Origin of the sequence: Archangium sp. (assembly GCF_036277355.1) — a bacterium.
In the GTDB taxonomy this organism is placed as follows: Bacteria; Myxococcota; Myxococcia; order Myxococcales; family Myxococcaceae; genus Archangium.
On record NZ_DASUNC010000173.1, the window covers coordinates 172,115 to 225,072 of the forward strand.

General features: G+C 69.7%; 41 protein-coding genes (1 of these 41 cut by a window edge). 26 read left to right on the forward strand and 15 right to left on the reverse strand.

Annotated elements, in window-relative coordinates; genetic code table 11:
- Together VFZ09_RS43490 and VFZ09_RS43495 are read left to right on the forward strand one after the other, a co-directional pair.
- On the forward strand, window positions 1-975 hold the final stretch of the coding sequence (locus tag VFZ09_RS43490) for a hypothetical protein (RefSeq protein ID WP_329733720.1). It extends 2,595 nt beyond the left edge of the window; the window shows 975 of its 3,570 coding nt (coding positions 2,596-3,570); the start codon falls outside the window, past its left edge; the stop codon is at window positions 973-975.
- Window positions 976-1,127: 152 nt separating this feature from the next.
- The gene (locus tag VFZ09_RS43495; RefSeq protein WP_329733721.1) at window positions 1,128-1,883 is read left to right on the forward strand and encodes a DUF4184 family protein; all 756 of its coding nucleotides are present in this window, start codon (window positions 1,128-1,130) and stop codon (window positions 1,881-1,883) included.
- On the opposite strand, the gene VFZ09_RS43500 is transcribed toward VFZ09_RS43495, so the two are convergent.
- Window positions 1,878-5,165, reverse strand: coding sequence for a PAS domain S-box protein (locus tag VFZ09_RS43500; RefSeq protein WP_329733722.1), 3,288 nt, complete (start codon window positions 5,163-5,165; stop codon window positions 1,878-1,880). The genes VFZ09_RS43495 and VFZ09_RS43500 overlap by 6 nt on opposite strands.
- Before the next feature lie 163 nt (window positions 5,166-5,328).
- Complete coding sequence (locus VFZ09_RS43505) at window positions 5,329-6,189, reverse strand: glycerophosphodiester phosphodiesterase family protein (RefSeq protein WP_329733723.1); 861 nt, start codon at window positions 6,187-6,189, stop codon at window positions 5,329-5,331.
- Window positions 6,190-6,233: 44 nt separating this feature from the next.
- On the opposite strand from VFZ09_RS43505, the gene VFZ09_RS43510 reads away from it, so the two are divergent.
- The 8 genes from VFZ09_RS43510 to VFZ09_RS43545 all read left to right on the forward strand — a co-directional run bounded on the left by VFZ09_RS43510 (window position 6,234) and on the right by VFZ09_RS43545 (window position 15,730).
- On the forward strand, window positions 6,234-8,258 hold the full coding sequence (locus VFZ09_RS43510) for a S9 family peptidase (protein WP_329733724.1): 2,025 nt from the start codon (window positions 6,234-6,236) through the stop codon (window positions 8,256-8,258).
- 53 nt (window positions 8,259-8,311) lie between these two features.
- Complete coding sequence (locus VFZ09_RS43515; RefSeq protein WP_329733725.1) at window positions 8,312-8,935, forward strand: methylthioribulose 1-phosphate dehydratase; 624 nt, start codon at window positions 8,312-8,314, stop codon at window positions 8,933-8,935.
- Entirely contained in the window at window positions 8,932-9,474 is a 543-nt protein-coding gene (locus VFZ09_RS43520) for a cupin (RefSeq protein ID WP_329733726.1), read from the forward strand. The genes VFZ09_RS43515 and VFZ09_RS43520 overlap by 4 nt, the downstream gene beginning before the upstream one ends.
- A gap of 4 nt (window positions 9,475-9,478) precedes the next feature.
- Window positions 9,479-10,156 carry an acireductone synthase gene (gene mtnC / locus VFZ09_RS43525; protein ID WP_329733727.1) on the forward strand — a complete coding sequence of 226 codons (678 nt, stop codon included), beginning with the start codon at window positions 9,479-9,481 and terminating at the stop codon, window positions 10,154-10,156.
- A 379-nt stretch (window positions 10,157-10,535) separates the two neighbouring features.
- Window positions 10,536-11,396: a hypothetical protein gene (locus VFZ09_RS43530; protein WP_329733728.1), complete on the forward strand. Its 861-nt coding sequence runs from the start codon at window positions 10,536-10,538 to the stop codon at window positions 11,394-11,396.
- A 3-nt stretch (window positions 11,397-11,399) separates the two neighbouring features.
- Window positions 11,400-11,855 carry an immunity 26/phosphotriesterase HocA family protein gene (locus VFZ09_RS43535; RefSeq protein WP_329733729.1) on the forward strand — a complete coding sequence of 152 codons (456 nt, stop codon included), beginning with the start codon at window positions 11,400-11,402 and terminating at the stop codon, window positions 11,853-11,855.
- 62 nt (window positions 11,856-11,917) lie between these two features.
- Window positions 11,918-13,600, forward strand: a complete 1,683-nt coding sequence (locus tag VFZ09_RS43540) for a hypothetical protein (RefSeq protein ID WP_329733730.1) — start codon at window positions 11,918-11,920, stop codon at window positions 13,598-13,600.
- 159 nt (window positions 13,601-13,759) lie between these two features.
- Window positions 13,760-15,730 (forward strand): lipoxygenase family protein, encoded by a 1,971-nt coding sequence (locus VFZ09_RS43545; protein WP_329733731.1) that lies wholly within the window; start codon window positions 13,760-13,762, stop codon window positions 15,728-15,730.
- A 6-nt stretch (window positions 15,731-15,736) separates the two neighbouring features.
- Here the strand turns inward: VFZ09_RS43545 and VFZ09_RS43550 are convergent, their stop codons facing one another.
- The 5 genes from VFZ09_RS43550 to VFZ09_RS43570 form a co-directional block, all read right to left on the reverse strand.
- A complete protein-coding gene (locus VFZ09_RS43550; RefSeq protein WP_329733732.1) occupies window positions 15,737-17,383 on the reverse strand; it encodes a hypothetical protein in 1,647 nt (548 codons plus the stop codon).
- 89 nt (window positions 17,384-17,472) lie between these two features.
- Window positions 17,473-18,837 carry a hypothetical protein gene (locus VFZ09_RS43555; RefSeq protein ID WP_329733733.1) on the reverse strand — a complete coding sequence of 455 codons (1,365 nt, stop codon included), beginning with the start codon at window positions 18,835-18,837 and terminating at the stop codon, window positions 17,473-17,475.
- A complete protein-coding gene (locus VFZ09_RS43560; protein ID WP_329733734.1) occupies window positions 18,834-21,080 on the reverse strand; it encodes a hypothetical protein in 2,247 nt (748 codons plus the stop codon). The genes VFZ09_RS43555 and VFZ09_RS43560 overlap by 4 nt, the downstream gene beginning before the upstream one ends.
- 145 nt (window positions 21,081-21,225) lie before the next feature.
- Entirely contained in the window at window positions 21,226-21,471 is a 246-nt protein-coding gene (locus VFZ09_RS43565; RefSeq protein ID WP_329733735.1) for a DUF378 domain-containing protein, read from the reverse strand.
- A gap of 108 nt (window positions 21,472-21,579) precedes the next feature.
- Window positions 21,580-24,762 (reverse strand): GAF domain-containing protein, encoded by a 3,183-nt coding sequence (locus VFZ09_RS43570; protein WP_329733736.1) that lies wholly within the window; start codon window positions 24,760-24,762, stop codon window positions 21,580-21,582.
- 265 nt (window positions 24,763-25,027) lie between these two features.
- Here VFZ09_RS43570 and VFZ09_RS43575 point away from each other — a divergent pair, with 265 nt between their 5' ends.
- Window positions 25,028-26,941: a potassium transporter Kup gene (locus VFZ09_RS43575; RefSeq protein ID WP_329733737.1), complete on the forward strand. Its 1,914-nt coding sequence runs from the start codon at window positions 25,028-25,030 to the stop codon at window positions 26,939-26,941.
- Between the two features lie 134 nt (window positions 26,942-27,075).
- On the opposite strand, the gene VFZ09_RS43580 is transcribed toward VFZ09_RS43575, so the two are convergent.
- Window positions 27,076-27,927: a class I SAM-dependent methyltransferase gene (locus tag VFZ09_RS43580; RefSeq protein ID WP_329733738.1), complete on the reverse strand. Its 852-nt coding sequence runs from the start codon at window positions 27,925-27,927 to the stop codon at window positions 27,076-27,078.
- A gap of 219 nt (window positions 27,928-28,146) precedes the next feature.
- Window positions 28,147-28,881, reverse strand: coding sequence for a metallophosphoesterase (locus tag VFZ09_RS43585; RefSeq protein ID WP_329733739.1), 735 nt, complete (start codon window positions 28,879-28,881; stop codon window positions 28,147-28,149).
- Between the two features lie 215 nt (window positions 28,882-29,096).
- On the opposite strand from VFZ09_RS43585, the gene VFZ09_RS43590 reads away from it, so the two are divergent.
- The 4 genes from VFZ09_RS43590 (at window position 29,097) to VFZ09_RS43605 (ending at window position 33,204) form a co-directional block, all read left to right on the forward strand.
- The gene (locus tag VFZ09_RS43590; RefSeq protein ID WP_329733740.1) at window positions 29,097-30,704 is read left to right on the forward strand and encodes an N-acetylmuramoyl-L-alanine amidase; all 1,608 of its coding nucleotides are present in this window, start codon (window positions 29,097-29,099) and stop codon (window positions 30,702-30,704) included.
- A gap of 13 nt (window positions 30,705-30,717) precedes the next feature.
- Window positions 30,718-31,866 carry a tolB protein precursor protein gene (locus tag VFZ09_RS43595; protein WP_329733741.1) on the forward strand — a complete coding sequence of 383 codons (1,149 nt, stop codon included), beginning with the start codon at window positions 30,718-30,720 and terminating at the stop codon, window positions 31,864-31,866.
- Window positions 31,867-32,110: 244 nt separating this feature from the next.
- Entirely contained in the window at window positions 32,111-32,575 is a 465-nt protein-coding gene (locus tag VFZ09_RS43600) for a hypothetical protein (RefSeq protein WP_329733742.1), read from the forward strand.
- Window positions 32,572-33,204: a hypothetical protein gene (locus tag VFZ09_RS43605; protein WP_329733743.1), complete on the forward strand. Its 633-nt coding sequence runs from the start codon at window positions 32,572-32,574 to the stop codon at window positions 33,202-33,204. Before VFZ09_RS43600 ends, VFZ09_RS43605 begins: the two co-directional genes overlap by 4 nt.
- Here the strand turns inward: VFZ09_RS43605 and VFZ09_RS43610 are convergent.
- The 5 genes from VFZ09_RS43610 to VFZ09_RS43630 form a co-directional block, all read right to left on the reverse strand.
- The gene (locus VFZ09_RS43610; RefSeq protein ID WP_329733744.1) at window positions 33,197-34,294 is read right to left on the reverse strand and encodes an FAD-dependent oxidoreductase; all 1,098 of its coding nucleotides are present in this window, start codon (window positions 34,292-34,294) and stop codon (window positions 33,197-33,199) included. The genes VFZ09_RS43605 and VFZ09_RS43610 overlap by 8 nt on opposite strands.
- An 84-nt stretch (window positions 34,295-34,378) precedes the next feature.
- Entirely contained in the window at window positions 34,379-35,236 is an 858-nt protein-coding gene (locus tag VFZ09_RS43615) for a carboxypeptidase-like regulatory domain-containing protein (protein ID WP_329733745.1), read from the reverse strand.
- A gap of 183 nt (window positions 35,237-35,419) precedes the next feature.
- Complete coding sequence (locus VFZ09_RS43620; protein WP_329733746.1) at window positions 35,420-36,778, reverse strand: hypothetical protein; 1,359 nt, start codon at window positions 36,776-36,778, stop codon at window positions 35,420-35,422.
- A gap of 138 nt (window positions 36,779-36,916) precedes the next feature.
- On the reverse strand, window positions 36,917-37,588 hold the full coding sequence (locus tag VFZ09_RS43625) for a DsbA family oxidoreductase (protein ID WP_329733747.1): 672 nt from the start codon (window positions 37,586-37,588) through the stop codon (window positions 36,917-36,919).
- 138 nt (window positions 37,589-37,726) lie between these two features.
- Complete coding sequence (locus tag VFZ09_RS43630) at window positions 37,727-38,761, reverse strand: RimK family alpha-L-glutamate ligase (RefSeq protein WP_329733748.1); 1,035 nt, start codon at window positions 38,759-38,761, stop codon at window positions 37,727-37,729.
- 69 nt (window positions 38,762-38,830) lie between these two features.
- On the opposite strand from VFZ09_RS43630, the gene VFZ09_RS43635 reads away from it, so the two are divergent.
- The 8 genes from VFZ09_RS43635 (at window position 38,831) to VFZ09_RS43670 (ending at window position 49,489) form a co-directional block, all read left to right on the forward strand.
- Complete coding sequence (locus VFZ09_RS43635) at window positions 38,831-40,279, forward strand: sigma 54-interacting transcriptional regulator (RefSeq protein WP_329733749.1); 1,449 nt, start codon at window positions 38,831-38,833, stop codon at window positions 40,277-40,279.
- A 117-nt stretch (window positions 40,280-40,396) separates the two neighbouring features.
- The gene (locus tag VFZ09_RS43640; protein WP_329733750.1) at window positions 40,397-41,221 is read left to right on the forward strand and encodes a TadE family protein; all 825 of its coding nucleotides are present in this window, start codon (window positions 40,397-40,399) and stop codon (window positions 41,219-41,221) included.
- Window positions 41,221-42,813 (forward strand): pilus assembly protein TadG-related protein, encoded by a 1,593-nt coding sequence (locus VFZ09_RS43645; RefSeq protein WP_329733751.1) that lies wholly within the window; start codon window positions 41,221-41,223, stop codon window positions 42,811-42,813. The genes VFZ09_RS43640 and VFZ09_RS43645 overlap by 1 nt, the downstream gene beginning before the upstream one ends.
- Window positions 42,807-43,760 (forward strand): pilus assembly protein, encoded by a 954-nt coding sequence (locus tag VFZ09_RS43650; RefSeq protein ID WP_329733752.1) that lies wholly within the window; start codon window positions 42,807-42,809, stop codon window positions 43,758-43,760. The genes VFZ09_RS43645 and VFZ09_RS43650 overlap by 7 nt, the downstream gene beginning before the upstream one ends.
- Window positions 43,757-44,557 carry a hypothetical protein gene (locus tag VFZ09_RS43655; protein ID WP_329733753.1) on the forward strand — a complete coding sequence of 267 codons (801 nt, stop codon included), beginning with the start codon at window positions 43,757-43,759 and terminating at the stop codon, window positions 44,555-44,557. Before VFZ09_RS43650 ends, VFZ09_RS43655 begins: the two co-directional genes overlap by 4 nt.
- A 101-nt stretch (window positions 44,558-44,658) precedes the next feature.
- Window positions 44,659-47,553 carry an isoleucine--tRNA ligase gene (gene ileS, locus VFZ09_RS43660; RefSeq protein WP_329733754.1) on the forward strand — a complete coding sequence of 965 codons (2,895 nt, stop codon included), beginning with the start codon at window positions 44,659-44,661 and terminating at the stop codon, window positions 47,551-47,553.
- Between the two features lie 149 nt (window positions 47,554-47,702).
- The gene (locus VFZ09_RS43665) at window positions 47,703-48,410 is read left to right on the forward strand and encodes a hypothetical protein (protein WP_329733755.1); all 708 of its coding nucleotides are present in this window, start codon (window positions 47,703-47,705) and stop codon (window positions 48,408-48,410) included.
- Between the two features lie 413 nt (window positions 48,411-48,823).
- Entirely contained in the window at window positions 48,824-49,489 is a 666-nt protein-coding gene (locus VFZ09_RS43670; RefSeq protein WP_329733761.1) for an AarF/UbiB family protein, read from the forward strand.
- On the opposite strand, the gene VFZ09_RS43675 is transcribed toward VFZ09_RS43670, so the two are convergent.
- Entirely contained in the window at window positions 49,374-50,267 is an 894-nt protein-coding gene (locus tag VFZ09_RS43675) for a hypothetical protein (protein ID WP_329733756.1), read from the reverse strand. The genes VFZ09_RS43670 and VFZ09_RS43675 overlap by 116 nt on opposite strands.
- Before the next feature lie 211 nt (window positions 50,268-50,478).
- Between VFZ09_RS43675 and VFZ09_RS43680 the strand changes: the two genes are divergently transcribed.
- The 3 genes from VFZ09_RS43680 to VFZ09_RS43690 all read left to right on the forward strand — a co-directional run.
- Window positions 50,479-51,237, forward strand: a complete 759-nt coding sequence (locus VFZ09_RS43680) for an SDR family oxidoreductase (protein WP_329733757.1) — start codon at window positions 50,479-50,481, stop codon at window positions 51,235-51,237.
- Window positions 51,238-51,283: 46 nt separating this feature from the next.
- Window positions 51,284-52,231: a signal peptidase I gene (gene lepB, locus VFZ09_RS43685; protein WP_329733758.1), complete on the forward strand. Its 948-nt coding sequence runs from the start codon at window positions 51,284-51,286 to the stop codon at window positions 52,229-52,231.
- 122 nt (window positions 52,232-52,353) lie between these two features.
- Window positions 52,354-52,958: hypothetical protein (locus VFZ09_RS43690; protein ID WP_329733759.1), on the forward strand; the 605-nt coding region annotated here is incomplete at its 3' end.

Below are 52,958 nucleotides of genomic sequence, written 5' to 3' on the forward strand. Positions count from 1 at the left end.
GCGAGGCCCAACGAGGCGTACCGGACGGCGATGGCGCACGCGCTGCGGTGGATGGCGGTGGAGCCGAAGCGGCTGGACGCGGCGGGGCTGGAGCGCTTCCAGGCGGCGTACCCGGGTCCGGATGGCAAGCCGGTGCCGCTCTCCGAGTCCCTCCTGCGCATCTGCCGGGGACGCGCGGCGGACGGCTCGTACGTGCCCATTCTCGTGCGCCTGGCGCTGCGCTTTGGCGCGGGAGGGGTGGACAGCGTCATCAACCTCTACCGGGCGGTGTTCGCGGGGCTGTTGAAGAAGGCGCCGGACGACGCGGAGACCTCGGAGTTGCTGGGCTTCGCGGAGGCGCTGTGCCTGGGCAGCTACTGGCAGCATCGCAGCCGGCTCATCGTCTTCCGCGACAGTCCGGACGAGGCGAAGTTGCGGATGCTGCTGGACGCGGGGCTGCTGGTGGCGGCGGACGCGAGGCCGGGGCCGGTGCCCACGCACGTGCGCTTCTTCCACGACTCGATGCAGAGCTACCTCACGGCGCGGGCGCTGTACGCGCAATACGCCGCACAGGAGCGGTGGGACTGCCTGTGGCGCGCGGCGGGCGAGCCGGGCTTCGCGCGGGAGCAGTCGGACCTGATGACGGAGGCGGGCTCGGAGCTGTTCCAGATGTGCTCGTACGTCTTCGGCCATGACGCGCGGCTGAAGGCCGAGCTGCTGCGGCACCTGGAGCAGTGCGCGGGCGCGAACGACGAGCGGCTGAACAAGGAGGGCATCCTGGCGGCGGTGCCGGAGGAGCTGCGGCCCGCGTTGCGCAAGTCCGGCCGGGTGATGTCACCGGGGATGCTGCTGAGCGAGGCGAGCCGCGTCTGCGGAGAGCACACGGATGGGGAGTCGCTCTTCGTGCTCTACGCGCGGATTGCTCCGCTGGCCTGGCCCTGGAAGCCCGAGGACGCGAGTCCGGCACGGTCGCAAGAGGACGCGAACGCGGCGTAACTCGAGCATCCCCTCCCTCGCCCGCCGGGAGAGGGTCGGGGTGAGGGTATCTCGTGTCCAGAGTTCCCCACTCGAGCCCCCACTCGAGCGGGCCGTGACACACGGGGGTTCACCGGGAGCCCGCGAGTGACTACGCATGGCGGCGTACTCCCGTGCCCGTCACCCTGCCAGCCCATGCCGCCGCGGTGCTCCCGTTCTTCCGGCTGTCCCGGAGGGGCGTGCTTCCCACCGCGCTCGTCGTCGGCGCCTGTGCGCCCGATCTCTCCTACGTGTACGCGGTGCGCGAGCTCGGCGACTCCGCGCACGAGTTCCCCGGCTTCGTCCTCTTCTGCGTGCCCGTGGGGCTCGCGGTGCTGCTGTGGCTGGAGGCGCTCATCCTCCCCGCGCTCAGACACGCCCTGCCCGAGCTCCTGGGCGTGCAGTGGGGCCGTTTCGCTCGCACCGGGGGACTGCCTCGAACGCTCGCGGGCTGGATGGCCACGGTGGCGGCCCTGGTGCTCGGCGCGAGCACCCACCTGCTCTGGGATGGCTTCACCCACGCCGGCATGTGGCCCGCGGACGTGCTCTACCCGGACATCCTCGTCCCCGTGGGGAGCCGGGACCTGCCGCTGGCCCGCGTCCTCCAGCACTCCTCCTCGCTGGTGGGCTCGCTCGTGGTGCTCGGGTACATGGCGAGCCGCTACCGGTACCTGGAGCCCGTGCCCGGCGGCTCCTGGGCGGACGGCCTCCGCGTGCTGGTGCCCACGGCGGCCGGGGCCGTGCTGGGACTGGTGCTGCGGCTCTCCCGCTTCCAGGACATGGGGGCGCTGGAGGCGCAGCTGTGGTGGGCCTTCTGGCCCACCGTGACGGGGGCGCTCGCGGGGCTCACCGTGGGGTGCGCGCTCGTCCGCTGGCGCCGGCCCTCATGAGCGGTGGTGCTCCACCTGCTCCAGGGCCCGCCGCAACTGGGGCAGCGCATACGGCTTGGGCAACATCACCGCGCCCTCCAGCCGCTCGGCGCCACCGGTGAGCACCGCGTTCCCCAGCCCCGAGGCGATGATGATGCCCATGCCGGGCCTGTGCCGCACCGCCTCCCGGGCCAGCTCCACCCCCGACGAGCCCGGCAGCGTCACATCCGTGAAGAGCACGCCGAAGCCCCCGCCCTCCAGGGCCGTCCGGGCCTCCTCCGCGCTCGACACCGCCAGCACGTCGAAGCCCAGCAGCTCCAGCAGCTCGCACGCCGAGGAGCGGATCTCCTCATCGTCCTCCACCAGCAGCACGCGCTGCCGCCGGGCGGACTCCTTCGCCGCGCGGGCCGCCGGTTTCCGCATGCGGTTGTCGAGCAACTGCCGCACCTTGCGCGCCATGTCCTCGCGGCGGTGGGGCTTGCTCAGCAGGTGGACGCCCGGGTCGAGCCGTCCTCCCGTCGCGAGGGTGTCCTCCGTGTAGCCCGAGGTGAAGAGCACCTCGAGCGCCGGTTGCAGCTCGCGGGCGCGCCGGGCCAGCTCGGCGCCGCGGATGGGCCCCGGCATCACCACGTCGGTGAACAACAGGTCCACGGAGATGCCGCTCTGGAGGATGGCCAGCGCGCTCTGCCCGTCGGCGGCCTTGAGCACGCGGTAGCCCAGCTCCGTCAGCATCTCCACCACCGTGGCACGCACCTCGGCGTTGTCTTCCACCACCAGGAGGGTCTCGCTCCCTCCCTCCACCGGGCCCGTGGAGGACTCGGTGGGTACCGTCTCCTCTGCCTGCAGCGCGCGGGGCAGGAACAGCTCGATCGTCGTGCCGCGCCCCACCTGGCTGGAGAGCTGGATGTGGCCACCGCTCTGCTTCACGAAGCCATACACCATGCTCAAACCGAGCCCCGTGCCACGGCCCTCGGGCTTGGTGGTGAAGAAGGGCTCGAAGACGCGCTCCAGCACCTCCGGGGGCATGCCGCAGCCGGTGTCGGAGACGGCCAGCAGCACGTACTCCCCGGGCTGCACCTCCGGGGGCAACCGGGCATCCCGTTGCTCCAGCCGGGCGTTGCGCGCTTCGATTCTCAGCTTGCCACCCTCCGGCATCGCATCCCGGGCGTTGATGGCCAGGTTGAGGAGCACGTTCTCGAGCTGGTTGGGGTCCGCGAACGTGTTCCACAGGTCGCCCGGCAGGAGCGTCTCGACCTCGATGCGCTCGCCCAGGGGGCGGCGCAGCATGTCATCCATGCCGCGCACGAGCCGGCCCACGTTGAAGACGAGCGGCTGCAGGGGCTGGCGGCGCGCGAACGCGAGCAGATGGGAGGCGAGCTTCGCACCCCGCTCCACGGCCCCGACGGCGGTCCTCAAGCGGCTCAGGGCGCGTGCGTTGCCGGCCACGTCGCGCTGCAGGAGCTGGAGGTTGCCGCCGATGACCTGCAGCAGGTTGTTGAAGTCGTGCGCCACGCCGCCGGTGAGCTGGCCCACGGCCTCCATCTTCTGCGATTGACGCAGCTGCTCCTCGGTCTGGCGCTGCTCGGTGATGTCGCGCGCGACGCAGTAGATCACCCCGTCCTCGGGCACGGGCACCGCCGTCCAGGAGAGCCGGCGGTAGGTGCCGTTGCGGTGCCTCAAGGAGTTCTCGAAGCGCAACGTCCGGTTGCCCGCGGCCAGGTTCTCCACCTCGGCCCGCGTCTTCTCGTGGTCGTCGGGGTGCTCCATCCAGGCGGACGTCTTGCCCAGCAGCTCCTCCTCCGTCCACCCGAGCAGCGTGGTCCACGCCGGGTTGACGCTCAGGTACCTGCCCTCCAGGTCCGCCACCAGCAGCAGATCCTGCGAGACGTTCCAGATGCGGTCTCGCTCGCGCGTGCGCTGCTCCACCCGCTGCGCGAGCAGCGCGTTGGCCCGCCGCAGCTCCTCCATCACCTTGACGCGCGCGCACGCCGTCCAGATGCGATCGGCCACGTCGTGGATGAACTCGCACTCCTCCGGGGACCAGTGGCGCACCACCGGGTCATGCAGGAACAGGACGGCGGACAGACGCCCGTGCTCCATCAGCGGCACGTTGAGCAGGGCCCGGATGCCGAAGGACAGCAGTCTGTCCGCGCCCAGGACCGACCGCGGATCCTTCTCGACATCCGGGATGATGACCGTCTCACCGCGCTCGAGGTTCTCGTGGTGGCCGTAGTCGGCGAACCGATGCTCGCCGGCCACGCTGGCGACGGCGGGACCGGAGACCCAGTCCTGCTCTATCTCGAAGAGCTGCCGGGCCGCGTCGAACGTGCCGTAGCCCGCTCGCGAGACGCCGAAGAGGCGCCCGACGATCTCCATGGCCATGGCGGCGATGCGGGCCGTGTCGCTCGCGTCCCGCAGCCGGTCGCCGAGCTCGACGAGGGCGGACTGGCGCAGCTCCGCCTTCTTCCGCTCGTGGATGTCGAGCAGCACGCCCGGGAAGCGCAGCGGCCTGCCATCGGGGGTGTGCTCGCAGTGGCCGTTGGCTTCGATCCACCGGAAGGAGCCGTCGAGTTGCCGGACGCGGTACTCGGCGCGGTAGGTGCCGCCGGTCTCCACCGTCCGGGACACCAAGGCCCGGATTCGAGCGCTGTCCTCGGGGTGGATGGACTCCGCGACCACGCTGAGGGGCAGGCCCTGGGCGGCCCGCTGAGGATCGATGGAGAAGGAGCGGGCGAAGCGCTCGTCGGCGGTGAAGCGGTCGGTGGTGATGTCCCAGACCCAGGTGCCGATCACCGCGCCCGCGTTGAGCGCGAGCTGGAGCCGCTCATTGGCCTGGCGCAGCGCGTCCTCGGCCTGCTTGCGCTGGGTCACGTCCTGGACGACTCCCCGGAGCCGGACGGGCCTGCCGTCGGCATCGCGGAGGAACTCGGCGTGGCGGGAGATCCACCGCAGCTCACCGGTGTCATGCCGGCGGATGCGGTAATCGACGGTGGTCCTCGCGAGGCCCTGGGCGCGCGACTCGGCGGTCGAGGCGACCTGCCGGTCCTCGGGGAGGATGAGGGCCTCGATGGCGGACGCCGGCAGGACGTCCACGGGCTCGAGGCCGTACAGGCGGCAGAACTCCGGGGTCACGGTCATCAAATCGGTGGAGATCTCCACCGTGAACACGCCGATGCCCCCGGCCTCCTGGGCGATGCGCAGCTGCTCTTTTCTCTCCTGGAGGCACTCCTCGGCCCGCTGAGGCTCGGCGAGGGGCGCCGAGGTTTCCGGGGCGGTGGGGGTGTTGGACAGGGGAAGGCGCATGGAGGTGCGGCAGCAGGGCGAGCGTCGAGACGACTGTTGCCGTGCAATGCCTCGTGGCGCAAGAGGACAGGCCTCCGGACGTGTCTTCGGGGATGGAACGGGAGGCCGTCTCACCCCGGATACGTCCGGAGCAGAACGCTGCGGACGCCCCGGCGGGCGAGGCTCAGCGCTTGAAGGTATCCACCGCCTGACGGCCCACGGCGGGGTCGTCGGTGAAGAACCCGTCGATGCCCGTCTCGAGGTACTTCTGGATCTCCGCGACGGAGCCAGCGGCGTTGTGGGTCGTGTCGTCCCCCTGCGCCTTGAGCGGAGCGGGCAGGAAGAAGTTCTCCGGCCGGAAGGTGTACGGGAACACGACCAGCCCGGCGGCGTGGGCATTGCGCACGAGGTCCGTCGGCTTCTCGAAGTTGCCCGAGCCGTCCACGTTCATGATGGTCAGCTTGTAGGGCCCCACGCCCTGGGCGTACTTCGCGACCTCCTTCATGCCCGCCTCGGTCATCAGCTCGTTGTAGGTGCGCGAGTCACCCGCCACGACGAAGTCGTAGGGCTGCTTGTCGCGGGCATCCATCAGCTGCACCAGCTTCCAGTTCGGCTGCGAGCTGCCGATCTTCTGGCGCAGGGCCTTGAGGTTGGCCACCTCGAAGGACTGGATGTAGACGGTGGCCTTGCTCTTGGAGAACTCGTTGGCGCGGAGGGTCTCGACGAGCGTGTCCTCGAGGGGCAGCCCCACGGACTGGAAGTACGTGGGGTGCTTGGTCTCGGGGTAGAGGTGGATGGTGCGGCCGGTGCTGGCCGACAGCTCCTGGGCCAGGGAGATGACCTCGGCGAGCGTGGGGATCTCGAACTGGTCGTTGTACGTCTTGTTGGCCGGGCGGGCCTGGGGGATGCGCTCACGGGCGCGCAGCCGCTTGAGCTCCTCCAGCGTGAAGTCCTCGGTGAACCAGCCGGTGAGCGCCGCGCCGTCGATCGTCTTCGTCTTCTCGGAGATGGCGGATGGGTGAACAGCGCGGAAACACAGCGTCAAACTGTTCCGTCCGCGAGAATCGCCGCTGGTAGGGTTCGCGCACCATGAACCTTCGAACCCTCACTCCCCTGCTCGTGTCGCTGCTGATGGGCGCTCCCGTGGCGCTCGCCCAGCCGGCCCCGTCCGCCCAGAAGCCCGCCGCGCCCTCCACGGTGCAGGGCGTCGCCCCGCTGCCCGGCCAGCCCAACCTGCTCGCCAGCGGCGTGCCCGAGATTCCTCCCGAGCTGCGCAAGCGCGTGCTGCAGTACCTCGAGACGCGCTCGGCCAACCTGATGGACGTGAGCCGCGACGGCAAGCAGGTGCTCATCTCCACCCGCTTCTCGGACACCAACCAGCTCCACGTGGTGGAGCAGCCCCTGGGCGCGCGCTTCCAGCTCACCTTCTCGCCGGAGCCCATCAACACCGCCGCCTTCCACCCCAAGGATCCCAACGTCCTCTTCTTCATGCAGGACGTGGGCGGCGGCGAGTTCTACCAGCTGTTCCAGTTCGACCGGCGCAACGGCCGCTCCGAGCTGCTCACCGATGGCAAGAGCCGCCACGAGGTGCTCCTGCTCTCGAATGATGGCAAGTGGCTCGCCTACGGGGGCACCGGCCGCAACGGCAAGGACACCGACGTCTACGTGGCGCCCACGGACAACCCCAAGCAGGCCCGCCGCCTCACCGAGTCCGAGGGCTCCTGGTCCCCCGGTGACTTCTCGCGCGATGGCTCCCGGCTGCTCGTCGTCCAGTACCGCGCCGCCGATGACTCCGACCTGCACGTGGTGGACATGAAGACGGGCGAGCGCCGCCAGCTCACCCCCAAGGAGGGCAAGGGCAGCATCAACGGCGGCGTCTTCACCCCGGACGGCAAGAGCGTCTACGTCGTCACCGACCGCTACAGCGACTTCTCCGAGCTCTACAAGCTGGAGCTCGACAAGGCGCCCTATACCTCCGCGCCCCCGTCCCTCACGAAGTCCATCCGCTGGAACGTGGAGGGCATCGCGCTCTCCGACGATGGCAAGACGCTCGCCGTGAGCACGAACGAGGGTGGCTATAGCCGGCTGTACCTCATGGACACGAAGCGCGGCGTGCTCTCGCCGGTGGAGCTGCCCCGGGGCGTGATGACGCAGTTCACCTTCCCCCGCGGGCGCTCGGACGTGCTCGTCTATGGCATCACCACCTCCAAGGCGCCCTCGGATATCTACATGCTGGATTTGCGCACGAAGAAGAGCACCCGCTGGACGCGCTCGGAGGTGGGCGGCCTGGACACGGACACCTTCGTGGAGCCCGAGCTGGTGCGCTACAAGGCCAAGGATGGCGTGGAGGTGCCCGCGTTCCTCTACCTGCCGCGCGAGCGCAAGGGCAAGGTGCCCGTCGTCGTCATCTTCCACGGTGGCCCCGAGGCGCAGAGCCGGCCCTGGCTGAGCACCTTCGCCCAGTTCCTCGCGGTGGAGATGGGCATGGCGGTGATGGTGCCCAACGTGCGGGGCTCGGATGGGTACGGCAAGACGTTCCGCGCCATGGATGACGGAGTGAAGCGCGAGCAGAGCCTCGCGGACATCGGCGCCACGCTGGACTACATCGCCGCGCGTCCGGAGCTGGATGGCTCGCGCGTGGGCGTGTACGGCGGCTCCTACGGAGGCTACATGGTGCTGGCCAGCGCCGCCTTCTACCCCGAGCGTTTCAAGGCCGCGGTGGACGTGGTGGGCATCTCCTCGCTGCCCACCTTCCTGCAGAACACCCAGGCCTACCGCCAGGACCTGCGCCGCGCCGAGTACGGCGACGAGAGGAAGCCCGAGGTGCGCGAGGTGCAGGAGCGCATCTCCCCGCTCAACGCGGTGGACCGCATCAAGGCCGCGCTCTTCGTGCAGCAGGGCGCCAATGACCCGCGCGTGCCCCAGTCCGAGGCGGAGCAGATCGTCAAGGCGGTGCGCGGCCGGGGCGCGGACGTCTGGTACATGCTCGCGCTCGACGAGGGCCACGGCTTCGGCAAGAAGGCCAACCGCGACACCATCACCATGGCCACCTTCCTCTTCCTGGAGAAGCACCTGGGCGCGCCCGCGAGCACGTCCACCGGCTCGGGCAGGTAGGCGAGCGGGGGAGCGCACACGCCCATGACGGAGTCCGTATAGACTGCTCCGTCATGGTGCGTACTGAGGACCTCGCGGCCCGGACCGGGGAGCTGATCCACGCCGGCCGCCTCTTCTTCGAGCGCGGCTGGGTACCGGCCACCGCGGGCAACTTCTCGGCGCGGCTGGACGAGCGCCACCTCGTCATCACCGCCTCGGGCCGTCACAAGGGCGAGCTGGACGCCGAGGGCTTCCTGGTGGTGGGGCTGGAGGGCGGCGAGGTGCTCACCCCGGGCCGCAAGCCCTCGGCGGAGACGGCGCTGCACCTGCAGTTGTACCGGCGCGAGCCCTCGCCAGGCTCGGTGCTGCACACGCACTCGCGCAACGCCACGCTGCTGTCGCGGCTGAGCCCCGGTGGGGTGGTGCTCGAGGGGTATGAGGTGCTCAAGGCGCTGTCCGGTGTGGAGACGCACGAGACGCGCCTGGAGGTGCCCGTGTTCCCCAATGACCAGGACATCCCCCGGCTGGCGGCCCGCGTGGAGGAATACATGCGGGAGCACCCGGGACTGCATGGCTATCTCATCGAGGGCCATGGCCTGTACACGTGGGGGCGCACGGTGGCGGACGCGCGGCGGCACGTGGAGGCGTTCGAGTTCCTGTTCGAGTGTGAGTTGGAGATGAGGAGACTGCAGCGATGAGCGAGCTGAAGGTGTTCGACGAGGGCGATGCGTCGAGTGCGCGGGTGCACACCCGGGACTTCGAGGCGATCCGGCGCGAGCTGGGCGCGGTGGGCATCCGCTTCGAGCGCTGGGAGGCGCGCCAGCCGCTGAAGCCGGGGGCGAGCCAGGCGGAGATTCTGGAGGCCTACGGGGAGCCGGTGGAGCGGCTGAAGCAGGAGCGGGGCTTCAAGACGGCGGACGTGCTGAGCATGGTGCCGGACCACCCGGACAAGGTGGCGCTGCGCAACAAGTTCCTCCACGAGCACACGCACAGCGAGGACGAGGTGCGCTTCTTCGTGGAGGGCCAGGGCCTCTTCACCCTCCACAAGGCGGGCCGCGTCTACAATGTGTTGTGCGAGAAGGGGGACCTGATCGGCGTGCCGGAGGGGACGCCGCACTGGTTCGACATGGGGCCGCGGCCGCGCTTCACCGCCATCCGCCTCTTCACGAATACCGAGGGCTGGGTGGCCCACGCCACGGGCAGCGACATCGCCTCGCGCTTCCCCCGGTTCGAGTAGCGGCATGGTCCAGGCCATCGTCACCGACATCGAGGGCACCACCTCCAGCCTGTCCTTCGTGAAGGAGGTGCTCTTCCCCTACGCGGCGCGCGAGCTGCCCGGCTTCGTGCGCGCGCATGGGCAGCGGCCCGAGGTGCGCCAGTTGTTGGACGAGGCCCGTCAGCTCGCGGGAGTGCCGCTGGATGACACGCAGCTGGTGGCCACGCTGCTGCGGTGGATTGAAGAGGACCGCAAGTTCGGACCGCTCAAGGGCCTGCAGGGATTGATGTGGGAAGCGGGCTACCGCCAGGGCGACTTCCAGGGCCACGTCTACGAGGACGTGCCGCGCCAGCTGCGCGCGTGGCGGGAGCGCGGGCTTCGTCTGTATGTCTATTCGTCGGGCTCGGTGCATGCGCAGACGCTGCTCTTCGGCCACACGCGCTTCGGGGATTTGACGCCGCTCTTCAGCGGCTACTTCGACACGGGCGTGGGCGGGAAGAAGGAGACGGCCTCCTACGCGGCCATCGTCCAAGAACTGGGGTTGCCCGCGGCGCAGGTGCTCTTCCTGTCGGACGTGAGGGCGGAGCTGGATGCGGCCGCCGCGGCGGGCCTGCGCACCGTGTGTCTGGTCCGGGGCGAGGGCCCCGAGGTGGAGCCCGGACCGCATCCCGTGGCCCGGAGCTTCGACGACGTGCACCCGTAGGGAATGGCAGATGCTCGACCCCTCGCGTTCGCTGTCCCTTGGTTGACTCGGCCGCACAGCCTCCCTGTAATCCCGCGTGGGGCGCCTCGCGAGCGGAGCCCATGCCAGGAGGCGCTGGGTGCCAAGAGGGGTGGCTCTGCTGACATGCATGTTGCTTGTGGGGTGTAGCAGCGTTCCCCGGAGCGTTCTCCCTGCCAATGGACAGACAAGGTACTGCGTCTACGTGCCGAGCAGCGACTTTGCGCAGGCAGAACAAGGTAGAGCATCTGCCGCCGTGCCTGCGCCAGGCGGGGGGCCGCCGACGGCTCCACTTCCCCCTTCCCCACCACCGCTGCGAGGGCTTCCTGGCGGAGGCGCAGGAGATGGGGTACCTCGCGGCATGCTCCGCCCGGCGCCGCAAGGCGGCATGACTGCGGCAGGAGCAGGCACTGGCGCCGCGGCAGGAGAAGCCCTGGTCACGGGTGGCGCGGTGGTTGCGGCCGCGGGCAGTGTTCTGCTGCTTTGCTTCACCGTCAAAGCAGTTGTGGACGGAGAGCAGACCCCGATCGACATCGCGGACACGTTCTACGGCACACACTTCGGAGATGTTTCTGGATGGGTTCAAGGCCGGTATCCCCCAAAGGGCTCGGCGACTCCGAGCACCATCGAGATGGAGATCCTCATTCACCAGGCGCCTGACGGCACAGTGGAAGTGACGACAAGCGCGCCCCTGGCCCAAACTGAATCGGTGTCCCCGCCCCGCGCTCCTCCCAGTGGATGGCCAGATGCGGAATCCGACAGGGAAGGCAAAAAGAAACGCGGTCGTCTCTATGTGACCTACAGAAAGCCCAACAAGAAAACCAACCTTTACTACGCTGGCCGGACCAGCATGGTCGTTGAGCTCGGCCTGCCTCTCAGGCTCCAGGCAGAGTTGGCCATTCGGTTCCGAGACAGGAATCATCATGTTGATGAGAACGAAGACCCGAAGGATGCTTCATTTGCTCAAGCACAACTCGATGTATTCGACCATGGGGCCGCCGTCGACTACAATCTGCGGTATGATGACCCAGCATACTGGCGGATTCGTGGAAGAGAGCAGCAACTGATAGACTTCAGTGGAGGCGCCCAGTCCGACACGGGCAAGCCCCATCGAACCGAGAACGTCGTGCGCGCCGTGGCAAAAGACAACCCGCGGGGCAGACGGTTTCACGATGCTGCCACGATTCGCTGGGGCGAACTTCAGCGTTACACAGGATACTAGGACATGCCGCCAACGCATAAACCCGGTTCATTTTGGAGAATTCCCCTCCCAGATGGCTCCTTCGGCTATGGAAGGGCTCTCGAATTGCATTTCGATGCCTTCTACAATTACAGGACCACCGAGCCGGACGCGGACCTGGACAGGATCGCATCCAAGCCCATCCTTTTCAGGATTATGGTCAAGTATCCATATCCTAAGTCATGGGAACTCATTGGGTGGAGAGCGATTGAGGAGCGCCTGACGCAACCCATTGTCCAATTCAACATGGAGGTGGGTCCACTCCGGCGTTGTTGGATTTTCGACAACCTTGGCAATGAGAGAGAGGCGTCCCCCCAGGAGTGTATTGGGCTCGAGCCAGCGGCTGTTTGGGAATCCCACGGCGTCGAGGAACGCCTGCTCGATGCCTTCATGGGGCGGCCCAACGATAGTTTGGTGCACATGTGGAAGGAGTTGGAATAGCGCCTCTTGTCGATCCTCACAAGCGGAGCGATGCCTCTCCTACAAACTGAAGGAGTGTCCCCATGGAACTCGAGCTGCTGCTGGCCCACGCCGACGACCACCGCCCCGTGCTGGAGTCCGGCCTGCCCGATGCCTCGCTGGGACAGGCGCCCGCGTCGGCGCAGCGTTCGCAGACGTCCACGCACTTGTGGGACCCGGGTGGAGATCCCAATGACATGGCCGCCCAGCGCTGGGCCGTGATTGCTCCCGAGGGCCCCGTGGGCGACAGGCTTCTCGCGCTCGTCGCGCCGCTGCGCCAGTGGCGGGAGCAGCAGCAGGGGGCTCCCGCGCGGTGCTTCCGTGTCGCTCCGGGCCTCGGAGGCCCCGATGCCGTGCGCTGGAAGAACACCGTGCTGCGCGACGAGTCCCTCTCCGAGCGCGAGTGGCCCCGCTACCTGCTCATCCTCGGAGACCTGGAGCAGGTGTCGCTGGAGTTCCAGCAGGGGCTGGGCGGCGATGTGTTCGTGGGCCGGCTCGCCTTCCGTGACGAGCGGGGCCTGTCCGCCTATGTCGACAAGGTGCTGCGCTGGGAGCGCGCGCCGTCCAGGGAGTCCCGGGCGCGCTCGCTCTTCTTCACCGCGCATGACGGCAGTGCCGCCACCCGGGTGGGTTATCAGCAGCTCGTCCTCCCGAGCCTACAGGCGTGCCGTGCCCGCCAGCAGCGGGGCGAGCTCAACGCGGACCTCCAGGAGATTGGCGGTCCCGAGGATTGGTCCGCCCAGCACCTGCTGGACCAGGCGGCCATGTCTCGTCCGGGTGTGCTGCTGTCGGTGAGCCATGGGCTGGGCGCGCCGCGCAAGGGCTGGTCCTCGGTGAGCGAGCAGCGGGCCCTCCAGGGCGCCATGAGCCTGGGGCGCGAGCTCCTGCGCGCCGAGGACGTGGCCTCGCGGCCCTTCCTGCCCGGAGGCTTCTGGGTGTACCTGGCCTGCTTCGGTGGCGGCACGCCCCAGTCGAGTCCGTATTTCCACTGGCTGCGACGGCTCCAGGACGCGGGGGCGCGGATGGGCAGTCCCGAGGCCGTGCTCGCTTCCCTGCCCAAGGCCGGAGAGCCGCCGTTCATCGCCGCGCTGCCGCAGGCCGCGCTGGCCAATCCGGAGGGGCCGCTGGCGCTCATCGCCCACGTGGACCTGGCGTGGAGCTATGGCTTCTCGGACGTGGACGCGCAGACGCGTGGCCGTGCCTCGCGCTTCCTCGGTCTACTGCGCGAGCTGGTGGAGGGACGCCGCGCGGGCGTGGGCCTGTCCGCGCTGCTGCGCTTCGCCTCCGAGGCCAATCTGGAGCTCACGCTGCTCGAGGACGGAGCGGAGTCGGACAGGGCCGCCGGGCGAACCACTGAGCAGGACGGCGTTCGGCGCGGTCACCTGTGGATGATGCGCCAGGATGTGTCGGGCTACGTGCTGCTGGGGGACCCGGCCGTGCGTCTGCCATTGGCTCCTGCCGCGTCCCGTGCGGTCTCGCCCTCCGTGTCCAACGCCGCGGCGCTGCTGGGCCTGCCCGTGGGGCGTCCCTCGGCGGCCTCCTCTGGGCCCGGTGTGCAGAGCATGGAAGAGGCGGTGGTGGCGCTCATGACGGGAGCGGAGTCACCGAAGGCCATCGCCGCCCGCGTGGGTGTGTCGCTCGCGGAGTTGCGTCACTGGGAGCGCACCTTCCGTGAGGCGGGCCGTGCCGCGTTGGCCGCGCTCTCTGGCTCCAGGGGCCAGGGTTGAGCACAAAAGAAGCGGGCCTCACGCGAGCCCGGTCATCGCGGCGGGTTCTCCCGTGTTCTCTCGAGCCATGGGGCGGCCGTGCTGGCGGGCGTGTGGAGGCAGACCCGTCCCTCGCTCCGGTTCCCCTCTTTCGCGAGGAGGAACTGGTAAAGTCATCCCGTGCCCAATCCCGCCCAGAACGTTCCGCCCGCTTCCGCCGAGGACACTCCGGCGGACCCGAAGCAGCTCTACCGGTACGACTACAAGAAGCTCGCGCCGCTCGCGATGATCGCCACGCTGCCCAAGGCGGAGAAGCCGGGCCTCCCGTGGATCATGCAGTGCGTGCAGCTCTCGCTCCAGGCCGTGCGCAACCGCCTGCACTGGGATGACTCGCTCTCGTACTCCGACGAAGACACGGCGAAGGTGGACCTCTCCCACGTGGGCCTCGGCACCGTGAATCTCGACGCGATGCCGTTGCACCGGGTGGCGCCGCACGAGACCTCCGAGCTGGCGCCGGCCCGGCTCGAGCAGATGACGCCGGAGCAGCTCGAGGCGGCGCTTCCCCAGGAGCAAGAGGGGCCGCTGACCTTCAGCGGGGATGCGCAGGAGCCGGGGATGCTCTCCCTGCTCAAGACGGTCGCGCTCGTCTCCCGGGACTTCCTCCAGAAGGGCATCACCCATCCGCTTCAGATTCTCGAGCTCCTGCTCAAGAAGGCGGACGCGAAGCGCACCGGGCGGCCCACGTCCCTGGATGACTACGCGCGCCTGTTCACCACGCTCGAGCGGCCCTGGTTCGCCGACAGGTTCGAGTCCGACGAGGTCTTCGCCTACCTGCGCGTGGCGGGCTTCAACCCGTTGGTGCTCGAGCGCGTGGCGGCTCCCGGGGAGAAGTTCCCCGTCACCGACGAGCAGCTGCGGGTCGCCGTGCGCGACTCGCGGGACTCGCTGGCGCTGGCGGGCGCGGAGGGCCGGCTCTTCCTGTGTGACTACGTGGCCCTGGCGGGCGTGAAGAATGGCAACTTCCCCATGGGCCCCAAATACTGCTTCGCCCCGCTCGCCCTGTTCGCGCTCCCGCGGGAAGGTTCGGGACCGCGGCGGCTCCACCCGGTGGCCATCCAGTGCGGGCAGGATCCGCGCAACCATCAGATCTTCACGCCCGGGGATGGCGAGGCCTGGAAGAAGGCGAAGCTCGTGGTCACCGTGGCCGACTTCAACCACCACGAGCTCGTCTCCCACCTGGGCCTCACGCACCTGCTGATCGGCCCGCTGGCCATCGCCACGCACCGGTGCATTCCGGACGAGCACCCGGTGAGCCTGCTGCTGCGGCCGCACTTCGAGGGCACGCTCAACATCAACGACATGGCGCAGGCCACGCTGGTGGCGCCCGGGTACGAGGTGGACAAGTCGCTGGGCGGAACCATCTGGGCGAGCCGCAAGGTCGCCGCGGAGGGCCTGCTCTCCCGCCCGTTCAACACGCTCTTCCTGCCCGAAAACCTCGCGGCGCGGGGGGTGGATGGCTCCGCGCTCGAGTACCCCTACCGGGACGACGCGCTGGGACTCTGGAACGCCATCGAGCAGTGGGTGAGCAGCTACGTCCAGCTGTACTACCGCTCGGACGACGAGGTGCGGGCGGACAAGGCGCTCCAGGAGTGGGCGGCGGAGATCGTCTCGCAGGATGGCGCGCGCATCCCCGGCTTCGGTGACGCGGGGGACGGGCGCATCCAGAGCCTCGCGTACCTGTGCCGGGCGCTCACGTTGATCGTCTTCACGGCGAGCGCGCAGCACGCGGCCGTCAACGCGCCGCAGGCGGCGCTGATGAACTACGCGCCCGCCACGCCGCCCGCGGCGTACCGCGCGGCGCCGCTGTCCGTGAGCGACTCCGACAACAATGACTATCTCGACTACTTCCCGCCGCTCGAGATGGCCACGCTGCAGATGGAGTTCCTGCACCTGCTGGGCGGTGTGGTCCACACCCGGCTCGGCCGGTACGAGCGGGACTGGTTCAAGGACGCGAAGGTGCGCGAGCCGCTCGCGCGCTTCCAGTCGAAGCTCGAGGAGCTCGAGGCGCTCATCACCGAGCGCAACCGGACGCGCTTCGGGCCCTATCCCTTCCTCCTGCCGAGCCGGGTTCCCCAGAGCATCAACATCTGAGCCGGCTCACTCGGGGAGGCCGAGGGCGGCGCGGCCCGCCTTGCGGTAGAGGGCGGCGAGGCGCTCGAGCTCGCGCCGGTCGATGCCGTACCCGGTGGCGAGGTCCTTGAGGCTCCGCTCGCCGGTCATGACATGGCCGATGGCCTCCTCGAGCTTGTCCGCCGGGATGGGGAGCGGCGCGGGGGCCGGGGGTGGGGGCGGGGCGGGAGGCGGAGCCGGCTTCGGGCGCTTCCACTCGACGGGGAGGCGGACGGCGGGGTCTCCGAGCAGCACGTACCCGGCGATGTCCTGCCGCATCATCCACAGGTAGCCCTGGCGGATGAGCTCCTCGCGGGTGGGCGTGGCGCGCGTGCGGACTTCCTCGTCGTGGATGCTGGCGAGCTCGGTGTCGGTGAGCGCGAGGTAGCGGTACAGCTCGCGGAAGCCGATGCCGACGCGGTCCGGCTTCAGCATCGTCTTGAGTGTGTTGATGAAGCGGCCCGGGCGCTTCTTCGCGGGGGAGTCGTCCTCGCGGAAGCTGAAGGTCCACGCGAGGTCCACATGGCCGATGAAGGCCAGGGGGCCGTTGGGGTTGGCGAGCGCCTTCTGGGGCGTGGCGGCGATGAAGGGTTTGCCCGCGAGGGTCTTCATCACGTCGGGCAGGCGGGAGTAGCGCCCGGTCTCGGCGAGCTTCTCGAGCCAGTGGCTGTACGCGCTCGTGTCCGGCGTGCCCGCGCCGAAGCAGGCGAACATGAACCAGAGGCCGTTGGGCATGAAGGTGCGCGAGGCCAGCTCGGCGGCGGGGAGCTGTCCCTGGCGGCCGAAGCTCATCGCGCCCTGGCCCGCGAGCCGCTCCTGCTCCGACGTCCAGCCGCCCTTGGGCGCGCCGATGCCGTGGCTCATGCTGAAGAGGACGCCGGGGGCGGTGTTCGCGGTGCTCGCCAGGAATGCCTCCAGGCCCGGGTCCAGCTCCCGGCCATGGACGTCGCAGCCGCTGGCGGGGAAGAGCCCCTTGTCCAGCTCCCCGCGCACCAGCTCGAGGCCGGGGGTGATGAGGGCCTTGAAGCCCGCGTCGAGCGCGCCCGAGCCATCGTGCGCCGTGTGCATGAGCAGCCGGCCGGGAGCCCTGCGGGGCAGCTTCTCCGCGCGCAGGACCTTCTCCACGTAGGCCTCGTACCCCCGCTCGTCGGAGAAGTGGAGGCGGCCCACGTAGCCGTCCGAGGCCTGCATCTGCTGGAGGGCGAGCGGCACCTGGTCGAGATCGCCGAGGATGAGCTGGTAGCGCGGCAGGTCCGTGTTGGTGCTCCCGCCCGCGTCGAAGTGCGCCTTGCGCCACTGCGCGGCCTCGGCCATGGACATGGGCCGGGAGGGGACGCGGTACTCCTGGATGGGTTGCCCGCCCTGCTGCTCGCGCCGGAGGGAGATGAGTGGCTGGATGAGGTCGCGCAGGCGATCCCCGGCGGGGCCCTCCGGGAGGATGAGGCCCCAGCGCTGGACCTCGAGGTCGTTCGGGTCTCCGCCCTCGTCCCAGAAGGGGACGGGCTCATACCCGCCGGTGTCCGGGCGCTCATGCTCTCCGGCGGCCGAGTCCTCCGGCAGCCCTTCGCCCAGGACGGGGGTGTTCGTGTCCGCGTGAACCAACAGCAATTCGAGGTCGCCGCTGTGAGTGGGCATCGCCGTCTCTTTCATTCACCCAGCATGCTGAAGCTCCCGCGTGGGCGCTGTGACGCGCCTCACCCGAGGGGGGTGATGCGACTCATATCTCAGCCATGGCCCTGCCCGTGCTGGCTCGTTCGGTGCCGCTCGGCCACGCGGTAGAGGAGCGTCAGGGAGTAGTCCAGGAGCGTCTCGCATGAGCGCATGTAGTGGCGGGCGCGGACGAAGGGGAGCCAGGCACGGTGGCCCACGAGCACCTGGGTCTCCTCGAGCTTCTGGCGCGGTATCCACTGGCCTCCCAGGTGGCGCACCAGCACCTCGCCCAGGTAGGCGCCGATGGCGGGAAGCGCGTACGCCTCGATGTTCTCCCGCAGGCGGCTCTTGGGGAAGTCCTCGCGCCAGAAATAGAAGTCGATGTCGGTGAGAGACTCGGGCGAGCCCGCGAGGACGGAGGGGACCTGGGTGTGCAGCAGGGCGACGAGGTGCTCGGCCAGGGTGCCGTAGTGCTCCAGGGCGTGCTCGGGCCTGTCCACGTCCGGAGGGAGGGCGGCGGCGGCGGGGAGCCACTCCAGGGGCTCGGGCGGCTGCCAGGCGTTGAGCTCGGCGATTCTCCGTTGGCGCTGGTGGCTGGCGGTGCGGTCCACCACGCGCGAGAGAAGCGGCGCCACGTCCGGGTGGAAACGGGGCTCCACGGGGGCGAGCATGGCGCTGCGCTCGCGCAGGGTGCGCAGGAGCGTGTCGAAGTCCAGGTCCGGCCGCAGGTGCGCGTGGGCGCGGGCCTGGGCCAGGCGAGCCTCGTCGCTGGCGAAGTCCGCGGCGGTGGGCCATGTCACCAGCAGGACGCAGCCGTTGGGCAGTTCCTCCACGCGCCAGGCCGGCGTGGACAGCATGCGCTCGCGGCCCACGGTCTCCACCAACCCGGGGCCGAAGACGTTGAGCCAGAACACCTCGTACACCTTGTCGAAACCGTTTCTGTGAAAGGTCTCCCTGTCGCGGCCAAAGCGGGGAAAGCCCGTCAGTTCCGTGTCATCACTGCCATGGGCCGCGGCATGAGAAACCGGGTAATGACAGGCCCAGGCGCGTACCATTTCCACGAAGCGGCGGCAGCGCTCCGCCTCGGCGAAGAAGTTGAGGGGTTTGACGTAGAGGGTGATGTCCATTTCGGCAGGCAGGGGAAGCAGCCTGAGCCAGAGCGACATGTCCAAGGCGGGCAAGCTCGTCCGGTAGAGTCCGAGGGCCGTGCTGTTCTCATCGCGCCGCTCTTCGAGCGCCTTCCTGATGGTGGCCCGGGCGTATTTGCGCTGCCGCTTGCCGTTGACGACATCCGGCATCCACCCGTCAGCGTTCTCCTCGAGCGCGTGGAAGAGGGGCTCCAACCCACCCTCGAGTGCCGCCCGTGGGTCGATGGCGCCTTTGAAGGAGAGCCAGAGCGTGTCCTCGCTCCGCTCGCCGAAAATCCGCAACACCTTCATTGGAACGACACCTCCACTCCCGGAACCTTGTTCCGGGTTGCTTCCACGGCGGACTCCAGGTTCCTGGCGTTCTCGGGCAAGAAGACGCCTCCCTCATAGATGAGGCGAACCCTCTGGACGGACACCTCGCGCGCCTCGCGGAGAAGACGCTGGAGAGAACTCCGGCGGATGTCCAGCGTCCCGCCGTATTTCTGGAGGGCTTCCGCCGCGTCCTCCACCAACTGTGCCTTCAAGCCCTCCGGATTGAGATCCGAGAGGTCGCGGCTCTTGAAGCTATACGTTTCGATGCGAGGGGGCGCTCCGGCAGGCCCTCCCTCCTCGATGACGAGCACATCCGCATAGCGCAGGCCGCTCTCCGGCTTCCAGACTCCCACGGAGCGCAGGATACGCGGCTGGAGGAAGGCTCCGAGGAACTGGCGCTCGGCCCGGGGCCGCTTCGCGTCGGCTTCCAGCAACTCCACCATGAAGCGCTCGAAGGCCAGCCCCCGGGCAAACCTCGCCCACAACTGCTCATAGTCCACCCAGCGCAGCGGCCCCTTGGCGGACTTGCCCTGTCGGAGCTCTGCCAGGCGCTTCTCGTAATAGGCGACGTACTCGCCCCAACGCGGGTTGCCTCCAGCTCCGGGGGGAGGAGCGTTGGCCGAGGGCCGCTGCTTCTCGAGCACCGCCACGTCCCGGGGCAGCCGCGCGCCCGAGGACTCCCCCTCCACCAGCGCCAGCCGCGCCTCCACCACCTCCCGGGTAAGGCCCGCCCCCTCGTCCACCAGCGAGGCCAGTCCCCCGGCACGCTCCAGGGCTCCGGTTTCCAGGGGGGCGCGTGCGGCGTCATCCGCCCCGCGGGCCACCTGCCCGGAGCCCTGCCGCGCTTCGCGTCCCGCCGCCGGAGCGCCCGTGGCTCCGGGCCGCGCCCGGGACATGAGCGCCTGCGCCCGGGCCACATCCCCCCCGGCCTCGCGCAGCGCCAGCGCGGCGTCCACACCTCCCACCGCCACGAATTCGCCTGCCTCCCGGCTCGCGCGAATGTCCCGGACCAGCTCCTTCAGGCCATTCACCCCCAGCCTGTCCTCCACCTGCCGGGCGAGTTCCCGCAGGCGAACCTTCACCGCCTGGGGCCCCAGCATTGCCCGCGCCTGGGACAGGGCACGCAGGCCCTTGCCGCCGGCATACAGGGTGCCCAGCAGCAGGGCGGGGGCCAGCTCGCGCGTGGCCTGCTCGTAGTGCCCCTGGGAGAGCGAGTACGCGCCCTGCGTTGTGCCCGCCACCAGGTAGTAGAAGCCCAGCGGCACTCCGAATGTCATGGAGTCGAAGCTGCCCAGCGCCACACTGCCTGGCGAGAAGTGGCGCAGCGCCAGGGCGCGCTCCACCTCGCGGGCGGCCTGTTGGTAGGGTGGAGGCAGGTGCGCCCACCTCTGCGTCAACTCCAGGTAGCGCCCGCCGTCCACCAGGGAGCTGGTGGTGAGTGCGTCCCGGGCGGCACGGCCCAGGCCCCGCAGCACGTCCCCGGACTGCTCGCCGCGCTCCGGGTAGCGGGAGAGGGGCAGGCCGCGCGCCTCCAACTCCTGGCACACGGCGGGCATGAGGGCCAGCGTCTGCCCCAACTGTTTGTCCCGGGCCAGCAGCCGCAGCACCGCGTCCACTTCGTCGTCGTGGGCCGAGTGCAGCACGTAGAGGGTGAACACCTCGGCGTGGACGGGGCCGTAGCGCTCGGTGGCGCTCACCAGGAAGGCGGCGCGCTTGCGTTGCAACAGGGGTGCGGCGTCCTCGCGCACCGGCCCCAGGGCGCCCAGCCGTACCACGCTCCACTCGTCCAGGGCCTCCACCAGCCGGGGCATGTCCACACGTCGTTGCAGGGCGACGTATTCCGCGGGCGAGGTGCACGAGAGGAAGGGCGCCAGCAGCGCTTCGCCGCCGGAGGAGAAGTCGGGCCAACCCGGGGGCACGGCCAGGCCGCCGCAGGAGGCGGGGCCCTGGGAGACGTTTCCCCCACTGGCGCTCGTGTCCGCGTCCAGCCCCCGGGCGCCGCGGCGCCGGTGCAACCGCTCCGGCCCGACTGCCTCTTGGGGGGCCAGGGGCGGCGGCACCAGGGGCGAGCGCAAGAGGGCGCGCACGTGGTGGGGGCTACCCCCGGTGCCGTACGGCGCCCGTGTGGCGCAGCCGGTGGTGAGCAGCACAGTCCCCATCAGCAGCGCCACCCAGCGGGGAGTGCCCGCCACCGGACGTGGAGCCTCTCGACACTTGCACACGCGGCACCTCCCCACCGGACCCTGCGCGGCAGGTGGGGTGCGCGGTCCGAAGCAGGGGCCAGTCTATCCGCGCCTCCGAGCCGTCCCTGTATCGCGCGCGGTTGAATCGCCTCGTGGTGCGCCTGCTCCAGCTTGACGCGCAACATCACCCCGCTGTCCTTTTCCTCCACGGGAAGGTGAAGGCGAACGCCACGCCGGCCAGTCCCACCAGGATGTAGACGAGCTGGCAGAGGTGGCTCCCCTCCGCGGGTTGCGCGTCGCCGCCGAACATGGCCGCCACCAGGTTCCACTTGAAGAGGCCGATGAGCCCCCAGGTGATGGCGCCGAGGATGACCAGCACCGCGAGCACCTTGTTGAAGGTGCTCACGCCCGATTGCGTTCTCTCGTCCATGGCCCGTCCTTTCCAGAATCGCTCCGCCATGGATGGAGGGGCCAGGACGGCGATGTCTCGCCGGTGGCGGAACATTCCGGAGGCCCGGCTGCCCGGCCGCCCCTGGCTTCAGGCCGGCGCGGGGGGCAGCTCCACGCGGAAGGTGGAGCCCACGCCCAGCTGGCTGCTCACGCTGATGTGTCCGCCCATGGTCTCGATGATCTGCCGGGAGATCCACAGCCCCAGGCCGAAGCCGCCGTAGTGGCGCTCGGAGACGGCGCGCTCGAAGCGGCCGAAGACGCGCTCCAGGTGCTCGGGGGCGATGCCGATGCCCGCGTCGCTCACGGCCAGCCGGGCGCGGCCCTCCCGGGCCTCCACGCTCAGGCCGATGGGCTTGCCCTGCCCGTACTTCACCGCGTTGGAGAGGAGGTTGGTCACCACCTGCTCCAGCCGGAGCCGGTCCCAGCTGCCGGGCACCGGGGCCGGGGCCTCCAGGGTGAGGCGCGAGCCGGTGCGCGCCAGCTCCGGCTCGAAGCGCTCGGCCACCTCGCGCACCAGGGTGGCCAGGTCCAACGGCTCCGGCCGCAGCACGAGCCGGCCCGCCCCCATCCGGGACACGTCCAGCAGATCATTCACCAGGTGCATCTGCCGCTTCACCTGCCGGTCCGCCACCTCGAGGGCGCGGCGCAGGCGCTCCGGGGGAATGCCCTCGGGGTTGCGGGCGAGCAGCCTGAGCATCTCCTGCACGTGCAGCTGGATGGCGGTGATGGGCGTGCGCAGCTCGTGGCTGGCGATGGAGAGGAACTCCTCGCGCAGGCGGATGGCGTCGCGGGCCTCGCGGTAGAGGCGGGCGTTGTCGATGGCCAGGGCGGCGCGGCGGGCCAGCTCCTGCGCGAGCGCCAGGTGCTGGGCGTCATAGCCGTGCCGCGCGGAGACGAAGGACAGCGCGCCGATGGGCTGGCCGCGCACCAGCAGGGGCACGCACAGGTAGGAGCGCGCCGCCCGCTCGCAGGGCAGCAGGAAGTCTCCCCCGGGAGGCAGCGGGGAGGGACCGCGGTCCGGGCGCAGCTCCGGCTGCCCCGAGGTGATGACGCGCGAGACGGCGGACTCGCCCGGCACGAGGGGCCCCAGCTCCCGGGGCAGCGCCTGCTGCTCCCCGGCGCGGGCCGTGGCCACGCAGCTCACCGAGCCATCCTCGCCGAGCAGGTACACGTAGCAGCCGTCCGCGTAGGTGGGGACGGCCAGGTGCGCCACGCGCTCCAGCGTCACCTCGTGCTCCAGCGAGCTGGCCAGGACGGTGCCGGCCTCGGCGAGGAAGCGCAGGGCCTCCTCGGCGCGCTTGCGCTCCGTCATGTCCGCGATGACGGTGAGGCACAGCGGCTGGCCGCCGGCCCCGTGCAGCGCGGTGGCCCACATGGTCACCTCGATGGGGAGGCCATCTCGGCGCAGGCGGCGCGTCTCCTGGCCGAGGATGGACTCGCCGCGGGCGATGCGCGCGAGGTTGTCGTGCAGCTCCTCGCGTCTGTCCTCGGGCACCACGGGTGTGAAGCGGCCGAGCACCTCCTCGGCCCTCCAGCCGAAGATGCGCTCGGAGGCGGGGTTCCACAGGCGCACGGTGCCATCCAGCTCCAGCAGGGTGATGGCGGCGGGCGAGGACTGGATGATGGCCTGGAGCGTGTGGTGGGCCTCGTGCAGGGCCTCGCGGGCACTGCGCTCCTGGGCATGGAGCCGGGCGCGCTCGAGGGCCTGGGCGGCGTAGTGGGCCAGCAGCGTGAGGAAGACGCGCTCGTCGTCGTCGAAGCGGTGCACCCCGGGGAAGCCCAGGACGAGCACGCCCAGGCCCTGCCCGTCCACCCGCAGCGGCAGGCAGGCCACGGCGAGCGGAAGCATGGAGGGCACCGTCGCGCGCGCGCGCTGCTCCAGGAGGGGGTAGCGGCGCAGCAGCTCCTCGTGGGACTCGAGCAACACCGGCTGGCCGCGCTGGAGGGCATCATCCAGGGGCGTGTCGTGTCCGAGGGGCAGGGCCGCCAGCGCCCCGGTGACGTCCGGGGGAAGCCCCACGCTGCGCAGCAGCCGGGCATGGCCGCTGGAATCGTCCACCAGCCAGAGGGCGGCCACCTGGGCGCCCACGGCCGCCACGCCCTGGTCGATGACCACCTCCGCCATGCGGGGCGTGGTGAGCACCTGGGAGAGGGCGGCGTTGAGCGTCTGCAGGCGGGCGGTGCGCGAGGCGACACGCTCGGCGCGGGTGCGGGCCCGCTGCTCGGCCTCGTAGAGACAGGCGCGCTCCAGGGCCTGGGCGCTCTGCCGGGCCAGGTCCAGCATGAGGCCGCGCTCGTCGGCGTCGAACGTCCGGGGCGAGTCGAAGGAGAAGGCGACGGCGCCCAGGGGGCGGCCGCGGGCCCGCAGGGGCAGGGCGGCCACGGCCCGGCTCGTCTCCGTCCCCAGCACGAGCGACTCCGGGAACGAGGCGTCGAGCGCCTCGCGTGTCTCCACCCATACCGGCTCTCCGGTGCGGTACGCGGCGGCCACGGGCAGGGCGGCGCTGGTGGGGAAGCGGCTCAGGCGCGCGAGCGTCTCCGGGGGGAGTCCCCGCTGGCTCACCACCTCGAGCTGTCCAGGCGCATCCGCCAGGGGGAGGACGGCGGCGGCCCGCTCCGCGCCGATGGCGGACACCATCTCCTCGACGAGGACGCGCAACACCTCGGCGGGGGTGACGGCCTCGCTGAGGGCGGCGGTGACGCGCTGCAGCCGCTCCAGCCGCGCCACGGCCACCTCCGCCGTGTGCCGGGCCCGGCGCTCGGCCTCGTGGGCATGGGCCAGGTCCAGGGCCAGCCCCGCGCGGTCCGCCAGCTCCTGCAGCAGCAGCCGCTCGGCGCCGTCGAAGGGGGGCGCCTCCGGCTCGCGGTGGATGGCGAGCGTGCCCAGCAGCCGCTGGCGCGCGCGCAGGGGCAGCAGCAGCAGGTGGGCGGACAGGGTCCGGGGCAGGGCGTGCGGGTGCTCGGGCGGTATCCGCCGCTGGAGCTCCGCCAGCTCGGGGGGCCACGCGTTGGTGTAGGCCGAGGCCGCCGATTCCAGCCAGCGGCCGTCCGCGGACAGCAGGCGCACGTGGCAGGCGCAGCACAGCCGGGGCACCACCAGCTGGCACAGGCGCTCGAGGACGGCGGGCGGCTCCAGGCCGGCGTCGGCGAGGTGTTGGGACGCCTCGACGAGCAGGGCCAGACGCTCGGTGTCCGGCGCTCCCACGTGCGTGCGCGCCTCTCTGGCTCCAGCTCCCACCGGGGTCTCCGACTCTCGCTTGAGCTGGCGCATGTGAGCACGAAATGGCGGACCCCGGAGAATCCATGAGGTTGGCCTACCCACATGAGACCGGGCAAACGATGGATTCCCGACGAATGCGACCTCCCCGTGACATTCCGGCCCCTCCTTCGGGAGGCGGAGGGGGCGCGGAGTGTGCGCCAAGGGTGACTGGGAGTGGTGATTTTTACCGGGAAGTCGTGGAATTCTTGAGTTGATGGCGCCCGGGGGGTGTCAAAGGGCTGTTCCCGGGCCGGGGTTGGGCTAGAGGAGGCGCCCTATGAGTGCACCATCCCGCTCCACCCCCGCCGTTCCGGAAGCCGCGGACTCCGGCAAGCGCGTCGCCACGTTGGCGCTGGGCGCGCTGGGAATCGTCTACGGAGACATCGGTACCAGCCCGCTGTACGCGCTGCGCGAGTGCTTCACCGGTCCGCACGGGGTGCAGGCGACGCACGAGAACGTGCTGGGGGTGCTGTCGCTCATCTTCTGGGCGCTCATCGTCGTGGTGTCGGTGAAGTACCTGGTGTTCGTGATGAGGGCGGACAACCGGGGCGAGGGCGGGATTCTCGCGCTGATGGCGCTGGCGATGCAGCGCAAGCGGGGCGAGGAGGTGAAGATACGGCCGGTGGTCATCACCCTGGGCATCTTCGGCGCGGCGCTGCTGTATGGGGACGGGCTCATCACCCCGGCCATCTCGGTGCTGAGCGCGGTGGAGGGCCTGAGCGTCGCCACGCCGTTCTTCGAGCCCTACATCCAGCCGCTGACGATCGCCATCCTGGTGGGCCTGTTCCTGATTCAGCGGCACGGGACGGCGGGGATTGGCGCCATCTTCGGGCCCTTCATGCTGGTGTGGTTCCTCACCCTGGCGGTGCTGGGCGTGAAGGAGATGGTGACGTACCCGGCGGTGGTGTGGGCGTTTTCGCCGGTGCAGGCGGTGCGCTTCTTCCTGCACAACCACGGGCATGGCTTCCTGGTGCTGGGCGGGGTGTTCCTGGTGGTGACGGGGGGCGAGGCGCTCTACGCGGACATGGGCCACTTCGGCTGGCGGCCCATCAAGTGGGCGTGGTTCGTGGTGGTGCTGCCGGCGCTGATGCTCAACTACATGGGGCAGGGGGCGCTGCTGCTGAGGGATCCGAGCGCGGCGCGCAATCCCTTCTACCTGCTGGCGCCGGACTGGGCCCTCTACCCGCTCGTGGTGCTGGCCACGGGGGCAACGGTCATCGCTTCGCAGGCGCTCATCTCCGGGGCGTTCTCGATTACCCAGCAGGCCATCCAACTGGGCTACAGCCCGCGTCTGGAGGTGGTGCACACCTCGGCGGAGGAGCGGGGGCAGATCTACCTGCCGGGCATCAACCTGGCGATGCTGGTGGGCGTCATCCTCCTGGTGCTGGGCTTCAAGTCGTCCACGAACCTGGCGGCGGCGTACGGCATCGCGGTGACGTCGACGATGGCGATCACGACGGGGCTGGCGTACGTGGTGGCGCGCGAGCGGTGGAACGTGTCGAGGGTGGTGGCGCTGCCGGTGGCGGGGTTCTTCGGGCTGGTGGATCTGTCCTTCTTCGGGGCCAACGCGGTGAAGATCGCCGCGGGCGGTTGGTTCCCGTTGCTGATGGCGCTGTGCGTGTTCACGCTGATGACGACGTGGAAGAAGGGGCGGGACATCCTGGCCAACCGGCTGCGGGGCAGCAGCATCCCGCTGAAGCAGCTGCTGGACAGCTTCGGGGACCATCCGCCGGTGCGGGTGCCGGGGACGGCCATCTTCATGACGGGCAACCCGGAGGGCACGCCGCCGGCGCTGTTGCACAACCTCAAGCACAACAAGGTGCTGCACGAGCAGGTGATGCTGCTGACCATCGCGTCGGAGGAGGTGCCGCACGTGCCGCCGGAGGACCGGGTGGAGGTCATCAAGCTGGAGGAGGGCTTCGTGCGGGTGATTGCGCGCTACGGCTTCATGGAGAACCCGAGCATTCCGGACATCCTGAAGCGGGCGAGGGAGAAGGGGTTGCAGTTCAACCTGATGGGGACGTCGTTCTTCCTGGGGCGCGAGACGCTGATACCGAGCAAGAAGCCGGGGATGGCGATGTGGAGGGAGGCGTTGTTCTCATGGATGTCGCGCAACGCGAGGAGCGCGACGGCGTACTTCCGGATTCCGCCCAACCGGGTGGTGGAGCTGGGCGCCCAGGTCGAGCTGTAGCCCGAGCAGGTGGAGCTGTCGCCGCCGTCTCCTGCTCGCGGCCATGTCCCCTCTCCCTCCGGGAGAGGGACGGGGTGAGGGTATCTGGACCCCGGGTTGAGCCCGTGCAAGAGGACCCGTGCCCCTGACCGTGCTCACCCCGGTTTACGGACGGACAGTCCGAACATGAGAGGAATCTCGGGGACGCCGTCGGGGAGCAGGAAGCGGTGGCCAGGGGCGGCGCGCATGCCCTCGAGCACCTGGCAGCCGTTGGCGTAGCAGTACTCCTCGAGCCGCTCGAGCTGGAGCCCGTGGCGCAGGAGGGGATTGATGACGTCCCCGAGCCCCCACTGGAAGCCGTGGCAGGGGTGGGGATTCTTGAAATCCCGCACGCCCTCCTCGTAGCCCCAGTGCACGAGTCCCTCACCAGACCGGGCGACGTAGTCCCCGACGCCGACGGCCTCGGGGATGGAGTGGCCGCCGCCGTAGGGGTAGGTGAGGCGGAGCTTCTCGTCGAACATCCAGAGGACGGGGTGGAACTCGACGAGGACGAAGCGGCCACCGGGCACGAGGACGCGGGAGATGCCCTCGGCCCAGGAGTTCAGGTCGGACAGCCAGAAGGTGACGCCGTAGGAGCAGAAGACGAGGTCGAAGCGGGCCGGGGGCGCGGAGGCGAGCCAGTCGTAGACATCGGAGCGCTCGAAGGTGCCGGGGAGGCCGGAGCCCGCGGAGAGGGAGCGGGCGAAGCCGATGGCCTCATCGCTGATGTCCACGCCGGTGACGAGGGCGCCGCGGGCGGCGAGGCTGAGGGTGTCCTGTCCGGAGTTGCACTGGAGGTGGAGGAGCGAGCGTCCACGCAGGTCGCCGAGCAGCTCGAGCTCCTCGGGGAAGAGGGTGGAGCCGCCCTCGCGGAGGAAGCGGGCCTGGTCGCCCTTGTGGCTGTTGTGGGCGCGGGTGGCGGCGTTCCAGGAGAGGCGGTTGGCCTCGTGCAGGTCCTTCTTCAACATGGGGTGTTCTCCTGTGTCTCGGATTGTCCGCACGTGAGAAACGTTCGTCCCTGACAAGGCCACGGCCCCACGGGGTGGGGTGACTGTCCGTGGTGGACGGGAGCGTGGGGGTGTCCGTCACGGAGCGGACGGTGGAGGCGTGCTCGCTGGACATTGCACCGCGCGCACGCTCCTCGCGCGGGGCACGCCGTCACTACTTCCGTGGCCGAGTAGCCGGGGCTACTCGTCGAGCAGCAGGGGCGAGAAGCCCGCCGCGTCACACGAGGCCAGCACGTAGCGGATGCCGGCCCGCTCCCCGGTGAAGCCCGCCGGGATGCCTCCCGCGTGCAGGTGTCCGTAGACGCACACCTTCGGCTTGAAGGCCTCGATGGGGCCCAGGAACGCCGTCGTCTTCTCGTTGGCGTACAGCGGCGGGAAGTGCACCGCCACCACCCGCGTCAGCGGCTCGGCGCTCTCCTTCTCCTTCTTCTCCGCGTCCGCGATGGAGGCCGCCAGCCGCCGCGTCTCCCGCTCCACGTACCCCGCGTCCCCCGACTCGTCCCCCATCTCCCCGCCCGGCATCGGCGGGGCCTCGGGCGCCGTCCACAGCCGCGTGCCGGCAATCACCCACCGCCCGATGACCACCGAGCTGTTGTGCAGGAAGTTCTCCAGCGTCTTGTACGGCTCCAGCAGCCTGCGCAGCTTCGACGCCGAATCGCCCCACCAGTAGTCGTGGTTGCCGCGCACCAGCACCTTGCGCCCCGGCCGCTCGTCCAGCCACTTCAGGTCGTCCAGCACCTCCGTGGGCCGCGTCGCCCACGAGATGTCGCCCACCACCAGCACCACGTCCTCGGGCCGCACCTTCTCGTCCCAGGCGCGCTGCAAGGGCAGTGGATGCTCCGCCCACCCGAAGCGGTGCATGTCCTTGTTGCGCGTGGAGGGCAGATGGGTGTCGCCAATGGCGAAGAGACGCATGTCCTTCTCCTAACCCAGCCCGCCTCCCACGTCGCCCCTCCTGTCGCCCCGCGCCCGCATGCCCCTCGGGCGGCCACCGGCCAACCGCTCAATATACCTGGGATACTTGGGACTTCAAGTGAATTCCTGGTAAAACGTGCTTCCCTTGTGCTCTGAGAAAGTGCATGTTACCGCGCCAGTCCCCCCAGCCTCGTCTTTCCATAGGAGTGCTGTCCATGCACCCGTTCCGTAAGCCGTTGGCCACCCTGGCCGCTGCTCTTGCCCTGGCTGCCTGTGGTCCCCAGGAGCCCGCTCCCACCCAGACCCCGGCCGCGACCGAGGACTCCCGCACCCCCGCCCAGCGCGAGGCCGAGCGCACCCCGTACCAGCTGGACCAGGCCTTCGCGAAGGCCGGCGCGGACTTCGGCGTTCCGGCGGAGCTGCTCAAGGCCATCTCCTACACCGAGACCCGGTGGGAGATGATCCAGGGCCAGGTGGAGTTCGAGGGCGTGCCCGCGGCGTTCGGTCTGATGGCGCTGCGGGGTGAGAAGCTCTCCGAGGGCGCGCGCCTTGCCGGCGTGGCCGAGGAGGCGGTGCGCACCCAGCCCGAGGCCAACATCCGGGCCGCCGCCGCGCTGCTGTCCTCGTACGCCAACGAGCTGAAGCTGGACCGTGCGGACGTGGGCGCGTGGGCCCCGGCCGCGGCGAAGTACAGCGGCATCGACAACGCCGAGGCGCAGGCCCAGTACATCCACCAGAACGTCTATGACGTGATGCGCAAGGGCGCGGTGGCCCAGACGCCCGCGGGCGATCTGGCCGTGTCGCTGATGCCCACCCAGGCGCAGGCGAAGTTCCCCGCGCCCGGCGTGGTGCGCTCGATGAGCGCGGACTACGCCCCGGCCATCTGGCGTCCCTCGCCCAACTACAACTCGCGTCCGGCGGGCACGGACGTGTCGATGATCGTCATCCACACCTGTGAGGGCAGCTACTCGAGCTGCTGGAGCTGGCTGACGAACAGCGCCTCCGGCGTGAGCGCGCACTACGTGGTGAACGAGAGCGGCTCGGAGATCTCCCAGCTGGTGCTCGAGTCCAACCGCGGCTGGCACGTGGGCGCCAGCTACGACTGCAGCCTCAACGGCAGCGTGATGTGCGGCCTCAACGGCACCTCGGTGAACAACTTCTCGGTGGGTATCGAGCACGGTGGCTCGGCCAGCCAGACGTCCTTCCCCGCGGGGCAGATCGACGCCTCGGCGAAGCTCTCGTGCGACATCACCCAGGGCCAGGGAATCGTCCGGGACAGCTACCACATCGTGGCGCACGGCCGGCTGCAGCCCGCCTCCCGTACGGACCCGGGCCCCAACTGGCCGTGGAGCACGTACATCAGCAAGATCCAGGGCTACTGCGGCGGTGGCAGCACGGGCAGCATCATCATCGACAGCAACCAGGCCAACAACGACACCTCCAAGGGCTACGTCGAGGTGACGGGCACCAGCTGGGTGTCCTCCACGAACGTGGCGGGCTACTACGGCTCGGGCTACTACGCCTCGCCCACGGCGGCGGTGTCGGAGCCGGTGACGTTCTACTTCTACCTGCCCGCGGCGGCCACCAAGACGATCGACGCCTGGTGGACGTCCGCCACGGACCGCTCCACGACGGCGCCCTTCATCATCACCAACTCCAGCGGCACCAGGCTGGCCACGGTGAACGTGAACCAGCAGATCAACGGTGGCCGGTGGAACACGCTCGGCACGTGGAGCTTCCCGGCCGGCTGGAACAAGGTGCAGCTGAGCCGCTGGACCACGGCGGGCTACCAGGTCATCGCGGACGCCGTGCAGGTGCGGTAAGAGTCGGGTTGTGATGACTCGGGACTTCGCGAAAAAGGCGTGGTGGGGTGGAGCACGGCGGTGGGCGGTGCTCGCCCTGCTCGGGGCTGGATGCAAGGCGGGCACGTGTGGCTCGGGCGCATCCGGCTCCGGGCCCCTCTCCGAGCAGGAGCGGAGGGGGTTGCCGGGAGTGATTGCCTTCGTGTCGGAGCGAGCGCCCCAGAAGGATGTCTGGTGGGTGCGGCCCGCCACGGGAGAGCAGACGCAGCTGACGCGAGGTCCCGAGGATGAGTACCCCGGCGCGCCATCTCCGGATGGCGCGTCGTTGGTGGTGGTGGCGGCGGCGGAGATTCAAGGGCTGCACGTGGAGCAGCTGAGACTGGCGCCGCTGGACGGCGGACCGGTGGTGATGTTGGCGCCGCCGCGGGGCCGTGCGCGCAACCCGAGCTGGTCGCCGGACGGCAGCTGGTTCGTGGCCGAGTCGGACGCGCAGAGCTTCAGCGACGTGGTGCGGCAGGCGCCGCGGGCGGACGCGGAGGTGACGCGGCTGACGCAGGCGCCCGAGGGCAACTTCGAGCCGAGCGTGTCACCGGACGGGACGCAGGTGGCGTTCGCGTCGAGCCGGACGGGAGATCCGGAAATCTACGTGATGAAGGCGGATGGGACGGACGTGAGGCGGCTGACGTTCTTCCACAAGGAGGACATGGCGCCGAAGTGGAGTCCGGACGGGAAGTGGATTTCGTTCGTGAGCGACCGGGAGGGGCGGGTCCGGGTGTTCGTGGTGAAGCCGGACGGGACGGATGTGAAGGCGGTGTCGGGGAGCCAGCAGACGGGGGAGGAGCGGGAGCCGGTGTGGAGTCCGGACGGGAAGAAGCTGGCGTTCGTGGGGAGGGCGAAGGACCAGAAGGCGCGCATCTGGGTGGCGGACATGGCGGGAGGGGAGCCGGTGGCGCTGACGGATGGGAAGAGCACGGATGACCAGCCGGAGTGGAGTCCGGATGGGAAGTACCTGGCGTTCGCGTCGGAGCGCACGGGAGACGTGGAGCTGTTCCTGATGAGGGCGGACGGGAGCGGCCAGACGCAGTTGACGAGCACGAAGGGAGCGGACTGGTTGCCGCGCTGGTTCGTGCCGAAGACGTTGCCGCCCGCGGGGCAGGGCACCGGGCGGGCCGAGGGCACCTGAGCCCGGGCCAACCTCCCCTCTCCCCTCGGGAGAGGGACGGGGTGAGGGTGCCACGCATCCCGGGTTCCCACCTGGGAGAGAAGACCTCCGGGTCCCGAGTTCCAACCGTGGAGCTCCCCGGGGGCACCTTGCCATTCCCGACAAAGGACCGCAGACTGCCTGACCTGAGACGTCAGGGGCCTCCGCTATACTGAGCAGGTTCAGTGAGCAGCAGGCCCGGGGGCCTGTCCGGGAGGGGAGGGGCATGGGGATGGGACGAGGGAAGGCGGCCCTGAGGAGGGAGTACGAGGCGCTGAAGAGGGGCGGGACGGAGGCACACACGCGGGGCCGCCGGCTCGAGGGGCTCGTGTACGAGCTGCTCGAGTCCGAGTCCTTGCACCCGCGGCGCAACCTCCGGCCACCCGGGGAGGAGATCGACATCTCCTTCACGGATGGACACCGGCACTTCCTGTTGGAGGCCCGCAAGCTGACGGGGACGCTCGGGGTCTTCCTCTACATCGGAGCGGAGTTCAGCAAGGCGGCCATCCAAGCACTGACCTGGGGCAAGGAGATCAACACCGTGCTCGTCAACGAGCAGGACATGTCGGATGCACTATCCCCCGTGCACTCGTTCCGCGAGGTGCTCGACCTGAAGCTTCGGCATGCCGCGCGTTTCGGGGAGTGCCACATCCCCTACATGGCGCTCCTGGAGAGCTGGAGGCGCAGATGAAGAGGAGGTCTTCCAGGTTGTCCGGCCGTCCGAAGGTTGCCTTCATCGTCGAGGGCAATGAAGGCAAGTGGCTCGTGGAGGCATTGGCTCGGAAGGTGGTGGCGCGGCTGCACCTGGAGGAGCCGCCCTGCTTCGAGACGGTGCGGCTGTTTGGAGCGCCGCACATCATGGGCATCCTCTCCATCGTGCTGTTGCTGTCCGAGAGGGACTATCAACCCATCATCGTCGTCTTCGACACGCACACGCGGAACAGGCAGCGCATCGCCGACCTGCTCCAGGAGATTCAGCTTCCGCTCATCAGGGCAGGCGTGTCCGAGCGGGTGCTCCTGGTGCCCGCGATCCCCTCCATCGCGAGCTGGGTGTTCGCGGACGAGAAGGCCCTCGAGCGTGTGGCTGGAGCGCACCTGCCGGAAGGGAGCTCGCGTGCGCGAGGCCGGCCCGAGGTGCTTCTGAGGAAGCTGCTCGGAGATTGGAGCGACAGGGAGCAGAAGCGCGTGGCGCGCTACCTGGACCCCGAGCGGATGCACGGCGGGGACAAGAGCTTCGATGCCTTCGTGCGGGCGCTGCGGCTGGCGCTCGGTGCGGGACACCCTCCCGTGTCCGAGGAGCGGGAGCCCGCGGTCACGTGAGGCGCGTGGCCAGCCGTTGGAAGCGGGCCATGAAGCGCCCGTCGATGAAGTCCTTCAATCGCCACATGGCGCGGCCGTGGAAGGCCAGTCCCTTCCACTCGCCCACCGCCGTGCCATCTCCCGCGTTGAGCAGCGAGAGGAAACCCGGCTGGGCCCGGTAGGGCCTCGGCGAGCCCGTGCCCGTGAGGAAGGCGTGCAGGTTGTGGCGCAGCACCGGCCCCTGCCTCACCGCGTACACACCGGCCTTCGGTACGTGCTGTCCGCTGAGGAAGCCCGCGCAGTCTCCCGCCGCGAAGAGCCCCGGGTGCGAGGGGCTCTCCAGGGTGTCCTTCACCGCGAGGTAGCCCCGTGCATCCACGGCCGCGCCGCTCGAGGCGAAGAGCTCCGGTGCCCGGGCGCCCGTGGCCCACACGCACGTGCCGAAGGCGAGCCGCTCGCCCGAGGCCAGGTGGGCCACGCTGGCCTCCAGCGCCGTCACGCGGGACTCCAGGCGCAGGTGGACTCCCCGGCGCTCCAGCAGTCCCCGCACGCGGCGCGCGGCCGCGCGGGAGGCACCCCGGGGCACCTGGGGCCCGTCCTCGAGCAGTACGGTGGGCCGGCCCGTGCGCGCCTGGAGGCACAGCGCCAATTCCACGCCCGCCGCGCCCCCGCCCACCACCAGCAGCGGGCCCGTCTCCTGGCCCGACGCGAGGCGGGAGAGGGCCCCCTCCAGCGGCTTGAGCGGTACCGCGTGCTCGCGCACCCCGGGCACCGAGTCGCCCGCGGGCAGCGAGCCGATGTCGAAGCTCGCCGCGTCGTACGTCAGCGTCCGTCCGTCTCCCAGCCGGAGCTCCCGCCGGTCCGCGTCCAGGCCCGTGACACCACTCGGCTCCAGCCTTGCCCCGGCCGCTCGTGCGAGCCCCTCCAGGTCGAAGCGCAGCGCCTCCAGCGCGTACTGCCCCGCCAGATAACCCGGGACCCTCCCGCTGTAGAACTGCGTGCGCCCCCGGGAGACCAGCACCGTCTCCACGCCCGGCCAGCGAGCCCGGGCCAGGGCTTCCAGCACGAAGAGGTGCGCGTGGCCGGGGCCGGCGAGGACGAGGCGTTTCACGGCGGCCACCGTACCTCACCGCGCGGGGCTGCCGGGCGAACGAGCCCCCGTCAGGCCGCCGGCCCGCTCCGGAGCTCCGGGGAGCTACGGAGTGTAGCTGCCCGGATACAGCGTGAGGACGAGCCCCATGCCCGCGGCGGCACCCGCGTTGCGGGCCTGGTAGTCCCTGGAGCCCTGGATGGAGAGGCTGAAGGTCTCCGCTTCCGCGCCGGAGTGGACGTAGACGAAGAGGCCGGTGGCGCTGGTGGCGTCCTGGGTGGCGCTCTGGAAGTCCGGGGCGGGGTAGTAGATGCGGTGGGCGAGGTCTCCGCGATCGAGCACCACATGGGCACCCGCGACGGGCGCGCCCGAGGCATCCACGACGCGGCCGAGGATGAAGCCGGCCTCGCGCAGCGTGCGGGCCCGGTCATCGGTATGGGCGCGGATCCACGGCTCGCCGACGGCGCGGGTGAGGGCGTCGTGGAAGGAGGTGGGCAGCGCCCAGACGCGGGCGTTGATGATGTCGGTGCGGGGCCGGGTGCGGGTGAAGACGGTGTCGAAGACGACCGTGGAGCTGCGCACGAACCCTTCGTGCTCGAAGCGGGCGGCGAGACTCAGGTGGATGTCTCGCACGGGCACATCGGGCACGGAGAACGCACCCGCGGCGCCGATGTCACCCCGGCCGAGCACGGAGTCCGCGTCGCTCACACCCACGCGCAGGGGCTCCTCGATGATGAGCGGGAGTCCCTCGAGCGAGGGCACCGCCTGGCCCCGGGATTCGAGCAGGCGTGCGGCCTCGGGGAAGAGCTCGGCGTGGCCGGTGACGCCGATGGTCAGGTGGTCGAGGTCCACCATCGTGCTGTCCCCGCGGTCCACACCTGGATCCGGGTCCACGCCGTCGCCACAGGCGACCGGGGCGAGCCCGAGAAGAGCACAGCAGATGACGAGACTCGGACGCTTCATGACTGGGCGCCAAGATCTCCACGCTCCCGCGTATCGGCAATCCACCCCGGGGCCCGAGACGTCCCGTGGAAGACGGAACACTTCCCGAGCCGTTGCGCCCCGGTGGAAAAGGCGGAGGGCCGCCCCTGCCTCGCGAGAGGAAGGGAGCGGCCCTCGACGTCACCCACTGCTGGAAGTCACGACCTACCGGCGGCCGCGGCCCCAGCCACCACTGTTGCCGTTGCCACCACTGTTGCCGTTCCCGCCGCTGTTCCCGGAGGGAGGAGGGGAGCTGTTGCCGCCGCTGTTGCCGCCGCTGTTGCCCCAGCCGCCGCCGTTGCCGCCGCCGCTGTTGCCACGGGACGGAGGCGGGGGAGGGCTGTTGCCGCCGCCGCTGTTGCCGCCACTGTTGCCCCAGCCGCCGCCGTTGCCGCCGCCGCTGTTGCCACCGTTGTCACGGGGAGGAGGAGGCGGGGGAGGGCTGTTGCCGCCGCCGCTGTTGCCGTTGCCACCGCCGTTGCCCCAGCCACCGCCGCGAGGAGGAGGCGCGTCGTCGTTGCCGCGGCCCTGGCCACCGTTGCCGTTGCCACCGCCGTTGCCCCAACCACCGCCGCGAGGAGGAGGAGGCGCGTCGTCATTGCCGCGGCCCTGGCCCGGGTTGTTGGTGTGGCCGGGAGGGTTGCCCCAGCCGCCCTGGCCCGGAGGCGTGCCGCCCTGGCCCGGAGGCGTGCCGCCGTGGCCCGGGGGCGCGTTGTTGCCGCCGTTGCCCCAGCCGCCGCCGTTGCCGTTGCCGTTACCGTTACCGTTGCCGCCGGGCGGATTCTGATCCTGGTTGCCCCAACCGCCACCGCTCTGGGGCGGGCGCGTGCCGGTGCCGGTGCCCGGGGGAGGCGGAGGCTGCTGGCCCCAGCCGCCACCCTGCGAGGGCGGATTCGGATTCGGGTTGCCCCAGCCGCCGCTGCCGGTGGGCGGGCGCGTGCCGGTGCCGGTGCCCGGAGGAGGCGGAGGCCGCTGCGAGTTGCCCCAGCCGCCGTTGGAGGGAGGAGGATTCGGGTTGCCCCAGCCGCCGTTGGAGGGAGGAGGCCGGTTGCCGCCGCCATTCACGGGCGAGGCGTCGTGGTAGTCGTCCCAGTCCCGGGGCTTCGGAGGCGGACGGTAGTTGCTGTAGACGTACACCGAGCGGTCGCGGTCCCAGCGGTACGAGGTGCCCGAGTACGAGTACGGGAAGTAGTCGTGGCTGTGGCGGCCGTGCAGGTAGCAGTGATGGCCGCCCGGAATCGGGTGGTAGTCCATGTACCAGATGACCCGCGGCGCCCGGTACACGTACACGTCCTCCGAGTAGGAGTAGTCGTTGATCTCCGAGGGCGCGTAGCCGTGGACGTGGTTGTACGACTCGGTGCACCAGCCGCCGTACGCATCCGGGTGGGGGCCCGAGTAGCGGTACTGGTAGACGGTGGCCGGGGGGGTGTTGTCCGAGTAGTAGCCGGGCCGGTGGTAGTGAGCGACACAGCCGGAGCCCATCACCAGGGCGGTAGGGACTGTGAGGAGCAGAAGGCGACGCATGGAGGTTCTCCGGGGCCGGTCGTTGGGGGCCAGCCCGCCCAGTTCATCACGGTGAAGACAGGGAAGCAGACGGGCGGGCACCGAGAATATTCAACACCCCGTTTCCCGTCATTTCCCGGGGACTCCCACCCCCGCGGGCTAGTGCACCATGCGCTCGGACGAGCCGGAGCGCGGGGCGTGCAGCTTGCCCAGGCAGGTGAGGATGTGCTCGCGGTACTCGGCCACGTCGCGCAGGCCGCACACCATCCACCGGCCGGCGATGACGAGGGTGGGCACGCCGCGCACGCCGCGGCTGGTGGCCAGCTCGTGCTCATCCAGGATGAGCTTGCGCGTGTTGTCCGAGTGGAACGCCGCCGAGAAGGGGCTCATGTCCAGGCCCACGCGGCTGGCCAGCTCGAAGATGACGTCCGTGCGCGTCACGTTGACGCCCTGCTCCAGCGCCGCACGCTGCATGGCGCGCGCGAGGTGGCTCCTGGCCGCGGGGCCCTGCAGCCGCGCCGCCTCCAGCGCCGCCAGCGCGGGGATGCTGGTGCGCGGCGCGTCTCCGCCCTGCCACAGCTCCGTGCTCAGCAGCTTCGCCACCGGCTCCGGCTCCTGCTGGGCCCGGCGCACCTCCTCCGTCAATCCGCGCAGCTCCTTCTCGGTGGGCCTCTTGTCGTGGACGCGCAGCGGGTACGGCCGCACGCGCCAGCGAATGAGGTCGCCGAACTCCTGTTTGAGGGTTTCCAGCCGCAGGTCGGCCAGGTAGCACCAGGAACACAACACATCCTGGTAGACGGTGATCTGCAGCGGCTTGGGCAGGGGCTTCATGTGCGAGCGCCGGGGAGATTACGAAGGTCGCACTCCCACTGCCAATCCCCTCCGACATTTTGCGTAGGCGCCCATTCCCAGGAGGGCCGAGCAAGAGGCTCGTCCGTCCGCCTGCCCCCCGGGCGTCTCGGCCGCGCTTCACACTGCCTGTAGCTGGCCTCCCGCCGCCGCGTGCGTCCCCGCCAGGGTGAGCGCATGGTCGACGATCGCCCCGGCGATGTCCTGCTTCGTCGCCTGCTCCAACCCCTCGAAACCCGGACTCGAGTTGAGCTCCATCAATCTCGGCCCCTCCCGGCCCTCCAGCATGTCCACGCCGGCGATCTCCAGCCCCAGCAGGTGCGCGGCCTTCACCGCCACGTCGATATAGGAGGCGGGCAGCTCCACCGGGTGGCCCTCGCCGCCGCGGTGGATGTTGGAGCGGAACTCGCCCTTCTTGGCCCGCCGCCGCATGGCGCCCACCACCTTGTTGCCCACCACCAGGGCGCGCACGTCCCGGCCCTTGCTCTCGGCGACGAACTCCTGGAGCACCACCTCCTGCCCCAGGTCCCAGAAGGTGTTGACGATGGTCTGCAACTCCTGGAGCGAATGGGCGATCATCACCCCCACGCCCTGGGTGCCGCGCAGCAGCTTGATGATGACGGGCAGGCCCCCCACCTCCTCCACCAGCTTGCGCACGTTGCTGCGGTCATGCGCCATCACCGTCCGGGGCACGTCCAGCCCGGCCGCGCACAACAGCTGGAGCGCCCGCAGCTTGTCGCGGCTCTGGGAGATGGCGCTGGCGCCGTTGAGCACCGCCACCCCCATCATCTCGAAGTGCTTCACCACCGCCAGGCCGTAGCCGGTGATGGAGGCGCCGATGCGGGGGATGACGACGTCCACGCCCTTGATGTCCACCCCGCGGTAGAGCATCCGCGGCTGGCCCGGGGCCAGCACCATGGTGCAGCGCAGCGTGTCCAGCACCAGGGGCCGGTGGCCGTGCTGCTTGATGGCCTCCACCAGCCGCCGGGTGGAGTACAGGGAGCGTTTGCGCGAGAGGATGACGACCGTCTTCTTGGCCCGGGGCTTGCGGGGGGCCTCCGGGGTGTCGGACGGCGGTGGCTCGACGGGGCGAGCGGGGGCCTTCGGGCGGGCCCGGGCGGGCGCCTTCTTGGACGAGACCTTCTTGGCGGGCATGGAAGGAGGGAGAGCCTACCACGGGCGGGGGCGGGTGGCGTCGCCCGTGTTTGCTATCATCGGAAAGTGATGAATCCAAAGGAAGCGCACCCGGACGATGTCCTCACCAACCCGGGGGAGAATGGTCTCGACTCCATCGTCGCCCCGGCCGACGGGGGCGTCGGCTCGGGCACCGAGGTGCTGGTGCTCGAGTCGCGCACCACCCTCAAGCTGCGCAAGTGCCGCATCCAGGTGTCCGCCGGGCCGGACGAGGGCAAGTCCCTCATCTCCGACAAGGAGCGTCTGCGCTGTGGGGCCCACCCCACCAACGACCTGGTGCTCGCCGAGGACCGCACGGCCAGCCGTCACCACTTCGAAATCATCAACACCGAGCGCGGCTGGCTCCTGGTGGACCTCAACTCCACCAACGGCACCTTCCTGGATGGGCGCCGGATTGAGCGCGCCTACCTCTCGGCCGGGGCCCAGATTCGCGCCGGCTCCTCCACCCTCACCTTCGCCCCCATCGACGAGGAGGTGACGGTCGAGCCGGACCGCGAGGGCGAGCTGTGCGGGCTGGTGGGGCAGAGTGTGAAGATGAGGCAGGTGTTCGCGCTCATCAAGAAGATCGCCCCCATGGACGTGTCCGTCATCATCGGAGGCGAGACGGGCACGGGCAAGGAGCTGGTGGCGCGGGCCATCCACGAGCTGAGCGGGCGCAAGAAGGGGCCCATGGTGGTGTTGGACTGCGGCGCCATTCCGCCCAACCTCATCGAGAGCGAGCTGTTCGGCCACGAGAAGGGCTCCTTCACGGGGGCCATGACGTCGCGGCCGGGCGCCTTCGAGCGGGCGCACGGGGGCACCATCTTCCTGGACGAGCTGGGTGAGCTGCGGTTGGACCTGCAGCCCAAGCTGTTGCGCGTGCTGGAGAACCGCGAGGTGCGGCGCGTGGGCGGCAACGACACGCTGGAGGTGGACTGCCGCGTCATCGCCGCCACCAACAGGGATTTGCCCAAGGAGATAGCGGCGGGCAACTTCCGCGAGGATCTCTTCTTCCGCCTGTCCGTCATCAACCTCCAGCTGCCGCCGCTGCGCGAGCGCCGCGAGGACATTCCGCTGATCCTCAAGCGGGGGCTGGCGGACCCGGAGGTGATGGCGCGGCACGGGCGCAAGCGGATTTCGCCCGAGGCCCTGTCGCTGCTGATGGCCTACGGGTGGCCGGGCAACGTGCGCGAGTTGATGAACGTGCTCTCCCACGTGCTGGCCTTCAGCGATGGCGAGGAGGTGCTGCCCGAGGACCTGCCGCCCCGCGTCCGCGGCCAGCAGCGCGAGGGGCCGCTGCCCTTCAACGAGCACCTCACCTTCAAGGACGCCAAGGAGCAGCTGCTGGAGAACTTCGAGCGCGAGTACGTCACCAGCGTCCTCACCCGCTGCGAGGGCAACCTCTCCCGCGCCGCGCGTGAAAGTGGCCTGCACCGCAAGTCCATCGAGCGCCTGGTGAAGAAGTACCAGCTCGACGCCAAGGGCATGAAACCGCGCTGACGCATTGCGTTGTCCCGGGGGTGTCAGGTCAAATGTCGCAGCCGTGCAGCCAGGCGCCTCCACCGGTCCAGTTGACCGATGGGAAAGTCAGCGGTGGAGTGTGACAAAGGCCCTGACATGAGCACCGTGGAGTCCCGCGCCCCCAAGGGACATGAATCCGGTCAGGCGGCCGTGGAAGCCGCTCTGACTCTGCCGCTCGTCATCTTCCTCGTGCTGGGGACGCTGCAGCTCTTCATGATGCTGCAGGGCCGCATCATGGCGGAGTACGCGGCCTTCCAGGCGGTGCGTGCGGGCAGCCGCAACCACGGCGACTGCGAGCCCATGGTGCACGCGGCGCTGGGTGGGTTGCTGCCCAGCGTGACGCCCTACCTGGGCGGCAAGGGGAAGGGCTCGGCGGCGCAGAAGCTGGCCTCGGCGTGGAAGGAGCGCGTGGGCTCCAACGGCGAGAGCGGAGATCCGGACAACGCGGGGCCCCACTACGTGAAGGGCAAGGACGGCGCGCACGACGGCCCCATCTTCTGGCTGGTGCGCGAGTCGCCCCGGGCCTCCGCGGTGCAGAGCCCCGAGGATGCCGACTTCGATCTGCCCCGGGGAGACGGCTCCCAGGCCATGCGCCTGGAGGTGCGCCTCATCTACTGGTACCGGCTGCGCATTCCCTTCGCGGACTGGGTCATCAGCCGCATGCTTCTGGCCCACCTGGGGCTCAAGAACTACGACGCCGTCAACCCGCTGATGCCGGCGGACGCCAAGGCGGGCTGGACGAAGAGCACCGAGCGCGTCGTCAACCTGGACCCGCTCATCCGTGACGAGCTGCGCACCCGCGTCGGCTCCAAGCAGTACGTCTTCCCCATCCAGGCCACCTACGGCATGCGGATGATGACGCCCGCGCGCAAGCGCTACTTCGGCGAGCAGAACTGCCCGGGCACTCCGGAGGGGCTGTGATGAGACGCCGTGGACAGACGCTGGTGGTCTTCGCGCTCAGCCTGCTGCTGCTGGTGCTGATGGTGACGATGACGCTCTCCATCGGCATGAAGGCCAAGGAGAAGATGGAGCTGCAGACGATGGCGGATGCCGCCGCCTACTCCAACGCGGTGGCCACCGCGCGCGCCTTCAACTCCATCTCGCTGATGAACCGGGCGCTGATGGGGCACATGGTGGCCCTCACGGGCGTGGAGAGCCTCATCTCCTGGAGCAGCTACTACCGCGGCGCCATCCAGGGGGCCAGGAACGCCTACGACGATCCCCTGACGGCGTACTCGTTGATCGCCGCGTCCAGCTGCCCCACCACCAACGTCGCGATGTGCCGGTGCGCCACCCAGGCCATCCTCGACATCACCCAGACCCAGAGTGACCTGGAGAACGCGGACAAGCAGCTGGACACCCAGTGGGAGCCGCTGGACAGGGCCGCGGGCCAGGAGGCGGCCTCGTTGCAGCTCTCCTCCATCTGGGAGGAGCAGAAGGACGTCTACGAGGCGCTCACCCGGAGCGTGAGCAGCAATCCGGCAATCGCCACCAGCATCGTCAGCGAGGCCAGGAGGGGCCTGGCCTTCGGAGGCGAGGACGTGTCGGCGAAGGAGGTGGCCATCAACGGCCGGGAGCTCGAGGGCGGCAACGGCTGCGGGGGCAACGGCGCCGCGTGCCTGCGCCGCAACGCGGGCAGGAAGCTGCACTTCGTGGACGCGGCCATGGGCAGCCGTGGCTATTCCTTCGTGACGGGGCGCGGGGTGACCGCGCCCATCCGGCGCAAGCTGCGGCGGTTGATTCCCAACCAGGACCGCCTGGTGAGTGTCTCCAACAGCGGCAGTGGCTACTTCCCCGCGCAGAGCATCTCCCACTCGGGGCCCACCATCGACGCCACCGAGGTGTGGGGAGACGATCATGGGGATGTGAGCATCGTGTTCAACCGGGGCCAGGCGCCGTGCCCGAGGTCGTTTCCGGGCACGGCCGGGGCCGAGGCGCACGTGCGCAGCAACCACCGGGCGGACACCAGCGACGAGCACGTGTGGACGAACGGCCACCGCGATCCCGACGCCCAGATCCGGCACACCATGGGCACGTGCACGCAGTGCCCGGGCATCTGGCCCTCGCACATGGACTACAACTACAACCTGGTGACGGACGGCGGGGACAACTACGGCCAGCCGAAGAACTACGCCGTCATCCAGCGCGACTACCGGCAGCGCCCCGGCGAGGGGCAGGCGGACCCCTGGAACCTCATGTTCCGCTTCCGCTTCTCCCCGAAGAAGGAGGGCGTGGAGTTCGACAACCGCGGTGTCGAGCTGTCGGACGTGAACGGCGGCACGGACATCTCCAAGGCCACGGCGCTCTCCGCGGGCATCGCCTACTACCGGCGCGCGGGCCCCAACTGGCAGGAGCCGCCCAACTTCCTCAACCCCTTCTGGCGGGCCACGCTCGTGTCGGCGCACGTGGATGACCAGGGCATCAAGGACGTGAGGACGACGCTGAATGACACCGCGCCGTTCGCCGCCGAGGTGTACGAGGCGCTCAGGAAGAAGGAGTACAAGGGATGGTAAGGCTGCGCGGCAGGGCCTCACAGCGCGGCCAGGGCACCACGGAGCTGGCGCTCGGGCTGCTGCTCTTCGTCACCATCCTCATCTTCGGCATCCACTTCGCCGAGGTGGGCTACCTGTCGCTCAAGGTGCAGGAGGCGGCCACCAGCGCCTTGTGGGACACCACCAGCGCGGAGATGCACACGCTGCCCAACGACTTCAAACCCCTCACCGACCTCATCAACGACGATACGCCCGGCAAGCTCGCCACCGAGCGCTACCAGGACTTCGACGGGCGCACCTCCAAGACGGGGAGGCCCCGGGTGGTCCAGCTCTTCACCTCGGCCGAGGGCCTGGAGGTGACGTGCCGCGCGGCCGGAGGCATCTCCTTCGCGCCCTCGCGCTCCACCAGCGGGGTGTACAAGGACGTGGGGGGCATGAGCTGCACCGCCCAGGCGGAGCTCTCGCCCGTGAAGAAGTTCACCCGCCGCTTCCTGGACAGGGGCAGGGGCGCCTTCTTCGACGTGCCCCACTACACGATGGGCGCCATTCCCGTGTGTGGCCTGGGCCGCGTGCGGGGCGGCGAGTGCGCCGGCGGCTTTGGCATCCTCCTGGACGACTGGGGCCTGGCGAGCGCCGAGGAGTCCCGGGAGTGCAGGGTGCTGGATGACGCGGGCTGCGACAATCAGGCGTATTACCGGTCCGCGCGCAAGGTCTACGCGGCGCACCTGCCGGGCATGGGGGCCTCGCAGCGGCTGGCGCGCTCCATCGTGGGCCAGGCTCCCATCGATCCCGGCAAGTTCTGGATGAGCTTCCGGGGCATGGACAGCGGCTTCCAGGAGAAGGAGAACGGCGGCGACCAGGACCCCAACGACTGGAAGACGACGCCGGGCGCGGGCAGCCGCAGCCCCGAGTACAACAGCTCCTATTCGAAGCGGCAGAACTGCTTCCTGGGGACTTGTCCCCCGTGAGCGCCCGGCTGGGACTGGTGCTGTGGGCGGTGCTGGGGGGCCTGGGCGTCGCCTCCGCGCAGCCGGCGGCCTCCACGCGGCCGGTGGCTTCCAAGCAGCCAAGGGCCTCCAAGCAGCCGGTGGACCCCGAGCCGGTGCCCTTCGCCTGGGACGTGCCCCGGGTGCTGGAGGCGGTGGAGATGCCAGGGGTGATGCGGGCCGATGGCATCCCGGTGCGGTTGCGCTCGGTGAAGAGCGCGGAGAAGCCCCAGGTCATCCTCCAGCGCCTGGTGGACCGCTTCGAGGCGGCGGGCTTCTACATTCCGCCGGACCACCACCGCACCCAGTGGTTCCAGGAGCCCCAGCTCACCGCGCTGGATACGGAGCGGCTCATCTCCTACACCTTCGTGCTGCAGCCCAACCCGGATGGGACCACCACGGTGATTCTGGGCGAGGCCAACCTGGGCATGGCCCGGCGGGAGCAGGCCGCCTTCGCGCCCGTCTTCCCCGGGGGCAAGGATGTGATGCAGAGCGAGATGGAAGGCGCTCGCACCATGACGTACCTGGCGGAGGCCGAGCCGGAGAAGGTGGGGGACTTCTACCTGAAGGAGCTGCGCGGGGCGGGGTACTCCGAGACGGACTCGGGGACGTGGCGCCGCGGCGGCGAGGAGCTGAAGGTGTCGGTGCGCCCCGTCAAGCCGGGCCACGTGGCGGTCATCGTCATGCGCCGCATGAGCACCGTCGAGGACGTGATGGAGCCGGACGTCCGGGAGGGCCCCCAGCCCGCCCGCTCGCGGCCCGAGCAGGGGCAGCGCTGAGCCCGGAGGGGAGCCCCTCTCCGCCCGGGACCGTCGCCGGGAGGCCCCCCGGTACGCTTGCGGATTGAAGCGCCTGCGGGCCCGTGTTACGGCCGGATGTCATGAGCGACACCGGCACCCCTCCGAAGGACTACAAGGACTCGGTCAATCTCCCCAAGACGGACTTCCCCATGAAGGGGAACCTGGCCCAGCTGGAGCCCAAGATGCTCGGCTGGTGGGCGGAGAAGGGGATTTGGTCGAAGATTCTCGAGCGGCGCGCGGCCGCCGAGCCCTTCGTGCTGACGGACGGGCCCCCGTACGCCAACGGCCACATCCACGCGGGCCACGCGCTCAACAAGATCCTCAAGGACATCATCGTCAAGTACCGCAACATGGCCGGCCGCCGGTGCGACTACATCCCCGGCTGGGACACCCATGGTCTGCCCATTGAGCAGGCGGTGGAGAAGCGGCTGAAGGACAAGAAGATCGACAAGCGCACGCTGGACCGGGACGCCTTCCTGGAGCAGTGCCGCGCGTACGCGATGGAGTTCATCGACATCCAGCGCACCGAGTTCAAGCGCCTGGGCATCCTCGGTGATTGGGACCATCCGTACCGCACGCTCGACTTCTCCTACGAGGCGCAGGAGATCCGCGAGCTGGCCACGTTCGCGAAGCGGGGCATGCTCTACCGGCGCAAGAAGCCGGTGTACTTCTGCGTGACGGACCAGACGGCGCTGGCCGAGGCCGAGGTGGAGTACGAGGACCACGCCAGCCCCTCCGTGTACGTGGCCTTCCCGGCGGGCCCCGAGGTGGCCGAGAAGGTTCCGAAGCTGAAGGGGAAGAACGTCTCCTTCGTCATCTGGACCACCACGCCCTGGACGCTGCCGGCCAACCTCGCCATCGCGATGAATGGCGAGTTCGAGTACGTGTTCTACACGCTCGGCGAGCGCGTCATCTGCGTGGCCAAGGACCTGCTGCCCAAGGTGCTCGCCGAGGTGAAGGCGGACGAGCTGGCGGTGAAGAACGCGAAGCTGCCCGGCGGCGAGGAGGTCGCGGCGGCGTCGCTGGTGGACCCCGAGCGGATCGTGGCCTACGCGCGCGGAGAGGAGCTGGAGGGCTGCACCTACCAGCACGTCTTCTACGAGCGGCAGGGGAAGATCCTCCTGGGCGAGCACGTGACGCTGGAGGCCGGTACGGGCCTGGTGCACACGGCGCCGGGGCACGGCCAGGAGGACTACGAGGTGGGCCTGAAGTACGGGCTCGACATCTACAACCCGGTGCGCCTGGACGGCCGCTACGACGAGAGCGTGGGCCCGGTGCTGACGGGCAAGAAGGTCTTCGAGGCCAACCCCATCGTCATCGAGCTGCTGGCCGAGAAGGGCGCGCTGCTCAACGACAAGTCGGACAAGGTCGAGCACAGCTACCCGCACTGCTGGCGCTGCCACAACCCGGTCATCCTGAGCGCGACATTCCAGTGGTTCATCCCGCTGGACAAGCCGCTGCAGGGAGACACGTCGTACCGGCAGCAGGTGCTGAACGAGGTGGACCGCGTGCAGTGGGTGCCCTCGTGGGGGCACAGCCGCATCCGGGGCATGCTGGAGACGCGGCCGGACTGGTGCATCAGCCGCCAGCGCACGTGGGGCGTGCCCATCCCCATCGCCTACTGCGAGGGCTGCGACGAGTCCGTCATCTCCGCGGAGCTGATGGCGAAGGTGGCGGACGCGGTGGAGAAGGAGGGCGCGGGCGTGTGGTACCGCACGCCGGTGAAGGAGTTCCTCCCCGCGGGCTACACGTGCCAGAAGTGCGGCAAGACGGAGTTCCGCCGCGAGACGGACATCCTGGACGTGTGGTTCGACTCGGCGTGTGCGTTCAGCGCGGTGTCCGAGCGGCGTCAGCGGGTACCGGCGGACCTGTTCCTGGAGGGGAGTGATCAGCACCGGGGCTGGTTCCACTCGTCCATCCTGGTGGCGGTGGGCACGCGCAACATGTCGCCCTACAAGACGTGCCTGACGCACGGCTTCGTGGTGGACGGCAAGGGCGAGAAGATGAGCAAGAGCCTCGGCAACACCGTGGCGCCGGAGAAGCTCATCCAGCAGTACGGCGCGGAGGTGCTGCGGCTGTGGGTGGCGAGCAGCGACTACCGCAACGACGTGCGCCTGTCGGATCAGATCATGAAGGGTCTGAGCGAGGGCTACCGGAAGATCCGCAACACCATCCGCTACGCGCTGAGCAACCTGTACGACTTCGAGCCGGAGAAGGACGCGGTGCCCGCAGACAAGCTCCTGCCGCTGGACACGTGGGCGCGAGGCCGGCTGGCGGAGGTGGTGGCGCGGGTGCGCAAGGCGTACGACGCGTACGAGTTCCACCTGGTGTACGCGACGGTGGTGGACTTCTGCGCGGGTGACCTGTCGGCGGTGTACTTCGACATCCTGAAGGACCGGTTGTACACGTCGAAGGCGACGGGCCACGCGCGGCGCAGCGCGCAGACGGTGCTGCACGAGGTGTCCACGGTGCTGCTGCAACTGCTGGCGCCGGTGATGAGCTTCACCTCGGAGGAGGCGTGGCAGTACCTGCCGGGGAAGAAGACGGAGAGCGTGTACCTGACGGACTTCCCGGAGCCGGCGGTGAAGCCGGACGCGGCGCTGTCCGAGCGGTACGAGAAGCTCTTCGCGGTGCGCGGCGCGGTGCAGGGCCTGCTGGAGGCGGCACGCCGGGACAAGATGATCGGCGCGTCGCTGGAGGCGCGGGTGGTGCTGAGCGCGAGCGGCAAGGCGCTGGAGTTCCTGAAGGCGAACGCGGCGGAGCTGCCGGGGCTGTTCATCGTGAGCCAGGTGGAACTGGCGGACGCGGCGGGCGAGAAGGCGCAGGCGCTGAACGTGGCGCAGGCGCTGGGCGAGGACGTGAAGGCGGAGGTGCTGACGGCGAAGGGCGAGAAGTGCCCGCGCTGCTGGACCTACTCCGAGAAGGTGGCCGCGGGAGCGCCCGTCTGCGAGAAGTGCCAGGAAGCACTGGGCTGAGCAGAAGAGGCCCGGTCCCCAAGGGCCCGGTGCCCTACTCCGTCACAACCCCTCTCCCCCTGGGAGAGGGACGGGGTGAGGGTGTAGGGCCCACCCGGGTTGAACCCACCCACTCCATGCGGGCATGGCCCCTGCGGTACGCTGGGCCCATGAAAAAGCTGATGCCGTTGTTTGCCCTGGCCGCCACCGCGTGCGGACACCAGGTTCTCGAGCGGGAGCTGAAGGATCTTCCGAGCCTGCGGCTCTCGGTGACGCCGGTGGCCATTCCGTCGAAGAACATGTGGTCCGTGCTCAACTACACGTGGAGCTTCGGCGAGGACTGTTTCCGGATTCCCGCCGCCACGCGGCTCACCATCAACGGAGAAGCCGCCACGGTGGAGAACCTGGGAACGACGCACCTGGGAATCGATGGGTCCTACCGGTGCAAGAACCCCACCTTCGAGAGTCCGCCGCGCCCGGCCGACGAGCCGCGCACCGAGTTCGCCCTCTCGGATGGGAGCTCGAACCTGCGCGCGGTCTTCCTGGGGCTCCGCGCGCCCCGGTACTCCCTGGTGAATGGCCAGGAGCAGGCCACCGTCCGCAGCGGGGCGGAGATCGACATCCAGTGGTTTCCGGCCACCGACCTGCTCGAGAAGGTGGACGTCTTCGTGATGAAGGATGGGGCGTCCACGCACTGGATCCAGAACCCCCAGGTGCAGGGCAACCACATCCGTCTCACCCTGCCGGCGTTGGAGTCGGGCAACTACGTCCTGCGCGTGAACAGCAAGGGGTCCGCCGGCGTGGAAGCGTGCGAGGGCTTCAACTCCTGCCATGCCGGGTTCGATGAGCGGAGCCTGGTGCCCGTCGTCGTCGAGTAGCGAGCAGTCAGGGAACCGGGCAGGCCCATGCACCTGCCCGCCCCGGCTCCTATCCTCGAAGGCATGTCCAGATCGAGGAACCCGCCGGTCGGCCGGCTGGCCAGGCTCGGGAAGGTGGCCGCGCTCTCCGCGCGAGGCTCCGCCGGGCTGGCCGTCCGCGCCCTGCGCAAGGTCGCGGGCTCCGATACCCAGGAGACCGAGCGCTCCACCCTCGGCCACGTCGTCCAGGTGCTCGGGGAGATGAAGGGCGCGGCGATGAAGCTGGGCCAGGCGCTCTCCATGGAGGTGGATGCGCTGCCTCCCGAGCACCGGCAGCTCGTGGCCCGTCTTCAGAGCGAAGCCCCTCCCATCGCCTCCGAGGAGGTTCGCCGAGTTCGATTCCAAGCCCCTGGCCGCCGCCTCGCTACCCCGGCATCGCCGAGTCGCTCGAGTCCGACTTCTCCAACCTCTCCCTGGTGGCGCGCGCGGCGGGGCTCACCTCGAAGCTGCTCGATGGCCGTGACTACGTGGAGGAGCTCCGCCGGGAGATCTCCCTGGAGACGGACTATCTCCTGGAAGCCGAGCGGGCCCGTGCCTTCCACGCGCTGCTCGCGTCCGAGGCGGACCTGCTCGCCCCCGAGCCCATTCCGGAGCGCTCCTCGTCCCGGGTGCTCTGCCTCACCCGCGTGCGAGGCCAGACACTCCAGCGGTTCATCGACTCGAACCCGGACGCGGGCGCACGCTGGCGCGTCAGCGAGCAGCTCATCCGCGCGGTGCATGGCCCGTTCTTCTCCGCGGCCCGGATCCACGCGGATCCCCATCCGGGCAACTTCCTCGTCACCGGGGATGGGCGGCTGGCGCTGCTCGACTTCGGGTGCGTGAAGTCCTTCCGCGCGGAGTTCGTCGAGGCCATCCGGACCTTCATGCGGTCCGAGCTCCGGTGTATGCCCGGTTGCTCGAGCGCACGGCTCCGCGCGCCTGGGCTCACGCCTCCGCTTCCAGCACCTCGGGGGCGAGCTCGAGCGGCTGATGCAGCACCATGTCCTCCAGGCCTTCGAGCTCGAGGGTCAGGGTGCAGTGTGCCTTCAGGTGCGTCTTGAAGGTGGGCGTGAAGTCCCGGGGGATGGGGAGCTCCACGTCGAACTGGTGCGCGCCCGCGGCGAGGTGTGCTGGCACCTCGACCGTCACCGTCTCGGTACGCAGCTTCGAGAACATTTCGTAGGCGCTGAGCTCGAGCCGGGCCTTGCGCACGGTCAGCGGGCTCGTGATGTCCACGAAGGCCCGCAGCTTCGCGGTCGAGCCGAGAGGGAAACGCTCGGCCAGGGGCTGGAGCGAGGCCGCCTTGAACTTCGACACCGTCCGCGCCTTGCCGATGATCCACCAGGTGAGTCCCACGCCCGCGACGAGCGATACGACGCTGTAGAGCCCTCCGACGATCCGGCTGGCTTCCGGGTTCTCGCTCGTATCGCGGATGTTGCCGAACAGCATGCCGAGGGGCAGGCAGAAGCATGCCAGCGCGGGAAAGAGCAGGCATCCCCAGGTGCTGGCGGCCGTCAGGGAGGAGCCGCGAGGTGCGAGCGGCTCGCGCAACGGGGGCGGCTGCGCCGTCCGGCCCGGTTCGAGTTGGAAGGGCTGGGTCCACCTCATCAACTCCCCGCCGTTGCGGTTGTACAGGGTGGCAACGGCCTCCCAGGAGATCTGGACGTCCTTTCCCCGGTAGCTCGGAGGGAGGTCCCGCGGCAGGCTCAGCTCGAAAGGAACCCGGCGTGCTCCCTCCAACCACCGGTCCATGGTGGACTCGCGGCCCGCGGACAGTTCCTCTCGCTGCTTCGATTCCGTATCGTCGTAATCCAGCTGCCCACGGACGCGGATCGTCACGCGGGCGGCTTGGTGCGATCCGGGTATCACGTCACCGAGGACCAGTTCACCCCGGAGCTTTTCACCTGTTCTCACAACAGGGGTGTGGAGTTGGAGGGGGGAGGGGTCGTTCATGAATCCCATGTTAACCCGCCGTTGCTTGCGCGGGCGCGGCACCCGGAGTGACATGAGGCCGCCACCGCATTCGGGCGTGGCTTTCTGAGAGAGACACATGCGCTTCGCGGGAAAGTCAGCGGTCATCACGGGGGCGAGTGAGGGAATCGGCTTAGCGATCGCGGCCGGGCTCGTCGAGGAAGGCGCACGGGTGGTGCTGGTGGCCCGGCGTGAGGACAAGCTGGAGGAGGCCGTGCGGAAGCTGGGCTCCCAGGCCTCGTACGTGGTGGGAGACGTGGCGAGCCAGGAGACGGCCGAGCGCGCCGTGGAAACGGCGGTGAGCCGCCACGGAGGGCTGGACCTGCTCGTGAACAACGCGGGAATCCTCCGCCCCGGGGTGGTGGGCACGTTCTCGATGGAGGACGTGGACGCGATGTTCGCGGTGAACGTGCGGGGGACGGTGGTGTTCACCCATGCGGCCGTGAAGGCGATGAGCGGGCGCAAGGGCGCGGCCATCCTGAACATCTCGTCGGCGGCGGGACGCCGGCCCCTGCCGAACATCGCCATCTACGGCGCGACGAAGGCGGCGGTGCAGCACCTGACGCAGACGTGGGCCATCGAGCTCGCGGCGCGGGGGATTCGCGTGAACTGCCTGTGCCCTGGAGCCATCGAGACACCCGCCTTCCGCTCGGTGGCGGATGCGGTTCCGGGCTTCGAGCAGGCGGCGCTCGACTCGAGCCTCATCAAGCGCATCCTCCCGGCCGAGGAGCTCGCGCGGCATGCGCTGACGCTGCTCGACGAGAAGGCGGGTGGATATGTGACGGGCGCCATCTGGGACGTGGATGGCGGTTTCCCGCTCAACCGCTTCGTGGACTGAGCGTCTTCAGGCAGGCTTTCCCTTCCCTTTTGAGTCCAGGAGCCCCATGTCGAGCGCTGCACCGAGAGTCTCCCGCTGGCGCCGCCTCTGGGCGGTGGTGCTGAGCATCAGCCCTGGCGCTGGCCACGTGCTGTTGGGGAGGTGGTGGCGGGGCGCGGTGTGGCTGGGCGTGCTGCTGGGGATGCAGGCCTTGCTGCCGCTCCTGGGCTTCCCGGGGTTCGTGCTCATGCTCGGGGTATTCGTGGGCGCGGCCGTGGATGCCGCGAGACTCCCGCCGCGAGCGCGGGGCGTGCCGAAGGTGGGATGGGTGCTGCTGGGGCTGGTGTGCTTCTGGACGGTGTCGGGCGTCGTGGGGCTCACGACGCGGCGGATGTTGGCCGAGCCTTTCCGGGTGCCCTCCGCCTCGATGCAACCGACGCTGTACATCGGGGACCAGTTCTACACGGACAAGACGGTGGGCAGCCCGCTGCGGTGGCGGACGGTGGAGCGGGGTGACGTCATCGTCTTCGAGGCTCCGCCGCAGCCCGAGCAGCAATTCGTCATGCGGGCGGTGGCACTGGCCGGGGATGCGGTGAGGGTCCGGAGCGGCAGGCTGCACCTCGGTGGCAGACCGGTGGAGTGGAAGCCGCTCGGGGGTTGTGAGGGACTGGGGCTCGCCCCGGAGGGGATGGACGAGTCCTGCCGGAGGTACGAGGAGACACTGGGCGAGCGCCCACATGAGATGCTCCTCAACGAGGATCCCGGCAGCTGGTCGTTCAACTTCCCATCCGAGCGCGTCCGGTGCCCTCGGGGCATGGAGGAGCGCGAGGACGGGTGCGTGGTACCGGCGGGGCATGTCTTCGTGCTCGGGGACAATCGTGACAACGCCCTCGACTCGCGCGTCTGGGGACCGCTGCCGCTGGAGAACGTGACCGCGGTGGCGCGCTTCATCCACTTCTCGTGGATGCCAGAAGGCGGCGTGCGCTGGGAGCGGCTCGGCACCCGGGTGCGCTGAGCGTGGAGGACAGGTGCTCCGCTGTCGTGTTGTTGCCCTAGAAGGGAAGGTGGTTCTCGATGTTGCCCGTCCATGAAGGTGCTTCCCGTGGTAGCGCGGCGGGTTGGAGGACCCTTTCGGCCGTGTGTGCCCTGGTGGTGCTCTCCGCGCCGCAATGGGCGAGCGCGGAGCCGCTCTGCGACCAGGACTGGGATGGCCGGACCCTCGTCATCCAGATTGGTGAGCGGAAGAACGATGGCACGCCCCTGGAGCCATACGACCCTCGAGAGCCGATGAAGCCCTACGAGTTTCTCGGAGATCGTCATCTCTTCCGAGAGCAGGGGGTGGTCTACCGGGCGGTGGGCAGATTCCAGGACCGGGCGGAAGGTAAGGAGGCATTGAAGCATGTCTACAACGACATGCCCCACCTCTACACGGGCGCCTATCCCCCGCTTCTCTCCACCCCTGGGGCGTACCTGGTGACTGATTCACCGAAGTGCACCATCAGCCGCAAGAACCCCGTCATCGATCCCGCCTCGTGGATCCTGGAGAAGGACGGAGTCCTGCTCGTGGGGGCACAGACGGAGTGCAAGAAGGGCCAACTCATCAAGACCATCACCGTGGTGTCGTGCGACGGGATGAAGAACCTGATGACCGACTCCGTGTCAGCACCCTGCGACGCAGGACGGGTCACCTCCTGCATCCACCCGGTCGTGCCGGGCGTGTTCGCGTTCAATCACTCCTATTC

Bases quoted from the DNA above. Each gene is read 5' to 3' on its own strand.
- VFZ09_RS43535 (WP_329733729.1), top strand. From the start codon at position 11,400: ATGCCGCCAACGCATAAACCCGGTTCATTTTGGAGAATTCCCCTCCCA.
- VFZ09_RS43585 (WP_329733739.1), bottom strand. From the start codon at position 28,881: ATGCGTCTCTTCGCCATTGGCGACACCCATCTGCCCTCCACGCGCAAC.
- VFZ09_RS43600 (WP_329733742.1), top strand. From the start codon at position 32,111: ATGGGGATGGGACGAGGGAAGGCGGCCCTGAGGAGGGAGTACGAGGCG.
- ileS (WP_329733754.1), top strand. From the start codon at position 44,659: ATGAGCGACACCGGCACCCCTCCGAAGGACTACAAGGACTCGGTCAAT.
- VFZ09_RS43665 (WP_329733755.1), top strand. From the start codon at position 47,703: ATGAAAAAGCTGATGCCGTTGTTTGCCCTGGCCGCCACCGCGTGCGGA.
- VFZ09_RS43565 (WP_329733735.1), bottom strand. From the start codon at position 21,471: ATGGACGAGAGAACGCAATCGGGCGTGAGCACCTTCAACAAGGTGCTC.
- VFZ09_RS43635 (WP_329733749.1), top strand. From the start codon at position 38,831: ATGAATCCAAAGGAAGCGCACCCGGACGATGTCCTCACCAACCCGGGG.
- VFZ09_RS43530 (WP_329733728.1), top strand. From the start codon at position 10,536: ATGCTCCGCCCGGCGCCGCAAGGCGGCATGACTGCGGCAGGAGCAGGC.
- VFZ09_RS43620 (WP_329733746.1), bottom strand. From the start codon at position 36,778: ATGCGTCGCCTTCTGCTCCTCACAGTCCCTACCGCCCTGGTGATGGGC.
- VFZ09_RS43540 (WP_329733730.1), top strand. From the start codon at position 11,918: ATGGAACTCGAGCTGCTGCTGGCCCACGCCGACGACCACCGCCCCGTG.
- VFZ09_RS43550 (WP_329733732.1), bottom strand. From the start codon at position 17,383: ATGCCCACTCACAGCGGCGACCTCGAATTGCTGTTGGTTCACGCGGAC.
- VFZ09_RS43555 (WP_329733733.1), bottom strand. From the start codon at position 18,837: ATGAAGGTGTTGCGGATTTTCGGCGAGCGGAGCGAGGACACGCTCTGG.
- VFZ09_RS43515 (WP_329733725.1), top strand. From the start codon at position 8,312: ATGGTGCGTACTGAGGACCTCGCGGCCCGGACCGGGGAGCTGATCCAC.
- VFZ09_RS43625 (WP_329733747.1), bottom strand. From the start codon at position 37,588: ATGAAGCCCCTGCCCAAGCCGCTGCAGATCACCGTCTACCAGGATGTG.
- VFZ09_RS43645 (WP_329733751.1), top strand. From the start codon at position 41,221: ATGAGACGCCGTGGACAGACGCTGGTGGTCTTCGCGCTCAGCCTGCTG.
- VFZ09_RS43580 (WP_329733738.1), bottom strand. From the start codon at position 27,927: ATGTTGAAGAAGGACCTGCACGAGGCCAACCGCCTCTCCTGGAACGCC.
- lepB (WP_329733758.1), top strand. From the start codon at position 51,284: ATGTCGAGCGCTGCACCGAGAGTCTCCCGCTGGCGCCGCCTCTGGGCG.
- mtnC (WP_329733727.1), top strand. From the start codon at position 9,479: ATGGTCCAGGCCATCGTCACCGACATCGAGGGCACCACCTCCAGCCTG.
- VFZ09_RS43680 (WP_329733757.1), top strand. From the start codon at position 50,479: ATGCGCTTCGCGGGAAAGTCAGCGGTCATCACGGGGGCGAGTGAGGGA.
- VFZ09_RS43500 (WP_329733722.1), bottom strand. From the start codon at position 5,165: ATGCGCCTTCCCCTGTCCAACACCCCCACCGCCCCGGAAACCTCGGCG.
- VFZ09_RS43590 (WP_329733740.1), top strand. From the start codon at position 29,097: ATGCACCCGTTCCGTAAGCCGTTGGCCACCCTGGCCGCTGCTCTTGCC.
- VFZ09_RS43630 (WP_329733748.1), bottom strand. From the start codon at position 38,761: ATGCCCGCCAAGAAGGTCTCGTCCAAGAAGGCGCCCGCCCGGGCCCGC.
- VFZ09_RS43510 (WP_329733724.1), top strand. From the start codon at position 6,234: ATGAACCTTCGAACCCTCACTCCCCTGCTCGTGTCGCTGCTGATGGGC.
- VFZ09_RS43570 (WP_329733736.1), bottom strand. From the start codon at position 24,762: ATGCGCCAGCTCAAGCGAGAGTCGGAGACCCCGGTGGGAGCTGGAGCC.
- VFZ09_RS43650 (WP_329733752.1), top strand. From the start codon at position 42,807: ATGGTAAGGCTGCGCGGCAGGGCCTCACAGCGCGGCCAGGGCACCACG.
- VFZ09_RS43615 (WP_329733745.1), bottom strand. From the start codon at position 35,236: ATGAAGCGTCCGAGTCTCGTCATCTGCTGTGCTCTTCTCGGGCTCGCC.
- VFZ09_RS43575 (WP_329733737.1), top strand. From the start codon at position 25,028: ATGAGTGCACCATCCCGCTCCACCCCCGCCGTTCCGGAAGCCGCGGAC.
- VFZ09_RS43605 (WP_329733743.1), top strand. From the start codon at position 32,572: ATGAAGAGGAGGTCTTCCAGGTTGTCCGGCCGTCCGAAGGTTGCCTTC.
- VFZ09_RS43520 (WP_329733726.1), top strand. From the start codon at position 8,932: ATGAGCGAGCTGAAGGTGTTCGACGAGGGCGATGCGTCGAGTGCGCGG.
- VFZ09_RS43640 (WP_329733750.1), top strand. From the start codon at position 40,397: ATGAGCACCGTGGAGTCCCGCGCCCCCAAGGGACATGAATCCGGTCAG.
- VFZ09_RS43595 (WP_329733741.1), top strand. From the start codon at position 30,718: ATGACTCGGGACTTCGCGAAAAAGGCGTGGTGGGGTGGAGCACGGCGG.